This is a genomic window from Streptomyces sp. DSM 40868, assembly GCF_011820545.1.
Classification (GTDB): Bacteria; Actinomycetota; Actinomycetes; order Streptomycetales; family Streptomycetaceae; genus Streptomyces; species Streptomyces eurythermus.
The window spans coordinates 3,356,302-3,411,471 of the sequence record NZ_CP050504.1; the positions used below are offsets into that span (position 1 = coordinate 3,356,302).

At 73.2% G+C, this 55,170-nt stretch carries 53 protein-coding genes and 1 pseudogene (2 of these 54 cut by a window edge); 25 read left to right on the forward strand and 29 right to left on the reverse strand.

Translation table 11 applies throughout. From position 1 onward, the window contains the following. Nucleotides 1–192 carry the 5' end (the start) of a hypothetical protein gene (locus HB370_RS15095; protein WP_030782121.1) on the reverse strand. Its footprint begins 204 nt before the window's first position, so 192 of the gene's 396 nt are visible here — the first part of the coding sequence; it begins with the start codon at nt 190–192; its stop codon lies off the left edge, out of view. Between the two features lie 114 nt (nt 193–306). After that, nucleotides 307–786 carry a hypothetical protein gene (locus HB370_RS15100; protein WP_030782123.1) on the reverse strand — a complete coding sequence of 160 codons (480 nt, stop codon included), beginning with the start codon at nt 784–786 and terminating at the stop codon, nt 307–309. Between the two features lie 200 nt (nt 787–986). Here HB370_RS15100 and HB370_RS15105 point away from each other — a divergent pair, with 200 nt between their 5' ends. Next, nucleotides 987–1,946 carry a D-2-hydroxyacid dehydrogenase family protein gene (locus HB370_RS15105; protein WP_030782125.1) on the forward strand — a complete coding sequence of 320 codons (960 nt, stop codon included), beginning with the start codon at nt 987–989 and terminating at the stop codon, nt 1,944–1,946. 258 nt (nt 1,947–2,204) lie between these two features. Then, complete coding sequence (locus HB370_RS15110) at nt 2,205–2,534, forward strand: chaplin (RefSeq protein WP_030782127.1); 330 nt, start codon at nt 2,205–2,207, stop codon at nt 2,532–2,534. Nucleotides 2,535–2,654: 120 nt separating this feature from the next. On the opposite strand, the gene HB370_RS15115 is transcribed toward HB370_RS15110, so the two are convergent. The 7 genes from HB370_RS15115 to HB370_RS15145 form a co-directional block, all read right to left on the reverse strand. Next, nucleotides 2,655–3,521: a tyrosinase family protein gene (locus HB370_RS15115; protein WP_030782129.1), complete on the reverse strand. Its 867-nt coding sequence runs from the start codon at nt 3,519–3,521 to the stop codon at nt 2,655–2,657. Continuing rightward, nucleotides 3,505–4,029: a tyrosinase family oxidase copper chaperone gene (locus HB370_RS15120; RefSeq protein ID WP_030782131.1), complete on the reverse strand. Its 525-nt coding sequence runs from the start codon at nt 4,027–4,029 to the stop codon at nt 3,505–3,507. The genes HB370_RS15115 and HB370_RS15120 overlap by 17 nt, the downstream gene beginning before the upstream one ends. A gap of 170 nt (nt 4,030–4,199) precedes the next feature. Further along, nucleotides 4,200–4,718 carry a hypothetical protein gene (locus HB370_RS15125; RefSeq protein WP_030782133.1) on the reverse strand — a complete coding sequence of 173 codons (519 nt, stop codon included), beginning with the start codon at nt 4,716–4,718 and terminating at the stop codon, nt 4,200–4,202. A gap of 175 nt (nt 4,719–4,893) precedes the next feature. Next, complete coding sequence (locus HB370_RS15130) at nt 4,894–5,397, reverse strand: DUF5949 family protein (RefSeq protein ID WP_030782136.1); 504 nt, start codon at nt 5,395–5,397, stop codon at nt 4,894–4,896. Between the two features lie 117 nt (nt 5,398–5,514). Further along, nucleotides 5,515–5,799 (reverse strand): hypothetical protein, encoded by a 285-nt coding sequence (locus HB370_RS15135; protein ID WP_030782138.1) that lies wholly within the window; start codon nt 5,797–5,799, stop codon nt 5,515–5,517. A gap of 130 nt (nt 5,800–5,929) precedes the next feature. Further along, entirely contained in the window at nt 5,930–6,664 is a 735-nt protein-coding gene (locus tag HB370_RS15140) for a hypothetical protein (RefSeq protein WP_051815634.1), read from the reverse strand. 173 nt (nt 6,665–6,837) lie between these two features. Beyond that, nucleotides 6,838–7,077, reverse strand: coding sequence for a chaplin (locus tag HB370_RS15145; protein WP_030782144.1), 240 nt, complete (start codon nt 7,075–7,077; stop codon nt 6,838–6,840). Nucleotides 7,078–7,520: 443 nt separating this feature from the next. Here HB370_RS15145 and HB370_RS15150 point away from each other — a divergent pair, with 443 nt between their 5' ends. From HB370_RS15150 to HB370_RS15185, 8 genes are read left to right on the forward strand one after another with little or no spacing between them, the layout of a single operon-like run. After that, nucleotides 7,521–8,732 (forward strand): glycosyltransferase, encoded by a 1,212-nt coding sequence (locus HB370_RS15150; protein WP_078637512.1) that lies wholly within the window; start codon nt 7,521–7,523, stop codon nt 8,730–8,732. Then, a complete protein-coding gene (locus HB370_RS15155; protein WP_030782150.1) occupies nt 8,729–10,159 on the forward strand; it encodes a sugar transferase in 1,431 nt (476 codons plus the stop codon). The genes HB370_RS15150 and HB370_RS15155 overlap by 4 nt, the downstream gene beginning before the upstream one ends. Nucleotides 10,160–10,162: 3 nt before the next feature. Next, nucleotides 10,163–11,536, forward strand: coding sequence for an O-antigen ligase family protein (locus tag HB370_RS15160; protein WP_037701554.1), 1,374 nt, complete (start codon nt 10,163–10,165; stop codon nt 11,534–11,536). After that, nucleotides 11,533–13,293 carry a lipid II flippase MurJ gene (locus HB370_RS15165; protein ID WP_051815636.1) on the forward strand — a complete coding sequence of 587 codons (1,761 nt, stop codon included), beginning with the start codon at nt 11,533–11,535 and terminating at the stop codon, nt 13,291–13,293. Before HB370_RS15160 ends, HB370_RS15165 begins: the two co-directional genes overlap by 4 nt. Next, entirely contained in the window at nt 13,274–14,020 is a 747-nt protein-coding gene (locus HB370_RS15170) for a polysaccharide deacetylase family protein (RefSeq protein WP_244405529.1), read from the forward strand. The genes HB370_RS15165 and HB370_RS15170 overlap by 20 nt, the downstream gene beginning before the upstream one ends. Beyond that, a complete protein-coding gene (locus HB370_RS15175; protein WP_030782161.1) occupies nt 14,017–15,174 on the forward strand; it encodes a glycosyltransferase in 1,158 nt (385 codons plus the stop codon). The genes HB370_RS15170 and HB370_RS15175 overlap by 4 nt, the downstream gene beginning before the upstream one ends. After that, nucleotides 15,171–15,827, forward strand: a complete 657-nt coding sequence (locus tag HB370_RS15180; protein ID WP_030782165.1) for a hypothetical protein — start codon at nt 15,171–15,173, stop codon at nt 15,825–15,827. The genes HB370_RS15175 and HB370_RS15180 overlap by 4 nt, the downstream gene beginning before the upstream one ends. Continuing rightward, nucleotides 15,824–16,948 (forward strand): GNAT family N-acetyltransferase, encoded by a 1,125-nt coding sequence (locus HB370_RS15185; RefSeq protein ID WP_030782168.1) that lies wholly within the window; start codon nt 15,824–15,826, stop codon nt 16,946–16,948. Before HB370_RS15180 ends, HB370_RS15185 begins: the two co-directional genes overlap by 4 nt. Nucleotides 16,949–16,956: 8 nt before the next feature. On the opposite strand, the gene HB370_RS15190 is transcribed toward HB370_RS15185, so the two are convergent. Further along, nucleotides 16,957–18,066 (reverse strand): glycosyl hydrolase, encoded by a 1,110-nt coding sequence (locus HB370_RS15190; protein ID WP_106980652.1) that lies wholly within the window; start codon nt 18,064–18,066, stop codon nt 16,957–16,959. Nucleotides 18,067–18,210: 144 nt separating this feature from the next. Here HB370_RS15190 and HB370_RS15195 point away from each other — a divergent pair, with 144 nt between their 5' ends. Then, a complete protein-coding gene (locus HB370_RS15195; protein ID WP_051815643.1) occupies nt 18,211–19,416 on the forward strand; it encodes an NAD(P)-binding domain-containing protein in 1,206 nt (401 codons plus the stop codon). An 84-nt stretch (nt 19,417–19,500) separates the two neighbouring features. Here HB370_RS15195 and HB370_RS15200 read toward each other — a convergent pair whose 3' ends face one another. The 3 genes from HB370_RS15200 to HB370_RS15210 all read right to left on the reverse strand — a co-directional run bounded on the left by HB370_RS15200 (nt 19,501) and on the right by HB370_RS15210 (nt 21,293). Beyond that, nucleotides 19,501–20,322, reverse strand: coding sequence for a chaplin (locus HB370_RS15200; protein WP_051815645.1), 822 nt, complete (start codon nt 20,320–20,322; stop codon nt 19,501–19,503). 109 nt (nt 20,323–20,431) lie between these two features. Then, the gene (locus tag HB370_RS15205; RefSeq protein ID WP_030782180.1) at nt 20,432–20,659 is read right to left on the reverse strand and encodes a chaplin; all 228 of its coding nucleotides are present in this window, start codon (nt 20,657–20,659) and stop codon (nt 20,432–20,434) included. 241 nt (nt 20,660–20,900) lie between these two features. After that, complete coding sequence (locus HB370_RS15210; RefSeq protein WP_030782186.1) at nt 20,901–21,293, reverse strand: rodlin; 393 nt, start codon at nt 21,291–21,293, stop codon at nt 20,901–20,903. A 246-nt stretch (nt 21,294–21,539) separates the two neighbouring features. On the opposite strand from HB370_RS15210, the gene HB370_RS15215 reads away from it, so the two are divergent. Continuing rightward, on the forward strand, nt 21,540–21,938 hold the full coding sequence (locus tag HB370_RS15215) for a rodlin (protein WP_030782189.1): 399 nt from the start codon (nt 21,540–21,542) through the stop codon (nt 21,936–21,938). A gap of 72 nt (nt 21,939–22,010) precedes the next feature. On the opposite strand, the gene HB370_RS15220 is transcribed toward HB370_RS15215, so the two are convergent. The 8 genes from HB370_RS15220 to iolC form a co-directional block, all read right to left on the reverse strand. After that, a complete protein-coding gene (locus HB370_RS15220) occupies nt 22,011–22,865 on the reverse strand; it encodes an ABC transporter permease (RefSeq protein ID WP_030782193.1) in 855 nt (284 codons plus the stop codon). Continuing rightward, entirely contained in the window at nt 22,862–25,513 is a 2,652-nt protein-coding gene (locus tag HB370_RS15225; RefSeq protein WP_030782198.1) for an alpha/beta fold hydrolase, read from the reverse strand. Before HB370_RS15225 ends, HB370_RS15220 begins: the two co-directional genes overlap by 4 nt. Before the next feature lie 121 nt (nt 25,514–25,634). Next, entirely contained in the window at nt 25,635–27,116 is a 1,482-nt protein-coding gene (locus HB370_RS15230; RefSeq protein ID WP_244405530.1) for an APC family permease, read from the reverse strand. Nucleotides 27,117–27,540: 424 nt separating this feature from the next. Continuing rightward, nucleotides 27,541–29,043: a CoA-acylating methylmalonate-semialdehyde dehydrogenase gene (mmsA, locus tag HB370_RS15235; RefSeq protein WP_030782206.1), complete on the reverse strand. Its 1,503-nt coding sequence runs from the start codon at nt 29,041–29,043 to the stop codon at nt 27,541–27,543. A gap of 16 nt (nt 29,044–29,059) precedes the next feature. Then, entirely contained in the window at nt 29,060–30,940 is a 1,881-nt protein-coding gene (iolD, locus tag HB370_RS15240) for a 3D-(3,5/4)-trihydroxycyclohexane-1,2-dione acylhydrolase (decyclizing) (RefSeq protein ID WP_030782208.1), read from the reverse strand. Further along, nucleotides 30,937–31,755: a 5-deoxy-glucuronate isomerase gene (iolB, locus tag HB370_RS15245; protein ID WP_030782211.1), complete on the reverse strand. Its 819-nt coding sequence runs from the start codon at nt 31,753–31,755 to the stop codon at nt 30,937–30,939. Before iolB ends, iolD begins: the two co-directional genes overlap by 4 nt. Before the next feature lie 7 nt (nt 31,756–31,762). Further along, nucleotides 31,763–32,641, reverse strand: coding sequence for a hypothetical protein (locus HB370_RS15250; protein ID WP_030782214.1), 879 nt, complete (start codon nt 32,639–32,641; stop codon nt 31,763–31,765). Nucleotides 32,642–32,883: 242 nt separating this feature from the next. Beyond that, the gene (gene iolC / locus HB370_RS15255; RefSeq protein ID WP_030782218.1) at nt 32,884–33,834 is read right to left on the reverse strand and encodes a 5-dehydro-2-deoxygluconokinase; all 951 of its coding nucleotides are present in this window, start codon (nt 33,832–33,834) and stop codon (nt 32,884–32,886) included. A 282-nt stretch (nt 33,835–34,116) separates the two neighbouring features. On the opposite strand from iolC, the gene HB370_RS15260 reads away from it, so the two are divergent. Beyond that, nucleotides 34,117–34,317 (forward strand): MerR family transcriptional regulator, encoded by a 201-nt coding sequence (locus HB370_RS15260; protein WP_030607873.1) that lies wholly within the window; start codon nt 34,117–34,119, stop codon nt 34,315–34,317. A gap of 18 nt (nt 34,318–34,335) precedes the next feature. On the opposite strand, the gene HB370_RS15265 is transcribed toward HB370_RS15260, so the two are convergent. Continuing rightward, nucleotides 34,336–35,379, reverse strand: a complete 1,044-nt coding sequence (locus HB370_RS15265) for a zinc-dependent alcohol dehydrogenase family protein (protein ID WP_030782223.1) — start codon at nt 35,377–35,379, stop codon at nt 34,336–34,338. Nucleotides 35,380–35,526: 147 nt separating this feature from the next. On the opposite strand from HB370_RS15265, the gene HB370_RS15270 reads away from it, so the two are divergent. Beyond that, a complete protein-coding gene (locus tag HB370_RS15270; protein ID WP_030782225.1) occupies nt 35,527–35,745 on the forward strand; it encodes a heavy-metal-associated domain-containing protein in 219 nt (72 codons plus the stop codon). Between the two features lie 85 nt (nt 35,746–35,830). Further along, nucleotides 35,831–38,083, forward strand: a complete 2,253-nt coding sequence (locus HB370_RS15275; RefSeq protein WP_030782228.1) for a heavy metal translocating P-type ATPase — start codon at nt 35,831–35,833, stop codon at nt 38,081–38,083. 675 nt (nt 38,084–38,758) lie between these two features. On the opposite strand, the gene HB370_RS15280 is transcribed toward HB370_RS15275, so the two are convergent. From HB370_RS15280 to HB370_RS15290, 3 genes are all read right to left on the reverse strand, one after another. Beyond that, nucleotides 38,759–40,048, reverse strand: coding sequence for a citrate synthase (locus tag HB370_RS15280; RefSeq protein WP_030782231.1), 1,290 nt, complete (start codon nt 40,046–40,048; stop codon nt 38,759–38,761). 197 nt (nt 40,049–40,245) lie between these two features. Beyond that, complete coding sequence (locus tag HB370_RS15285) at nt 40,246–42,501, reverse strand: ATP-dependent RecD-like DNA helicase (RefSeq protein ID WP_030782234.1); 2,256 nt, start codon at nt 42,499–42,501, stop codon at nt 40,246–40,248. Nucleotides 42,502–42,556: 55 nt separating this feature from the next. After that, a complete protein-coding gene (locus tag HB370_RS15290) occupies nt 42,557–42,706 on the reverse strand; it encodes a hypothetical protein (protein WP_167512985.1) in 150 nt (49 codons plus the stop codon). Between the two features lie 435 nt (nt 42,707–43,141). On the opposite strand from HB370_RS15290, the gene HB370_RS15295 reads away from it, so the two are divergent. From HB370_RS15295 to HB370_RS15310, 4 genes and pseudogenes are all read left to right on the forward strand, one after another. After that, nucleotides 43,142–43,888 (forward strand): GAF domain-containing protein, encoded by a 747-nt coding sequence (locus HB370_RS15295; RefSeq protein WP_157855565.1) that lies wholly within the window; start codon nt 43,142–43,144, stop codon nt 43,886–43,888. A gap of 103 nt (nt 43,889–43,991) precedes the next feature. Next, nucleotides 43,992–44,876 (forward strand): annotated as a pseudogene (locus tag HB370_RS15300) (hypothetical protein). A gap of 14 nt (nt 44,877–44,890) precedes the next feature. Continuing rightward, the gene (locus HB370_RS15305; RefSeq protein ID WP_078637524.1) at nt 44,891–45,157 is read left to right on the forward strand and encodes a hypothetical protein; all 267 of its coding nucleotides are present in this window, start codon (nt 44,891–44,893) and stop codon (nt 45,155–45,157) included. A gap of 422 nt (nt 45,158–45,579) precedes the next feature. Continuing rightward, nucleotides 45,580–46,122, forward strand: a complete 543-nt coding sequence (locus HB370_RS15310) for an MOSC domain-containing protein (protein WP_030782246.1) — start codon at nt 45,580–45,582, stop codon at nt 46,120–46,122. A gap of 209 nt (nt 46,123–46,331) precedes the next feature. On the opposite strand, the gene HB370_RS15315 is transcribed toward HB370_RS15310, so the two are convergent. Together HB370_RS15315 and HB370_RS15320 are read right to left on the reverse strand one after the other, a co-directional pair. Continuing rightward, a complete protein-coding gene (locus HB370_RS15315) occupies nt 46,332–47,006 on the reverse strand; it encodes a DUF2637 domain-containing protein (RefSeq protein WP_244405531.1) in 675 nt (224 codons plus the stop codon). Nucleotides 47,007–47,021: 15 nt separating this feature from the next. Next, nucleotides 47,022–47,273: a hypothetical protein gene (locus tag HB370_RS15320; RefSeq protein ID WP_030782250.1), complete on the reverse strand. Its 252-nt coding sequence runs from the start codon at nt 47,271–47,273 to the stop codon at nt 47,022–47,024. Nucleotides 47,274–47,602: 329 nt separating this feature from the next. Here HB370_RS15320 and HB370_RS15325 point away from each other — a divergent pair, with 329 nt between their 5' ends. From HB370_RS15325 to rbsD, 5 genes are all read left to right on the forward strand, one after another. Further along, nucleotides 47,603–48,628, forward strand: coding sequence for a LacI family DNA-binding transcriptional regulator (locus tag HB370_RS15325; protein ID WP_030782251.1), 1,026 nt, complete (start codon nt 47,603–47,605; stop codon nt 48,626–48,628). After that, a complete protein-coding gene (locus HB370_RS15330) occupies nt 48,625–50,166 on the forward strand; it encodes a sugar ABC transporter ATP-binding protein (protein ID WP_030782252.1) in 1,542 nt (513 codons plus the stop codon). Before HB370_RS15325 ends, HB370_RS15330 begins: the two co-directional genes overlap by 4 nt. Further along, entirely contained in the window at nt 50,156–52,105 is a 1,950-nt protein-coding gene (locus HB370_RS15335; RefSeq protein ID WP_030782253.1) for a substrate-binding domain-containing protein, read from the forward strand. Before HB370_RS15330 ends, HB370_RS15335 begins: the two co-directional genes overlap by 11 nt. An 87-nt stretch (nt 52,106–52,192) precedes the next feature. Beyond that, the gene (locus HB370_RS15340) at nt 52,193–53,095 is read left to right on the forward strand and encodes a ribokinase (RefSeq protein ID WP_030782254.1); all 903 of its coding nucleotides are present in this window, start codon (nt 52,193–52,195) and stop codon (nt 53,093–53,095) included. Beyond that, nucleotides 53,092–53,481 (forward strand): D-ribose pyranase, encoded by a 390-nt coding sequence (rbsD, locus tag HB370_RS15345; RefSeq protein ID WP_030782257.1) that lies wholly within the window; start codon nt 53,092–53,094, stop codon nt 53,479–53,481. Before HB370_RS15340 ends, rbsD begins: the two co-directional genes overlap by 4 nt. A gap of 109 nt (nt 53,482–53,590) precedes the next feature. On the opposite strand, the gene HB370_RS15350 is transcribed toward rbsD, so the two are convergent. Next, nucleotides 53,591–54,412, reverse strand: coding sequence for a LysR family transcriptional regulator (locus tag HB370_RS15350; RefSeq protein WP_078637513.1), 822 nt, complete (start codon nt 54,410–54,412; stop codon nt 53,591–53,593). A gap of 116 nt (nt 54,413–54,528) precedes the next feature. Here HB370_RS15350 and HB370_RS15355 point away from each other — a divergent pair, with 116 nt between their 5' ends. Further along, entirely contained in the window at nt 54,529–54,879 is a 351-nt protein-coding gene (locus HB370_RS15355; protein ID WP_030782260.1) for a DoxX family protein, read from the forward strand. Between the two features lie 20 nt (nt 54,880–54,899). On the opposite strand, the gene HB370_RS15360 is transcribed toward HB370_RS15355, so the two are convergent. Next, nucleotides 54,900–55,170: the 3' portion of a GNAT family N-acetyltransferase gene (locus tag HB370_RS15360; RefSeq protein WP_078637514.1), read on the reverse strand. Its footprint extends 269 nt past the window's final position; the window shows 271 of its 540 coding nt (coding positions 270–540); the start codon falls outside the window, past its right edge; it ends in the stop codon at nt 54,900–54,902.

Below are 55,170 nucleotides of genomic sequence, written 5' to 3' on the forward strand. Positions count from 1 at the left end.
GACTCCGTGGTCGCCGGGGCCGTCCACCACACACAGGGTGAGCCGGGGCACGATGCTCCAGCCCTCGCACCGGGGTATCGCCAAGTCGGGCGCGGTCAGCGGCGGCAGGGCGGCGTGGACGGGTGCTCCCGCCAGCAGAAGCACGGGCGTGGCACCGCGGACGAACAACGTGTTCTCGGGTTCGAGCAGCATGGGGCCACTCTTTCAGCCCGCCGGCCCGCCATGAGTGGCGCCCGGCGCCCTACGCCTGCCGGCCGGCTCCCTACGGCCGCCGGCCCGTGCCCTACGTTCGCCAGAACCCGTGCCCTACGACTGCCGGCCGGCCTCCTCGGGTCTCTCCCCCCGGTTCAGCTTCCGCAGTGTCTCCCTGCTCCAGCCGGAGATGCGGGCCAGGTCCGACTGACGGACGCCGCCTACCGCTGCGTCGCGCAGTGAGGACTGGAGTGCCTCCGTCGCCTCCTCCAGGCGGCCCAGGGCCTCGCGACGGCGGCCGGCGTCCCTGCGCACCTTGTGTTCCAGGACGCTGTGCAGGGTGAACACCGCGGGCCGGCCGCCGGTTCCCTGCACCCGGACGAGGATCCGCAGGCCGGGGGCGTCCGGAGCGACCAGGGCGGCCACGGTCTGCCGGTGGTGGGCCATGTAGCGGTCGAAGGCCTGCACGGCGGCGTCGGCGGCGTGGTACCCGTAGAACCAGGTCGGAGTGACGGCCTGCGTGCACCAGTCGTCGGCGCCTCCGCGCTGCACCTCGACGGCGAACACCGTCCGCTGCGGACGCGCCTCTTCCATGGGTCCCCCTTTTCCGCTGGTCAGCAGGGGCCTTACCAGGATCCCTCACTTCAGTGAAACGTGCCACTGTTCGGGCGCCAACAAGCCTCCGTAACAACGTTGTTGGCGCCGGACGCCCGCTTGGGCGCCGAACGCCGCGCCTGCGGTGGCGAGTTCACGGGTGGGTAGAGTCGCTTCCAGGACACAGGGGAGGACACGCCGTGCGGCTTCGTTGTGTGGTGCTGGACGACTTCCAGGGGGTGGCCACCGAGGCCGCCGACTGGTCGGTGCTCGAAGGCCGGGTGGAGGTCGTCGCGCTGCGCGAGCACCTCCACGACGAGGACGCCCTCGCCGCGGCCCTCGCCGACTACGACATCGTCGTCACCCTGCGCGAACACGTCCCCTTCCCCGGCTCCCTGATCTCCCGCCTCCCCCGGCTGAAACTGCTCATCGCCTCCGGGATGCGCAACAGCGTCATCGACTACGCCGCCGCCGAGGCGCACGGCGTCACCGTGTGCGGCACGCAGAGTTCGGGCACCCCGCCGGTCGAGCTGACCTGGGCGCTGCTGCTCGGTCTCGCCCGGGGCATCGTCCAGGAGAACAACGCCCTGCGCGCGGGCGGCCCCTGGCAGTCGACCGTCGGCGCCGATCTGCACGGCCGCCGGCTGGGGCTGCTCGGGCTGGGCAGGATCGGCAGCCGGGTGGCGCGGGTCGGCCTCGCCTTCGGGATGCGGGTCTGCGCGTGGAGCCGGAACCTCACCGAGGAGCGGGCCGAGGAGGTGGGTGTGGAACTGGCCGGCTCGAAGGAGGAACTGCTCTCCGGCAGCGACTTCGTCTCCGTTCACCTGGCCCTCGGTGACCGCACCCGCGGCCTCGTCGGCGCCGCCGAACTCGCCCTGATGAAGCCGACCGCCTATCTGGTCAACACCTCCCGCGCGGCCATCGTCGACCAGGACGCGCTACTGGCCGCGCTGCACGAGGGCCGGATCGCCGGCGCCGGTGTCGACGTCTTCGACATCGAGCCGCTGCCCGCCGGCCACCCGATGCGCACCGCGCCCCGCCTCCTGGCCACACCCCACCTCGGCTACGTCTCCCAGGCCAACTACACGACGTACTACGGCCAGACCGTGGAGAACATCCAGGCCTACCTCGCGGGCTCCCCGCTACGACGGCTCCCCTGAGCCCCGCCGCGACGGCCGCCCCGTGCGGACCGGAAAGACGGGCCCCCGTCGCACGGGTCAACACCGTGCCCTCCCGCCGTCACACGAACAGCCCAGCCGCCGTTCCGGTGTCCGCACGGAACGGCACGGCCCAGTGCCGTTGAAAGGGTGATCCCCGGCTGATCGGCGTGACCCGCTCCGCGCGGCGCCGTTGAACGGGAAGTGCGGCGGCTGGCCTGCCGCCGCGCGCTTCCCCACAAGCAACAAAAGGAGAACGTGATGTCTCGCATCGCGAAGGCGGCCGCTGTCGCCCTCGGCGCCGGCGCCGTGGTGGTCAGCGGGTCCGGCCTGGCCATGGCCGAGGCGGACGCCCACGGCGCGGCCGTCGGCAGCCCGGGCGTGATTTCCGGCAACCTGCTCCAGGTGCCGATCGGCATCCCGATCAACGTGTGCGGCAACACCATCGACATCATCGCCCTGCTGAACCCGGCCTTCGGCAACGCCTGCGCCAACGTGGGCGACGAGGTCAAGCCCGGCAAGCCCGGCAAGCCCGGTCCCACCAAGCCCGGCAAGCCCGGCAACCACGGCAACGACGGCTACGGCCACTGAACCGTCGGCACCCCGCAGACAAGAGCCCCGGCACTCCGAGCGCCGGGGCCTTGCCGCACCCACCCCCCATCTGCTCACGCGCGCACCGCGCGCCTCCTCACGCGTCCCCGGCAGAGCCGCTCACGCGTACCGGTAGACCCGGCTCATGTCCTCCAGCTGGTCCGGTGTCTCGTCCCACGGCGGCAGCTTCTGGTGCCGGGCCACGACCCGGCCGTGCTGGGCGTCGCCGGCACGCGGCGGCTCGGCCGGCAGATAGCGCCGGCCTCGGTGGGCCCGCTGCCAGCGGTACCACTGGAGGTCCAGAAAGGCGTGGTGCAGCCAGAACACCGGGTCGTTGACGGACGCGCCGCCGAGCATGACCCCGCCGACCCAGCGGTGCACCCGGTTGTGGTTGCGCCAGGAGGCGCTGCCGCTGCCGCTCCCCCAGCCCTCCAGCTTGTTGCGGAATCCCTTGCGGACGGTCGAGTCCCATGGCCAGGCGTCGTAGAGGGGATCGTCGAGCGCCCACTGGAGCTCGCTGCGGGTGGGCAGTTGGATGGGGGAGGCCGAACGGCCCAGGTCCCGGGTGAGGAACCTGCCGTCGGTGACGCCCTCCTTGATGGTCCAGTGACCCTCCGCGTAGGCGAACGGGCCGGTCGTCACCTGCCGGTCGGAGCGCCGCCCGTTCCCGCCGAGCAGGTCCTTCGTCCACGGCACGGACGCCGTCGTACGGTCCCGGGTCCAGTCCCAGTACGGCACCGTCACCGAGGAGTCGACCCGGCGCAGGGCCCGCTCCAGCTCCAGCAGGAACCTGCGGTGCCAGGGCAGGAAGGACGGCGCCATGTGGGCGCTGCGCAGACCCGCCTCGCCGTCGGCGTTGTAGTAGTCGATGTGCATCCGCACGAACTCGTCGTACTCACCGCGCCGTTTGAGTTCCAGCAGCGCGTTCACGAACCGGCGCCGCTCCCCGGCGGTGAGCGCGCCGACGTTCTTACGCACGTACGCCATGCCGTCCCCCCGTGTGCGCGTGGCCGCCGGAGTGACCGGCGGCCGGCCCGGCCTCCGTCAGGTCGCGCAGCCGCCGGCCGGGCCCCATCTCGTCCACGGCCGCCCGGGTCGCCTCGAGCGGCGTCCGGTACGACGTGTAGTGGTCGACCATGCTCAGCCAGGAGCCGTCGGCCCGGCGCATCAGGTGCAGCGGACGGCCGTCCACGGTGATCCGCCATGTGCCGCCGCCCGCCGTCTGCCGCTCCATCGCGGGCACCAGGACGCCCTGGATACGGCGGCCCCGGTAGGTCTCGTCGAAGACGCCTCCGTCGGCCGCCCCGGCCGGGTGCACGGGCCGGGAGGCGGCGACGACCGGGGTCAGCGCCAGTGCGGCGGCGGAGGCCAGCAGCCCCCGCGCCACCTCCCTGCGGGACCGCCCGGCCCCGGCCTCCCGATGAGCCCCGGCCTCCTGCTGGGGCCCGGCGTCCTGTTGGGGTCCGACCGTCACTTCGCCGACACCGACGACCATGCTCGCTCCTCGTCCGGGTGCAGATGTCCGTACCGGCTAACCGGCCGAGGGCGCGCGGGGTCACCGCCGTAGAGCCATAAGAGCCATACGAGCCGTACGAGCCGTACGAGCCGTACGAGCCGTGGGAACGGGAGGGACCGGAGGAAGCGGCGAGGCCGTACGGGTCTTGCTCAGCGGCCCGGGCCCGTGGCCAGGTTGCCGCCGGCGACGGTGCGCAGGACCGGTGCGAGGACACCGGCCTGGGGGAGCTTGGTGGACGGCAGGCCGAAGCGGTCCGCGTCCGGTGCGGTCAGCGGGGCGTCCAGCACCAGGCCGGGGGCGAGGGCCCGTACGTCGCCGGCGGGCGCGTTCACGTCGAGGTGGTCGAAGTCGTCGCCCATGAGGCGCGGCAGCGGAGCCCTGCCGTCCAGGCCGGGCAGCCCGCCGCTCACCGGCAGCTGGGGCAGGGTCCGGTCGGGCAGCAGCCGGCCGGTGACGTAGCGGGGCCCCTCGGGGGCGCCGGGCTTGACCAGCGGCACCTCGGCGCGCAGCCTGGGCACCTCCATGTCCAGCGCCTGGGACACCCCGCCCAGGGGCACGGGGACGGGAACCGTACCGGCCGCGGCGGCGGGACCGGCGGCTCCCACGGTGGCCGCGAGGCCCGCGACGACGGCGGCGAGGGTGCCTCGGGTGAGGGTGATCGGTTTCATCACGGGTACGGGCCCTTTCGGAATGCGGGGGTTCGACGTCCGTACCGCGTAACGAGCGGAAAAGGCCCGCATCTCACAATTCCCCCGGGTGCCGTAATAGTCAGTTCGTCCAGAAGTCCCACCAACGGCCGGTACGAGGATTCCGGCCGGGATGCCGGGCCCGTGGGCCGGGGTGTCAGGTGCGCAGGCCGCGGGCGGGCAGGTAGACGTGCGCGGCGGCGTCCGTGGTTTCCGGGGAGCCGGCGAACGCGGCCAGTTCCGGTCCCTCCACCGAGCGGCGGAGACCGGCCGACGGGCAGATGCGGGTGGTGAACATGAAGTAGGCGTAACCGAGTTCCCCGACCGCCTTCAGCCAGTCCGCCGGCGGGGTGGCCTGACGGCTGAGCTGCGGCATCTGCAGCACGATCTGCCCGGCGAGGACCAGCATGGAGACCTTCAGGCTCGGCCGGGCCATGCCGATCACGGGCTCGCCGCCCACGGGCAGGTCCATGTCCTTGAGGAGCCGGGCGATGGCGGCGGACGCGGCCTGCGGGCCGTCGGGGCCGTCGCCCAGGGAGCAGGCGAGCAGACAGGGGGTGTGGCCGTTGCCCTCCTCGTTCCTGGCCATCCAGGCGAGCAGCGCGAGCGTGCCGAGGTCGGCGGCGCGGAAGGGGCGGGTTTCGCTTGATGCTGAGGTCATCGCGCGACCATATCGACGGGCGGTGGAGCGGCCCGGCGCTCTCTCACCCGTCCGGAGCAGCGTCCGGGACCTCGCCACACGATCGGGCGACGTGGTCCCGGACGTACCGGGGCGGGGTCAGCGCAGGGGCAGACCGCCGAGCAGCCCCCGCTGGTTGAGGGTCGTGGTGGCGCCCTTGACGCTGCTCAGCACGGAGTCCTTGTTCTCGGTGTCGAGCGCGTCCGACTGGTGCTGGAGCGGCATCAGGTCCCGCACGCCGGGCGGGTGTTCCGTCAGCTGGGCGAGTCCGCCGTTGAGGCTCATGGGCGGCAGGTGCTGGGCGTCGTAGGCGAACGCGGGAGCGGTGACGCCGACGAGGGCCACGGAACCGGCGACAACGGCGGCGGCCTTGAGGGACTTCATCGTGTTCCTTTCTTGGCAACTCACGTCACCCAGGAGATGCGGACGCCCTGCTCAACGATTTCCGCACGGCCCGGAAACCCCGCACGGAGAAGACATATGAGATCCCCCGTTCTCCGGAGGGGGCACCGCGTCAGCCGGCCGGGGCCGGGCCGGGTACGGAGGCCGGGGTGGTCGCGGTCGTACCGGCCTCCGTGGGCAGCTCGGTCACGGTGAGCCCGGAACCACCGCCGAACAGGCCCGTCAGCAGGTCGAGCAGACCGGACAGCAGACCGTCGAGGGACGGCAGCTGCTGGCCGGAGTCGTCGGTGGTGGCCGCCTCGTCGGTGGTGACGGCCTCGTCGGTGGTGGCCGCCTGGCCGGTGTCCACCGCGCCGGTGACGGCCTTCACCAGGTTCTCGATCGCGCTCACCAGCGCGCCGAGCGCGTCGCCGAGGACGTCACGGGCCATGGGCGCACCGACGTGGGCGTGGCGCGCGGTCACCGGGGCGTCGGGGGAGGCGGGTGTCGCGGGCTTCGCCGCCGCAGCCGCATCGGCGGACCGGTCAGGGCGGGCCGCGGCGGCCCTGACGACCGCCTCCTTCGCCGCCTCGCCCAGCCTTCTCGCCTCGTCGGCGGGCAGCCTGCCCGCCTCCAGCGAGCGGCTGAGCAGGTCGGCGACCGGGCTCAGCTCGGGATGGGTCCGGCCCAGGGACCTGACCTGGGCGAGCAGCCTCTCCTTCTCCGCCGCCGGGACGGACGCCCGGGACGCGGTACGCCCGTGCTCCCCGGCCGCGTCGGCGGCGAGCGCCACCGGGCCGGTGATGCCGGCCAGCACGGCCGCGCAGAGGACGGTGGACGCGAGACGCCGGGCGGGCAGAACACGCATGGGGGTTCCTTTCGGTGGACGGTGGGACCTGAGCCCACCGTCTGATCACCGATGGCACCCCGCAACCGCTCGTCCGCCGCGCGTGATCCGTACGAGGGAGCGCGAACCGGCCGCCCGTTCCGCGCCACGAGCGCGGACCGGACGGCCGGCCGAAGGGGGGTGCGTGCCCGGCGTCAGTGGTTGAGGCAGGTGTTGCCGAAGGCCGGGTTCAGCAGGCCGACGATGTCAATGGTGTTGCCGCACAGGTTGATCGGCACGTGCAGGGGGATCTGGATGGTGTTGCCGGAGATGACGCCCGGCGAACCGACAGCGGCGCCGCCCGCACCGGCGCTGGCGGAAGCCACACCGGCACCACCGGCGACGGCCGCGGCGGCGGCGGAGGTCAGAACCAGACCCTTCGCGATACGCGACATGGAGAGGTGCTCCTTGGAATCGACACAACATCCGGGCGGATACCCGGCGTTGTGTCAACGCCTGGCACCGCCCGGAGTTGTGCCGCCAAAGGGGTGATGTCCGGGTGCCGGCGGGTGACACCGCGGCCGGGGCACCACCGCGGCCGGCGGGCGCCCCGGGTCCGGCCGCTCCCCCGCACGGCGTAGCGGACCCACGCCCGGCGCACCGGGCGCCCTACTGGTACCGGCGCAGGCCGGCCTACGCCGACGCGCTCGGTACCACCGGCGATCCGTGCGATCCCGGCCCGGCTCCGCGGCGCGTGCGGTGACCCGCCGGGCTTCCGGCTCGTTGGCCACGCGGACGTGGCGTGGGCCCGCGAGCCCTTCGCCGCCGTGGACGCCCCGGACCGAGGGCGCGTTCACGACCGCAGTCCCGAGCGCCCCGTGAGCGAGGTACCCCGCGCATGCACCAGTCAGTCCCCGCCCTCCGGCCCCGGGTCCTGCACCTCGCGCAACCCGTCGACGGCGGTGTCGCCCGGGTCGTGCTCGACCTGGTACGGGCCCAGCTCGCGGCGGGCGTGCCGGTCACGGTCGGCTGTCCCGGCGGCGCGCTCGCCGCGGGTCTGCGGGAGCTGGGCGCCGAGGTCCGTGACTGGCCCGCCCGCCGGTCCCCGGGGCCCGGACTGCCGGGCGAGGTACGGCGTCTGGTGCGCCTGGTCGAGCAGGTGCGGCCCGCGCTGGTGCACGCGCACAGCGCCAAGGCCGGGCTGGCCGCGCGGCTCGCCGTGCGCGGGCGGGTGCCGACGGTGTACCAGCCGCACGCCTGGTCCTTCGAGGCGGCCGGCGGACTCACCGGGGCGCTCGCCCTGCGCTGGGAGCGGTGGGGGGCGCGCTGGGCCCACCGGGTGGTGTGCGTCAGCGCGGCGGAGCGGGCGACCGGACTGCGCGCCGGGGTACGCGCCGCGTACACGGTCGTCCCGAACGGCGTCGACACCACCCGCTTCGCACCGGGCCCCGCCGCGCCCTCCCCGCGCCGCGCCGGTCACGAGACGGACCGGCCGCTCGTCGTCTGCGTGGGCCGTCTGTGCCGGCAGAAGGGTCAGGACGTGCTGCTGCGCGCCTGGCACACCGTCCTCGGCGCACTGCCCGGGGCCCGGCTCGCGCTGGTCGGCGACGGTCCGGACCGTGCGGCGCTGCGGCTGCGGGCGCACCCCTCGGTGGAGTTCGCCGGTGCCGTCGCCGACGTCGTGCCCTGGTACCGGGCCGCCGACCTGGTCGTGCTGCCCTCGCGCTGGGAGGGCATGGCGCTCGCCCCGCTGGAGGCGCTGGGCTGCGGACGGCCGGTCGTCCTCACCGATGTCGACGGCGCCCGGGAGAGCCTGCCGCCCGCGCTCGCCGCGCGCTGCCTGGTGCCGCCGGAGGATCCCGTGGCGCTGGCCCGGGCGATCACCGGCCTGCTGACCGACCCGCCGCTGCGCGCGGCACTCGGCGACCAGGGGCGCCGGCACGTCACCTCCCGGCACGACGTCCGGCTCACCGCCGCACGGGTCACGGCCGTCTACGGCGAACTCCTCGCGCCCGCCGAGCACCGCGCACCGCGCCTTCCCGGCCCCGCGCGCGGCAGTGGGCCGCACCCGGCCGTGCCCGGACAGGGCAGGGGGGCCGGGCGCTCGTGACCACGGAGACCACCGTCCCCTCGTCCGGCACGCAGCCGCGGGCGTCCGGGATCCCGCACGGCCGGGTCCGGCCGGCGCGTCACCTCGGCGGCTTCCGGTTCCCGTCGCGGCGCCCGCCCGCGCGGTCCGACTCGCCGCTGCCGCTGTTCGCCGCCGATCTGCTCGCCGCGCTGGCGGGCGCGGTCGTCCTGGAGGAGGCCGCCGGCCGGCCGGGGCCGGCCGCCGCGCTGGTCGCCGGGGCGCTGTCGCTGCGTCCGCGCTCCGCCCGGCCGGGGCCCGGCGCCCCCGGCGTGCTCGACGAACTCCCCGCCCTGTGCGGACGGACCGCGGTGACCTGGCTGGGCCTGGCCGCGCTGCTCGCCGCGTACGATCCCGCGCGCGCCCTGACCGCCCGGACCCTGCTGCTCGGCTGGGCGCTGCACGCGGCGGCGGCCGGGGCGGGCCGGGCCGCGGTGCACTGGCGGCGCCGGGCCGCGCTGCTGCGGCATCCGCGTACCGCCCTGGTCGTCGGGCCCGCCGCGACCGCGCAGCGGGTGTCCGCCGCGCTGCTGCGCCACCCCCGCTGCGGGGTGCGGCCGGTGGGCGTGGTCGCCGACCGGCCGGAGGGCGCCGCCGGGCTGCCGGTCCTCACCACCGGCGAGGAGGTGGAGCGGGCGCTCATCCGGAACGGGGTGCGGGTCGTGCTCACCGTCCATCCGTCCGTACGCACCGCGCAGGCGCCGCTGCTGCGGGCGCTCGCCGCATCGGGGTGCGCGCTGTGGGAGGCGGAGGCGGACTTCCCGGCGTACGAGATGCGCGAACAGCTCGCCGGGTTCGCCGTGCGCCGGCTGGACACGGGCGTGCGGCGGCGCGGTGCCGTCGGCAAGCGGCTGCTGGACGTCGTGGTGTCCGGGACGCTGCTGGTGCTGGTCAGCCCGGTGCTGCTGGTGTGCGCGACGGTACTGCGGCTCACCGGCGGACCCGGTGTGGTGTTCCGGCAGGAGCGCGTCGGCAAGGACGGGCGCCCCTTCACCATGCTGAAGTTCCGCACCCACCGCCCGGCCGACGAGCAGGAGGCGGCCACCCGGTGGAGCGTGGCCGGCGACCAGCGGATGCGGCCCTTCTGCCGGTTGCTGCGGCGGACCTCGATGGACGAGCTGCTCCAGCTGTGGAACGTCTTCCGGGGCGACATGAGCCTGGTCGGCCCGCGCCCCGAACGCCCGTACTTCGTCGCGCAGTTCAGCCGGACGCATCCGGGCTACGCGGCCCGGCACCGCATGCGGACCGGCATCACCGGGCTGGCCCAGGTCAACGGGTTGCGCGGGGACACCTCCATCGAGGACCGGGCCCGCTTCGACAACGCCTACATCGACAACTGGTCGCTGTGGCAGGACATCCGCATCCTGCTGCGCACCGCCGCCGCGGTCGTGCGGTCCACGGGGAGCTGACCGATGGCCCTCGCCCCGCCGCCCGGCCTCCTCACCCGGCTGCGCCCGCTGCTGCCCGTACTGCCGGTGGTGGCCGTGGTGGCGCTGCTCGCGCTGCCGGTCACGCCCGGCGCGGACGGCGGTGCGGGTCCCGCCGACGCCCTGTCCGCGCTGGTCGTCGTCGCCTGCGCGGTACGGCTGCTGCGCGCGCGCCGCCGCCCGCTGACCCCGGCCGCCGCGGTGATCCTCGGCCTGCCGGTGGCCGGACTGGTGCCGGCCGCGCTGCACGCGGTCCCGGCTGACGCCGGGATCACCGGGCTGGGCCGCTACCTCCAGGTCTTCGTCCTGGTCCCGGCCGCCGTGGTGCTCCTGCTCCGCGACCGGGCCGACTTCCGGCTGCTGGCCTGGTCGTTCGTGGGGCTCGCGCTGTGGCAGGGGGCGGTCGGCACGCACCAGTACGTCACCGGGACCGGGGCCTCCTACCAGGGCCGGGACGTCCGGGCGGTCGGCACCTTCGGGGTGACGGACGTGATGGGCATGGCCACGGTGGTGTCGTTCGGGCTGGTGTGCGCGGTGGGGCTGGCGCTGGGCCGTACCGGGTCCCGGGAACGGGCCGTGGCCCTCGCCTGCGCGCTGCTCCTGCCGGTGCCGCTCGCCCTGTCCTTCAGCCGGGGCGCCTGGATCGCCACCGCCGTCACCCTGACCGTGCAGCTGCTGCTGGCCGGGGTGCGCCGGGCGGTGCGGGTGGCGGCGGCCGTGCTGGCGGCGGGGGTGGTGCTGGTGGGCGGCCTGGGGGTGGGGACGACGATGCTCCGGGAGCGGATCGACAGCATCACGCGGGTCGCCGACGCGCCGGACCAGTCGGTCACCGACCGGTACACGATGTGGGCGGCGGCCCTCGGCATGTGGCGGGAGCAGCCGCTGACCGGCGTCGGGCTGAAGGCGTTTCCCGAGTACCGCGACGCGCACGCCTCGCTGGCGCTGTCCTCGGGCAGCGACACGGAGGGCGCGGGCGCCGCCTTCCGCCGGCAGCCGCTGCTGTCCCCGCACAACATGTACCTGCTGGTCCTCGGCGAACAGGGGCTGACCGGGCTGCTGTGCCTGGCGGGCGGCTGGCTGGCCCTGCTGGTGTGCGCCCTGCGCGGCCTGCGCCTCGCCCGCGCGGCCGGCGGCCGGGGCCTGGACTGCGCGCTGGTCGCCTGCGGGCTGCTGGTCTGGCAGCTCGTGGACTTCGCGTACGCCGACATCGGCGGCCCGTCGACCGTGCTGACGGCGGTGTCCCTCGGCCTGGCCGCGTGGTGGGCCCTGCCGGCCACCGACCACCCCGGCCCGGCGGACCCCCGTACCACCACCTCGCCCCCGCGTCCGGCGGTACGGGGACAGGCGGCCACGCGATGACCCGCACCCCCGACGGAACCGAGGGCCCACAGCCCGACACCGGCACGTCCGCCGTGACCGCCGTACCCGCAACACTGGAACCGGAGACCGGCCTCGGCCCGTCCGCCGCACCCCCCGCCCCCGCGGGCCGCCCCCCGGGGTCCGCTGCCCCCGCCTCCCGTCTCCTGGCGCGGGCCGCGCTCCTCACCGCCTGTCTGTCCGTCGCCGCGGCGCTGCTCGGGCTGGTGCGGGACCAGTCGCTGGCGCGGTTGTTCGGGGCCGGGCGGGACACGGACGCCTTTCTGGTCGCCTGGACCGTGCCGGAGTTCGCGGCCACGCTGCTCATCGAGGACGGGCTGGCCTTCGCGCTGATCCCGGCGTTCAGCGCGGCCCTGGCCCGCCGGGCGCGGGGCGTCGCCGGGGATCCGGTGCGCGCGCTGATGGCCGGCACCCTGCCCCGGCTGGCGTCGGCGTTCGCGGCGGCCGGGGTGCTGCTCGCGCTGGCCGCGCCGTGGTGTGTCGCGGTGCTCGCGCCGGGCCTGCCCGACCCGGACCTGGCCGTGGACTGCACCCGGCTGACGGCGAGTTGCGTGCTGAGCTTCGGCCTCGCCGGATACTGCAGCGCGGCCCTGCGGGCGCACCGCCGCTTTCTCGCGCCGGCCGCCATCTACATCGTCCACAACGTCGCGATCATCACGGCGATGTACGCGTTCGGCGGCCGGTGGGGCGTACGGTCGGCCGCGTTCGGGGTCGCGGCGGGCGGCTGCCTGATGGTGGCGGTGCAACTTCCGTCGCTGATCACCGAGTTGCGTCGCGACAAGGGCGGTCGTACGAGGCTCAAGGGCCGTCGCACGAAGCTCGGCGGCGGTCGTGCGGAGCTGCGGCCCGCCGCCCCGGCGCCCCCGCTGGACGTGCCGCTGCTGGCCGCCGTGCTGCTGTTCGCGCTGTGCCGGCAGTCGCAGGTGCTCATCGAGCGGTTCCTGGCCTCCGGGCTGCCCGCCGGGGCCATCTCCCACCTGAACTACGCGCAGAAGGTCGCGCAGATCCCGATGACGCTGTCCATGATGCTGTCCACGGTCACCTTCCCGGTGGTGGCGCGGGCGCTGGCCGACGGCGACACCGAGCGGGCCCGGGGCCGGGTCGAGCGGGACGTCGCGGTGGCCGCCCGCCTGGTGCTGCTCGGCGCGGCCGCCGTCGTGGCCTGCGCCCCGCAGCTGATCGGGCTGCTGTTCCAGCGGGGCGCGTTCACGGCCCAGGACACGGCGGCGACCGCCGGCATCATGCGCGTCTACGCGCTCGGGCTGCTCGCCCAGACCCTGACCGGGGTCCTGGTCCGCTCGTACTTCTCGGCGGGCCGCGCCACCTGGTACCCGCTGTCCGCGATGGCCGCGGGGATCGCCGCGACCTGGGGGCTCGGCGCGGGCACGGCCGGTTCCCTGGGTGCCGTCGGGATCGCCGCCGCCAACGCCGCCGGGATCACCCTGACCGCCGCGCTGCTGCTCGCGGGCACCGGCCGCCGCGGGGTGCCGCTGCGGGCCGGGGCCGTGCTGCGCGGGCTGGGCCGTCCCCTGCGGGCGGCCGGCGCGGCCACCGTGGCGGGCGGGTTCGCGGCGGGAGCGCCGGCGGCCGCCCCGGCCGGGCTCGCCGCCGGCGCGGCCACGGTGACCGTCGTCTTCCTGCTGCTCGGCGGCGCCCCGGGTGCCCGCGCCCTGGCCCCCGCCCTCCGTCCCGTCCGCTCCCTCCCGCAAAGGCTCGCCCATGCCCTCTCCACCCGCTGAGTCCCCGGCGCCCGGCCCGGCCCCGTGGATCGCCATGTACCACTCGGTCGGCGACTGCTCCGACGACCCGTACCGCGTCACCGTCTCCCCCGGCCGGCTGGAGCGGCAGTTGCGCTGGCTGGTCCGGCGGGGGCTGCGCGGGGTGTCGGTGGCCGAGCTGCTGGCCGCCCGGGACCGGGGCGAGGGGAGGGACCTGGTGGGTCTCACGTTCGACGACGGGTATGCCGACTTCCTCGTCAACGCCCTGCCGGTGCTGAACCGTTGGCAGTGCACGGCCACCCTGTTCGTGCTGCCCGGCCGGCTCGGCGGCGACAACGCCTGGGATCCGCTGGGCCCGCGCAGGCCGCTGCTGACCGCCGACGGCATCCGGCGGGCCGCCGCCGAGGGCGTGGAGATCGGCTCGCACGGCCTCACCCACGTCGATCTCACCCGGGCCGACGACACCCGGCTGAAGTCCGAGACGGCCGAGAGCCGGGCCGCCCTGGAGGAGTTGACGGGTGCTCCGGTGGGCGGCTTCTGCTACCCGTACGGCACGGTCGACCGGCGCGCGGTGGCGGCCGTGCGGGAGGCCGGGTACGCCTACGCGTGCGCCATCGACCCCGGGGAGCTGACCGGCCGGCACGCCCTGCCGCGGGTGCACATCGGGCAGAACGACACCGCCGTGCGCCTGCTGCTGAAACGCCGGCTGCACCGGTGGCGCCGACGGCCGGTGGAGGGACTGCGGTGAGGGTCCTGCACATCATCACCGGGCTCAACGTGGGCGGTGCCGAGCAGCAACTGCGGCTGCTGCTGCGGCATCTGCCCGTCGAGTGCGAGGTGGTCACGCTGACCGATCCGGGGCCGGTGGCCGACGGGCTCAGGGCCGACGGGGTGCGGGTGATCCACCTCGGCATGTCCGGCAACCGCGACCTGGGCGCGCTGCCCCGGCTGACCGGGCTCATCCGGCGCGGCCGGTACGACGTGGTGCACACCCACCTGTACCGGGCCTGCCTGTACGGGCGGATCGCCGCCCGGCTGGCCGGGGTGCGCGCCGTCGTCGCCACCGAGCACTCGCTCGGTGACACCCAGACGGAGGGCCGGCCGCTCACGGTGGGGGTCCGCGCGCTGTATCTGCTGGGCGAGCGGCTGGGGCGGACCACCGTCGCGGTCTCCCCGGCGGTCGCCGCCCGGCTGGCCCGCTGGGGCGTGCCCGAGCCGCGCATCACGGTCGTGCCGAACGGCATCGACGTCGCCCGGTTCGCCTACGACCCGGCGGCCCGCCGCCGCGCCCGGTCCGAACTGGGCCTGGACGAGAGTGCGTTCGTGATCGGCGGTATCGGCCGGCTCGTCCCCGGCAAGCGCTTCGACGTCCTGGTGCACGCCCTGGCCGGGCTGCCCGCCGACTGCCGGCTGCTGCTGGTCGGCGGCGGCCCGCAGGAAGGCGCGCTGCGGCGGGCCGCGCACCGGGCCGGCGTCGCGGACCGGGTGGTGTTCGCCGGGGAGCGGCCGTATCTGCCCGACGGCTCGCCCGGGCCCGGGCTGCCCGCGCTGGCCTCGGCGATGGACGTACTGGCCGCCCCCTCCCCCGAGGAGGCGTTCGGGCTGGCGGTGGTGGAGGCGCTCGCGGCGGGGCTGCCGGTGCGCTACACCTCCTGCCCGGCCCTCGAGGACCTGCCGCCCGAGGCCGCCCCGGACGCGGTACGGGTCCCGTGCGACCCCGGCGCGTACGCCCGCGCGCTCGCCGGGGTGCGCGCCGCCGGGCCCGGTCCGCGCGCCCCCGCCGGGGCGGCCCGCCACTACTGCGTCACCCGCAGCGCCGCCCGGCTCCTGAACGTCTACGCGGCGGCACTCGCCCACCCGGCCCGGACCCCCGGCCCCCCGCAGAAAGCCGTCCTGTCATGACCGAGAACCACACCCGGCGCCACCGCGGCCCCCGTCTCACCCCGCCCCGCGCGCTCCCGCCCTGGTCGCTGGTGGCGGCCGGGGTCCTCGCGGGCGGGCTGCTGGGGGGCGGGTACGGCGTGCTGCGGCCCGCCGAGTACACGGCCACCAGCTATCTGGTCGCCGTGCCCGGCGAGCGTTCCGACTCCGCCGGCGCGCTGGGCTTCGCGCAGGCCTACGGCCGTATCGCCACCCAGCCCGCGGTGCTCGCCGACGCCCAGGCGGCCGCCGGGGTGCCGGTGGCCGCGCTGCGCGCCGGGGTGCGCACCGCGACCTCGCCGGACGCGCCGATGGTCGCCGTCTCCGCCACCTCGCCCCGCCCGGCCGAGGCCGCCGCCATGGCCAACGCGGTCGCGGGGGCGCTGTCCCGGCGCGCCGACGCGGCCCGGGCCGGCACCCGGGTGTCCCTGGTGCCGTTCACCCGCGCGGTACGGCCCACCGAGCCGTCCTCGGCGTCCGCCGGGGTGACGGGGCTGGTCGGGGCGGCCGGAGGCGGGCTGCTCGGCGCCCTGGCGCTGCTGGTACGGCCGCGCCGCGCACCGGAGGCGGAGACCCCGCGCCCGGCCCCGGTGCCCGGACCGGCCGTCGCCGACGGCGCGCGCGGCCCGCGGTGACGGCCACCGTCACGGCACGCGCCCGGGCCGTCCGCCTCACCGCGCAGCTCGTCACCGACCCGGAGGTGTTCGCCGGGCTGGCCCCGGCCTGGGGGCGGCTGTTCGGGCGGTGCGCCGCCGCGACCCCGTTCCAGAGCCACGCCTGGCTGCACTCGTGGTGGCTGTCGTACGGCCGGCCCGGACGGCTGCGGCTGCTGCTGGTACGGGCCGGCCGTGACCTGGTGGCCGCCGCGCCGCTGACACTGGTCCGCCGGCCGCTGCCCGCGCTGCTGCCGCTCGGCACGGGCATCTCCGACTACGCGGACGTGCTGCTGGACGACGCCGACGACGGGCGGGTGGCGGGCGCGCTCACCTCGGTGCTCGCGGACGCGGCCCGCACCGCGCTGGTCGACTTCCGGGAGGTGCGCCCGGGCGGGGCGGTGGAGCGGGTCTACGACCGCTGGCCCGGGCCGCGCCGCGCGGTCCCCGACTCGCCGTGCCTGGAGCTGCCCGGGCTGTCCATGGACGGGCTGATCGCCCGCCTGCCGTCGGCCAAGTCCGGCCAGCGGGTGCGGGCCAAGCTGCGCCGGCTGGCCGCGCTGGGCGTGCGGCGGCGGACGGTGGGGCCGGAGGAGGTGGAGACGGCCCTGGTCCGGCTGCTGGCGCTGCACCGGCTGCAGTGGCAGGGCCGGGGGGTGACGAGCGAGCATCTGCGGCCCCGGTTCCGGGCGCATCTGCTGCGCGCGGTGGGCCCGATGGTGCGCTCGGGCAACGCGGTGGTCACCGAGTTCCGGATCGGCGAGGAGGTGGTGGCCGTGGACCTGACCCTGCTCTCGGGCGGCATGGCCGGCGGCTACCTCTACGGCGCCCATCCGGGCCTCAGGGAGCGCCGGGCGGACGTGGCGGTGATGCTGCTGGACGCCTGTGCCGAGCTGACGGGCGGCGGGCACGGCACGCTGAGCCTGCTGCGCGGCGACGAGCCGTACAAGCACCACTGGCGGCCCGAGCGCGTCGTCAACCAGCGGCTGCTGATGGCCCGCCGGCCCACCGCCCCGCTGCTGACGGCCGCGCTGTGCGGGGCGGAGGCCCGGCGGCGGGGCAGGGAGGTGCGGCACCGGTGGCGGACGCGCGGCCAGGGCTGAACCCCCGCCTAGCGGTCCCCGGGCCACCGGTCGAAGGGGAAGCACGGCCGGCTGCCGAACCCGTACGCGGCCCAGTCGCCGAGGGCCGGCGGGACGCAGGCGGGCTGGCCGGTGCCGCCGTACAGGGCGGTCCGGTAGACCCGGGCCGAGCGCGGGTTGGCCGGGCACTGCCACACGCCGTGCGGGCAGTAGTCGGTCAGCGTGTGGTACACCGGCCGGTGTTCGCCGATCCAGTCGAGCATGTGCCGCATGTACTCGGCGTTGTCGCCGTTGCGGAACAGGCCCCATTCCGGGTACGACACGGGCTTGCCGTGGGCCTCGGCGAAGTCCACGTGCCACTGGAGGCCGTAGGGCTCGCTCACCTGCTCGGTGAAGGTCACCCCGGCCGGCTGGTCGTAGGAGTCCATGCCGAGGATGTCGACCGTGTCGTCCCCGGGGTAGCACTCGGTCCAGGGCACGGCGTCCCGCCCGCGGCTCGGCGCGAAGTCGAACCGGAACCGCTGGCCCGGCACCGCGCGCATGGCGGCGACGATCCTGTTCCAGTACGCCTTCCAGGCCGCGGGGTCCGGTGCGCAGCGATGGGTGTAGGTGGTGCCGTTCATCTCCCAGCCCAGGACGATCACCGTGTCCGGCACCCCCAGCGCCACCAGCCGCTCGGCCAGGGTCCGGAAGTGCCCGTCGAACGCGCCGTCCGCGCCCTGCCGCAGCAGTGCGCGCACCTCCTCGTCCGGGACGTCCTCCTCGTTGCGTTCCTGCATCGGCACGTTGAGGACGAGGGTCCGGCCGGCCTGCTCGCGCCGCCAGCCGGCCCAGGGCTCCAGGAAGCCGGGCGGGCCCTCGATGTCCTCCCACAGGCCGCCGGGCAGATAGGTGTGGGCGACCTTCAGCTCCGCCCCGCCGAGCCAGCGGCTCAGCCCGGCCATCCGCGCGACCCCGTCCGGACCGGAGTCGAGGAACGCCCCGAAGGCCGCGGCGGCCCGCGCGGGCGCGGGAGGCACGGGATCGTCCACGGCGGGTCCGGGTCGGGTCGCCACCAGTGCGAGGGCGACGAGCGCGGTGAACGCGGCGACGACCGAGGCCGCGCGCACGGCCGGCCCGCCACGCCGGTGTGAGGCCATCCGCCACTCCTCTCCGCGCGTCACCACACGTCACACGCCTCTGACACTCAGTCATACCTGTACGGGAAACGCCAGTGCGGTCGCCGCGTCCGGCCCCGGATCCCCCCGCACGGGCCAACGCGACCGAAAGCGAGCACATCGCCCATGTACGACCTGCTGGTGGTGGGTGCCGGACCGTACGGCCTGTCCATCGCGGCGCATGCCGCGGCGGCCGGACTGCGCGTCCGCGTCTTCGGGCGGCCCCTGGCGTTCTGGCGCGACCACATGCCCCGCGGCATGCTCCTGACGTCACCGCCGTGGGCGTCCGACCTGTCCGACCCGGAGGGCCGCTGGCGGCTCGACGTCTTCCGCGCCTTCCGCGGCCTGACCCCGGGGGATGCCGGGCCGGTCCCGCTGGAGGTGTTCACCGGGTACGGCATGTGGTTCGCCCGCAACGCCGTGCCCGGGACCGACGAGCGGACCGTGACCCGGGTGGCGCCGCGCGCCGGCGGCTTCGAGGCCGTCACCGAGGACGGGGAGACGTACACCGCGAGGACGGTCGCGCTGGCCGTGGGCCTGCTGCCGTTCGCCGAGCTGCCGGCCGCCCTGCGCGGACTGCCCCCGGCCCTGGTCACCCACAGCAGCCGGCACGCCCGGCTGGACCGGTTCCGCGACCGGGACGTCACCGTGCTCGGCGGCGGCCAGGGTGCCCTGGAGACGGCCGCGCTCCTCGCCGAACAGGGCACCCGGGTACGGCTGCTGGTCCGCGCCGACCGGTTGCGCTGGGAGAAGGCGCCGCCCCGGGAGCGTCCCCGGTGGCGCCCGGCCCGGCCCCCGCACGGCGGCCCCGGCGGGCGGAACCGGTGGTACTGCGAGCGGCCCGGGCTGTACCGGCGGCTGCCGGAGCGGGTCCGGGCCGGGGTCGCGGCGCGGGCGCTCGTCCCGGCCGGCTCCTGGTGGGTGCGCGAGCGGGTGGAGCACCGGGTGGAGGTGCTGTTCGGGCGGGAGGTGGCGGGCGCCCGGGAGGTGCCGGACGGGCTGCGCCTGGAGACGGTGGTCCGGCGGGGCGGGTCCGCGGTGCTGGAGACGGGGCACGTCATCGCGGCGACCGGCTTCCGGCCCGCTCTCGGCCGGCTGCGGCCGCTCGCCCCGGAGCTGCGCGCGCTGCTGGCGACGGGGGCGGGCGGGGTGCCGGAGGTGGGGCCGGAGTTCGAGTCGTCGTATCCGGGCCTGTTCCTGGCCGGTCCGGTCACGGCCGCGTGCTTCGGCCCGGCGGCGCGGTTCCTGCACGGCACGTCCTTCACGGCGGACACGCTGGTACGCGGCGTACGCCGGCGCCTGCGCACGGGTCCGGCGGGCTGGCCCCGCTGAGGAAGCCTCGCGCCGGAGGGCCTACGGCACGGGAGCGCGGCGGGCGGCGCGGGGTGCCGGGCGCTCGGTCCGGCACCCGGTGCGCTAGCTACGGCAGGCGGAGCGGCCGCGGCGGTAGAGGATGGTCCCGGCCCCGATCAGCACGGCACCGGCACCCGAGGCCGCCATCATGGTCCGGGTGTTCCCACCGGTCTGCGCGAGCACGGGCGGCTGCCCGGGCCGCTCCTGGTCCGCAGGAGGCGTGGTGCGGCCGGTATCCGGGGGCGTGCTGTGATCATCGCGCGGCGGGGTGGTCTCCTCGCCGCCGTAGGGGGGTGGGGTGGTCTCCTCACCGCCGTAGGGGGGTGGAGTCGTCTCCTCACCGCCGTAGGGAGGCGGGGTCGTCTCCTCACCACCGTACGGAGGCGGGGTCGTCTCCTCACCGCCGTACGGAGGCGGGGTCGTCTCCTCACCACCGTAGGGAGGCTTGGAAGTCTCCTCACCGCCGTAAGGAGGTGTCGGCGTCTCGTCCCCGCCGTAAGGAGGCGGAGTCGGCTTGTCGTTGCCGTAGGGCGGTGGGGTGTGGGTGTCGGGGCTCGGGCGGGTGCCGGAGTCGTCGGAGTCGCCGTACCCGTCGTGGGGCGGGGTGCTCTCCTGTGGCCGCGGGGCGGTGTGGCCCACGTTGGCGCAGGAGTTGCCGAACGCCGGGTTCAACGCGGCGGCCGCGTCGACGGAGTTGCCGCAGACGTTGACCGGGACGTTCACCGGGACCTGGACGTTGTTCCCGGACAGCACCCCGGGAGAACCCTGCGTGGTGCCGTGCGCATGGGAGTCGGCGAGCGCGGTGCCGCCGTACCAGGACAGCACGCCGGTCGCGGCGGCGGCCACGGCCATGCCCTTGCTGAGAGTCTGTCGTCGCAATGTCATGGTCTTCCTGCTCGGAGAAGTGGGAAGGCCGGCCCCGGAACGGCGAGTCGTCGGTCCGGGGCCGGCCAGTACACAGCCGGGGAAGCTGGTGAATCGCGCGGGGCGAACGTCAGTGGTTGACGCAGGCGTTGCCGAACGCCGGGTTCAGCAGCGCGATGATGTCGATGGTGTTGCCGCACAGGTTGATCGGCACGTGCACCGGGACCTGGATGACGTTGCCGGAGATGACACCCGGGCTGCCGACAGCGGCACCGTGGGCTCCGGAGTCCGCGAAGGCGGGCCCGGCCATACCCAGGGCCAGCACTGCGCCCGTGACGGCGACGACGGTCTTCTTCATGAAATGTTCCCTTCTCTGGGGCCACGCCCCGATGACGGCCAGAACCGTGCGAGCCCGACGTGAACGGTCGCGGCACGGAACGAGGAATTGACGCGAGAGGAGGCTGCGGAACAGGGACCGCGCGATAATCACTCGATCGCACCGCTTCCTCGTGCGTTCTTCCCTCATCTGAGGTAGGTGGAAAAAGGCCCGGGCGGCCCGCAGACGATGCCGCGGACAACCCGGGCCCTGCCGGTCCGGCTCAGCCTTCGCCGTTGGCCGAGAGGACCGCGAGGTCCTCCAGGATGTGCGAGAGCGCACCGTCGCGCTTGATGTTCGACGACTGGTCGCTGCACTGCTGGTCCAGATCGTCCGACAGGATCGGAACATCGTTGATCGGAACGATGTTGATGATCGGGACGTGGATGTCCTCGAGGGCGAGGCACGGCTTGTTCAGCGAGCCCTGGACCAGCGACAGCTGCGGGCTCATGGCACCCTCGGTGGACGAGTTGCCCCAGTCCGCCCGAGCGCCATTGCCATTCGCGACGGTCGGGCCGTCGTCGTTGCCGATGGCAAGCGCCTGCGGCGCGGCCGCCACCGCCATTCCCACGACCGAAGCGGCGGTCGCGGCGGCGACCATTGCCTTCTTGAGCACTTCGCGTTCCTTTCCTCGTAGCGACGCATGCCCTACGGCCTCATCAACCCGGCGCAACGGGAATGGTTCCGCCTATTCACTCGGTTGGCTCCCCGCCGTTCGAGAGGTGACGGCAGCCGCCAATCGGAAAAGCGCACCAGCAGCCCGGCCTATCGGCCGACGGGGTGAACGGCAGAAACCATGCGGGGGCAAGGGAGTTGACCAATGCGCTCCGGTGGACGGGGTTTTCTCAGAAAGGACTGGCCAGTGATCAAGAAGATTGTTGCCACCGCGGCCGTCGCCGCCTCGGCCGTGGGCGCCTCGGCTGCCGTGGCACCGCAGGCGCTGGCGATCGGCAACGACAGCGGCCCGACCGCCGCGAACGGCAACGGCGCCTGGCAGAGCTACGGCAACTCGGCCACGTACGGGAACATGAGCCCGCAGATCGCCCTGATCCAGGGCTCCTTCAACAAGCCGTGCATCGGACTGAACGACATCCACGTCCCGATCCTCAACATCGTTCCGATCAACGACCTGCCGATCCTCTCGGACGACATGACGCAGCAGTGCACCGAGAACTCCTCGAACGTCAAGCGCGACGGCGCACTGGCGCACCTGCTGGAGGACGTGTCGATCCTGTCCCTGAACGGCGAGTCCGGCAGCTGATCCGGCGCAACGGCCAGGAGCGGGCCACCGGGGGTTCCCGGTGGCCCGCTCCGGCGTGTTCGGGGCGTGGCGCTAGGAGACGACGTCCTTGCGGGAGAAGTTCCGGAACGCCAGGGCGAACAGCACCAGGGCGTACGTCACGGACAGCGCGGCGCCCTGGATCATGCCGGACCACTCCGGGGTCGGCTGGACGGCGTCCGCCCAGGCGAACTGCCAGTGCGCGGGCAGGAAGTCGCGCCAGTGGCCGAGGGCGGTGACGGCGTCCAGGACGTTGCCGAGGATGGTCAGGCCGACCGCGCCGCCGACCGCGCCCAGCGGGGCGTCCGTCACCGTGGACAGCCAGAACGCCAGCCCGGCGGTGACCAGCTGGGACACGAAGATGTACGCCACCGCCACCAGGAGCCGCTGGGCCGCCGTACCGGTGTCCAGCGCGCCGCCGGTGGGGATCCGCAGCGGGCCCCAGCCGTAGGCGGCCGTGCCGGCGGCGAGCGCCACGAGCGGCAGCAGCACCATCGCGGCGAGGGACAGCCCGAGCGCCACGACGAGCTTGGACCACAGCAGCCGGGCGCGGGGCACGGGCGCGGCGAGCAGATAGCGCAGCGAGGACCAGCTCGCCTCGGAGGCGACCGTGTCCCCGCAGAACAGGGCGACCGGGATGACCAGCAGGAAGCCGGCCGACACGAAGAGGCTGACGGCGGCGAAGTTGGCGCCGGAGGCGGTGGCCGTGTCCATCAGCGTGACCCGGTCGCCGCGGCCGCCGGGGTCGCCGCCGACCGCGAAGGCGATCAGCAGCACGAACGGCAGCACGGCCAGGACCGCGCCCATGACCAGGGTGCGGCGCCGCTTCAGCTGGCGGACCAGCTCGACCCGCAGCGGCAGGGTGCGCCCCGCCTGATAGCCGGAGGCGACCTCGGTGAGGGTGCTCATGCGGAACCTCCGATCAGGGTGAGGAAGGCGTCTTCCAGGCGGCGGTGCGGGCCGATGGAGGCGACCGGCAGCTCCAGCCGCACCAGCTCGGCGACCAGCCGTTCGGCGGTGCCGCCGGGGGCGAGCCGGACCAGCAGCCCGTCGTCGGTGCGCACGGCGGAGGCGACGCCGGGCAGCGCGGCCACCTTCTCCGCCACCGGCTCCTCCACGGGCCGGGCGGTGCCGACCAGCAGGGTGTCGCCGGAGCCGACGATGTCCCGGACCTCTCCGGCCCGCACCAGCCGGCCGCGGTCCATCACGACCAGGTGGGTGCAGGTCTGCTCGACCTCGGCGAGCAGATGGCTGGAGACGATGACCGTGCGGCCGCCGGCCGCGTAGCGGATCATCACCTCGCGCATCTCGCGGATCTGAGGCGGGTCCAGGCCGTTGGTGGGTTCGTCCAGAATGAGCAGGTCGGGCAGGCCGAGCATGGCCTGGGCGATGGCCAGGCGCTGGCGCATGCCCTGGGAGTAGGTGCGCACCGCGCGGGCCAGGGCGTCGCCGAGCCCGGCGATCTCCAGGGCCTCGTCCAGGTGGGCGTCCTCGGGCGGGCGGCCGGTGGCCCGCCAGTACAGCTCCAGGTTCTCCCGGCCGGACAGGTGGGGCAGGAAACCGGCGCCCTCCACGAAGGCGCCGACCCGGGAGAGCACCGACGCGCCGGGCCGGACGGCGTGCCCGAAGACCCGGATCTCGCCGTCGTCGGGGCGGATCAGGCCCATGAGCATGCGCAGGGTGGTGGTCTTGCCCGCGCCGTTGGGCCCGAGCAGTCCGAGGATCTGGCCCTTGTCCACCCGGAAGGAGAGGTCCCGGACGGCGTACCGGTCCGTGGACTTGGCGTAGCGCTTGCTCAGGCCCTCGATGACGAGGGGGACCTCGGCCAGATCCGGGTCGGGGGCGGGGGCGGCCGTGCGGCGGCGGGCGGTGAGCAGCAGGGCGAGGGCGGCCGCGGCACCGGCCGCGGGCAGCCACCACACCCAGGCGGGCAGGGGCGCGGCGGCCGTGGTGACCTCGGGCGCCGTCGGCACGCTCAGGTCCGACTTCAGGGAGACGGTGTAGGTGGCCGGGGCGGCCGGTGAGGCGTAGCCGAGGTCGGTGGAGGCGAGGACCAAGCGGAGCCGGTGGCCCTTGCGCACCTCGTGGTCGATCGCCGGGAGGGTGACGGTGACGTCCTTGCCCGCCTTCGCTCCGGTCACCCGGAACGGGGTGACGAGCTGGGCGGGGAGCACCGGGCGGCCGCCGTCGGGGCCGACGTCGTAGACCTTGCCGAACAGGACGGCGTCGTCACGGGTGGAGGTGATGTGCACGGTGGCCGTCGGGGTGCCGGTGATCCGCAGGTCGCGGGTGAGCGGTGCCGAGTCGAACCGGGCGTACTGGCCGGGGAAGTCCACGGAGAGGCCGACGCCGAGCGCGGACAGCCGGGCCAGGCCGCCGGAGGCGCCGAGGCCGGGCAGCGCGGAGACGCCGGGCGGGGTGGCGCCGGCCGGGTTGGCGACGCGCTGGGCGGGGCCGGTGAGGGCGAGGGCGCGCGGGTGGTCGCGCAGGCCGGGGTAGCCGTCGGCGCTCGCGCCGCGCAGCCGGGCAGTGCCGTCGGTGGAGTCGACGCCTCCGGTGCGGGTGATCCGGAAGGCCGGGCCGGTGTCGGTGTCCTTGTCGCCCTTCAGGTACCGGTCGAACCAGGCGCGCGTGCGTGCCTCGATCCGGGCGGTCTCCATGTCGCCGCCGTCGTGTCCGCCGGCGATCCAGTCGACGGCGACGGGGGCGCCGTTCGCGCGGATGGCCCGGGCGGCGGCGTCGGCCTGGTCGAGGGGGAACAGGGAGTCCGTCTGCCCCTGTACCAGCAGGGTGGGCACCTTGACGCGGTCGCCGACGGCGGACGGCGAGCGTCGCGTGAGCAGCGCGCGGGCGGCCGGGTCGGGGGTGCCGGAGGCGGCGACGCGCTCGTACATCCGGCACAGCTCGGGCTGGAACCTGGCGCAGCCGCCGCCGGTGTTGACGAACACGCCGGCCCAGAGCTTCTTGAACACGCCGTTGGGGAGCAGGGCGTCGGCGAGGTTCCAGTAGGTGATGGCCGGGGCGATGGCGTCGATCCGGCGGTCGTGGCCGGCGGCGAGCAGGGCGACCGCGCCGCCGTAGGAGCCGCCGGCCACGCCCACGCGCGGGTCGCCGGTCCGGTCGAGCCGTACCTCGGGCCGTTTCGCCAGCCAGTCGAGGAGCCGGGAGACGTCGGCGACCTCGGCCTGGGGGTCGTTCAGCCCGATCTTCCCGGTGGAGCGGCCGAAGCCGCGCGCGGACCAGGTGAGGACCGCGTACCCGGAGCGGGCGAGGTCCTCGGCCTGCCGGCGCATGTCGTCCTTGCTGCCGCCGAAGCCGTGCGCGAGCAGTACGGCGGGGTGGCGGCCGGTGTCGGCCGGGGTGACGTAGGAGGTGTCCAGGCGCGCCCCGTCGACCGCGAGGACGTGCTCGCTGCGGCGCACGGCACGGGTGTCGTCGGAGGCGACGGCCGCCGTCCACGTCCCGGCACCGGCGAGCACCAGGGCGGCGGCCACGGCGGCTACGAGCCGGCGCGGCCGCCGCCGGGGCGTCCGGGGTGCGCGAGGTCGAAGATCCATGGGTCAACGGTACGGGGCCGCACCGACAAGCGCTGCTGCCGCCGGGGGGAGGGGCGGGCCCTCCCTGGGGCGTACGGAGGCTTCGCCGCGTACCGCGCCCGCGGTAGGGCCGGGGTGCTTCTCAGGCCTGTGCTTCGCCGGTGACCGGTGCGGGGGCCGGGGTCACCGGACCTGCCTGGGCCGGGATGGTCACCGCCGGGTCCGCCGGGTCCGTGATCCGCGCGTCCTCGGGGAGGGACACCAGCCAGCGGGTGTCGCGGCGGGGCCGCAGGTACAGGGCCCAGTACAGGGTGGCGACGGCGGTGATCCCGCCGGTCCACAGCAGGTAGCTCGCCTCCTGCTGGGTCAGGATGTAGGCGAGGACGGCGATGAGCAGGACCGGCACCGCGGGCCACAGCGGCATCCGCCAGGCGGGCGTGTGCTTGTGGGAGCCGCGGCGGGCGAGCAGCGCGGCGACCGCGACCAGCAGGTACATGCCGGTGACCGAGACGCCGGTGACGCCGTAGAGGGTGTCGAGGTTGACGAAGCAGAGGACCGCGCCGGGGACGCCGACGGCGAGGGTGGCCACCCAGGGGGAGCCGAAGCGGCCGAGCCGGGAGAAGACCGTGTTGACCGGGGCGGGCCAGGCCTTGTCGCGGGCGGAGGCGAACAGCACGCGGGAGTTCTGGATGACCATGACGATGCCCGCGTTGATGATGGCGAGGGCCACGCAGAGGCTGACGAAGGTGCCGACCGCGGAGTTGGACCAGGCGGTGACCATGGTGCTGATGTCGCCGCCGGTCAGCTCGGAGAGGTCGGAGGCGCCGAGGGTGATGGCGACGACGGGCACCAGGATGACCACGGTGGAGATGGCGAGGGTGGCGAGGACCGTGCGGGCGACGTTGCGGCGCGGGTTCTCCAGTTCCTCGGAGAGGTAGACGGCGGTGGAGAAGCCCTGGGTGATGAACAGGGCGATGGCGAGGCCGGAGACCACCAGCATGGCCGTCACGGTGTCCGCGTGGCCGTGTTCGCCGGCCACTTTCATGGAGACGAGGCTGCCCATCCCGCGGTGGCCGTGCGAGAAGCCGAGCACGGCGACGACACCGGCGGCGATGACCTCGAGGACCAGGAAGACGCCGGTGATCCAGGCGTTGGCGCGCAGGTCGAGCAGGCCGGCGAGGGTGGCGAGGAGCATCACGCCGGCGCCGGTCATGGACGGGTCGAGGTGGACGATCGGGGCGAGGTAGTCCGCCGTGCCCATCGCGATCACGGGCGGGACGATCATGACGACCAGCAGGGAGAGCACGAAGACGAGCCAGCCCGCGAGCCGCCCGGCCATCGTGGACACCATGGCGTACTCGCCGCCCGCGCTCGGGATGAGTGTGCCCAGTTCCGAGTAGCAGAACGCCACGGCGACGCAGAGGAGGGAGCCGATGGCGATGGTCAGGGCGGTGGCGGTACCGAGGGAGCCGAACAGGTCGGGCACCACGACGAAGAGCGTGGAGGCGGGCGTGACGCAGGACAGCGTCAGGAGGGTGCCGCCCACGACACCGATGGAGCGCTTCAGCCCGGGGGCGGGGGCTGTCACGGCGTCGGCCACGGTCTTGTGGTGGGTGTCGGTCATGGAGCGGTTCCGATCGACTGGTGCGAGTGAGGGTGGGCTCGGGAGCGCTATCGCCTCCGGCGGATCGTCGAATGTTCGGTCTCGTCCGCTCCCGGCGCTGCATAGAACCCCGACGAAAACCCCCACGTCAATGGCCGTTTACCTACGGAATCCGAAGCTCCGCTTTTCCGTGGGCGGCATCGCTTTCCCAGGCCGTTACGCCCTACAGGTGCATCCATCAAGCTCGAACCGGTTGTGACCTTGCTTTCAAAGGCGCCATCGGGGCAACCCCTTTGTCGCCCGTTTCGTCCGCACTGCACGGGAACCGCAGCGAACGTTTCAAAAAAATGTCAGGCGTCCGCTATCCGGACGGGCCCGCCGGAGGGTCCGCGGACACACCGGTGCCCCGCCCGCCGCCGCGCGGAGGACGGGGCACCGCTCCGGCTCAGTGGTTGCGCGGGAAGCCCAGGTCCACGCCCGCCGGGGCGTCGGCCGGGTCGGGCCAGCGGGTGGTGACGACCTTGCCGCGGGTGTAGAAGTGCGTGCCGTCGTTGCCGTAGATGTGGTGGTCGCCGAAGAGCGAGTCCTTCCAGCCGCCGAAGGAGTGGTAGCCCACCGGCACCGGGATCGGCACGTTCACGCCGACCATGCCCGCCTCGACCTCCAGCTGGAAGCGCCGCGCCGCGCCGCCGTCCCGGGTGAAGATCGCGGTGCCGTTGCCGAACGGCGAGGCGTTGATGAGCGCCACGCCCTCCTCGTAGGTGCCGGCGCGCAGCACGCACAGCACCGGGCCGAAGATCTCGTCCTGGTACGCCTTGGCGGTGGTCGGCACCCGGTCCAGCAGCGAGATGCCGATCCAGTGGCCGTCCTCGAAGCCCTCCACCGTGTACCCGGTGCCGTCGAGCACGACCTCGCAGCCCTCGGCGGCGGCGCCCGCGACGTAGGAGGCCACCTTGTCCCGGTGCGCCTTGGTGATCAGCGGGCCCATCTCGGACGCCGGGTCGTTGCCGGGACCGATCTTGATCTTCTCGGCGCGCTCGCGGATCTTCTCCACCAGCGTGTCGCCGATGGAGCCGACCGCCACGACCGCCGAGATGGCCATGCAGCGCTCGCCGGCCGAGCCGTAGGCCGCGCTCACCGCCGCGTCGGCCGCCGCGTCCAGGTCGGCGTCCGGCAGCACCAGCATGTGGTTCTTGGCGCCGCCGAGGGCCTGTACCCGCTTGCCGTGCGCGGAGGCGGTGGCGTGGATGTGCCGGGCGATCGGGGTGGAGCCGACGAAGGAGACGGCCTTGACGTCCGGGTGCTCCAGGAGGCGGTCGACGGCCACCTTGTCGCCGTGGACGACGTTGAAGACACCGTCGGGCAGACCGGCCTCGGACAGTAGCTCGGCGATCCGCACGGACGCGGACGGGTCCTTCTCGCTGGGCTTGAGCACGAAGGTGTTGCCGCAGGCGATGGCGATCGGGAACATCCACATCGGGACCATCGCCGGGAAGTTGAACGGCGTGATGCCCGCGACGACGCCGAGCGGCTGGCGGATCGCGGCCACGTCGACCCGGCTGGCGACCTGCGTGGACAGCTCGCCCTTGAGCTGGACGTTGATCCCGCAGGCCAGGTCCACGATCTCCAGGCCGCGCGCGACCTCGCCGAGCGCGTCGGAGTGCACCTTGCCGTGCTCGGCGGTGATCAGCTCGGCGATCTCGTCGCGGTGGGCGTCCAGCAGCGCCCGGAACCGGAACAGGATGGAGGTGCGCTGGGCCAGCGAGGACTGGCCCCAGGAGGCGAAGGCGTCCTTGGCCGACGCGACCGCCGCGTCCACCTCCTCGGCCGACGCGAACGCGACCTTCGTCGTCACCGCGCCGGTCGCCGGGTCGGTGACCGGCCCGTACGCACCCGACGCGCCGTCGACGGTCTTGCCGCCGATCCAGTGGTTGACGATCTTCGTCATGTCCGGGGACTCCTTCTCACAGATGGCGGCGTCGGGTGGAGACGTGCCGTTCGTACAGCTCGCGTGCCTTGACCGCGGACGGGCGGGTCGCGGTCGCGGCCACGGGAACATCCCACCAGGCCTGGGCGGGCGGCGCGCCCGACACAGTGTCGGACGTTTCGGTCTCCACGTAGACACATGTGGGGACGTCGGCGGCGCGCGCCTCGCCGAGCGCGGCCCGCAGCTCCTCCACGTTCCCCGCGCGCAGCACCCGCATGCCCAGGCTGGCCGCGTTGGCCGCGAGGTCCACGGGCAGCGGGGCGCCGGTGTAGGTGCCGTCCCCGGCCGGGTAGCGGTAGGCGGTGCCGAACCGTTCGGCGCCCACCGCCTCGGACAGCCCGCCGATGGAGGCGTAGCCGTGGTTCTGCAGCAGGACGAGCTTGATCGCCACGCCTTCCTGCACGGCCGTGACGATCTCCGTGGGCAGCATCAGATACGTGCCGTCGCCGACCAGCGCCCACACGTTGCGCTCCGGCGCGGCGAGCTTCACCCCGAGCGCGGCCGGGATCTCGTAGCCCATGCAGGAGTAGCCGTACTCCAGGTGGTACTGGTCCGCCGACCGTGCCCGCCACAGTTTGTGCAGGTCGCCGGGGAGCGAGCCGGCCGCGTTGACGATGATGTCCGACTCGTCCACCAGGGCGTCCAGCGCGCCGAGGACCTGCGGCTGGGTCGGGCGGGCGGCGGGGTCGGGGGCCGCGAAGCAGGCGTCGACGGTCCGCTCCCAGCGCTCCTTGGCCTCGGTGTACTCGGCGACGTACTCCCCCGCCACGCGGTGGCCGTGCATCCGCACCCGCTCGGTCAGTTCCTCCAGGCCGCTCCGCGCGTCCGCGACCAGCGGGAGCCCGGCGAGCTTGTGGCCGTCGAAGGGGGCGATGTTGAGGTTGAGGAAGCGGACGGCGGGGTTCTCGAAGAGGGTGCCGGAGGCGGTGGTGAAGTCGGTGTAGCGGGTGCCGACGCCGATCACCAGGTCGGCGGTGCGGGCCAGGGCGTCGGCGGTCGCGGTGCCGGTGTGCCCGATCCCGCCGACGTCCTGCGGGTGGTCGTGGCGCAGCGATCCCTTGCCGGCCTGGGTGGAGGCGACCGGGATGCCGGTGGCCGCGGCGAACTCGGCGAGGGCGGTCTCGGCGCGGCTGTGGTGGACGCCGCCGCCGGCGACGATCAGCGGCCGGCGTGCCGCGCGGACCGCTTGGACCGCCTCGGTCAGCTCGGCCGCGTCCGCGCCGGGCCGCCGTACGGTCCACACCCGCTCGGCGAAGAACCGCTCCGGCCAGTCGTGGGCTTCCGCCTGCACGTCCTGGGGCAGGGCGAGGGTGACCGCGCCGGTGTCCACCGGGTCGGCGAGCACCCGCATCGCCTGGAGGGCCGACGGGATCAGGGCCTCGGGGCGGGTGATCCGGTCGAAGTACTTCGACACCGGGCGCAGGGTGTCGTTGACCGACACATCGCCCGCGTACGGCACCTCCAGCTGTTGCAGGACCGGGTCGGCGGGGCGGGCGGCGAAGACGTCGCCGGGCAGCAGCAGCACCGGCAGGTGGTTGATGGTGGCGAGGGCGGCGCCGGTGACGAGGTTGGTCGCGCCGGGGCCGATGGAGGTGGTCACCGCGTGGGCGGACAGCCGGCCCGACTGGCGGGCGTAGCCGACGGCCGCGTGCACCATCGCCTGCTCGTTGCGGCCCTGGTGGTACGGCATGAGGTCCGCGTACTCGACCAGCGCCTGGCCGATCCCGGCGACGTTGCCGTGCCCGAAGATGCCCCACATGGCGCCGATCAGCCGCTGCCGGGTGCCGTCCCGCTCGGTGTACTGGGCGGCCAGGAAGCGGACCAGCGCCTGGGCCACGGTGAGCCGGATCGTCGTCATCGGTACCCCCCGGTGGTGTGGTCGGGATGGAAGCGGATGAGCCACTCCCGGTCGTCCCCCGGGCCCGCCATGACGTTCAGGTAGTACATGTCGTGCCCGGGCTGGGCGATGGACGGGCCGTGCCAGCCGTCGGGGACGAGGACGGCGTCGCCGGAGCGGACCTCGGCGAGCACGTCGGCACCGCCCTCGCGGGAGGGGGACACCCGCTGGTAGCCCAGGCCGCCGGGGCCGTCGATCTCGAAGTAGTAGATCTCCTCCAGCTCCGACTCCTCGCCCGGCCGGTGCTCGTCGTGCTTGTGCGGCGGGTACGAGGACCAGTTGCCGCCGGGGGTGACCACCTCCACGGCGATCAGCCGGTCGCACGGGAAGGTGTCGGCGGCGGCGAAGTTGCGCACCCGGCGGGCGCAGGTGCCGCTGCCGCGCTCCTCGACGGGGACCTCCGGCGCGGGGCCGTAGCGGGCGGGGAGTCTTCGCTCGCACTTCGCTCCTGCCAGGGCGAAGCGGCCTCCCGCGCCGGAGGCGATCTGGACCCGGGCGTCCCGGGGGGCGTACGCGAAGTCGGTGACGTCCGCGAACACGCTGTCCCGGCCCAGGAGTTGGAACTCGTCCTGCTCCGTTTGTACGGTACATCCGCCTTGCAGCGGAAGCACGATCCACTCGCTGTCGCCGGTGGCGAAGGTGTGGCTGCCGCCGGGGGCCAGCTCCACGACCCGCAGACCGCTGTACGTCCAGCCGGCCGTCTCGGGGCCGATGTCGAGGGCGTACCGGGCGTTCGCGGTGGTGCCCCTGGGCAGATGCAGACCGGTGCTTCTCATGTGCCCCTCACAGCAGTCCTACGGCGGTGTCCACGGCGGCGGCCACATCGCCGTCCGCCGGGTACAGCAGCGAGCGGCCCGCCACCAGGCCGCGCACGGTGGGCAGGCGCAGCGCCGCACGCCACTTGCCGTAGGCGGCGGCCCGGTCCGCCGGGGAGTCGCCGATGTCCCCGCCGAGCAGGACGGCGGGCAGCGTGGAGGTCCGCATGACCCGGGCCATGTCGTCGGGGTGCTCGGTGACCGGCACCTTCAGCCAGGTGTACGCGGAGGAGCCGCCGAGGCCGGAGGCGATGGCGATGGCCCGGGTGACCGCCTCGGCGGAGAGGTCGTTCACCAGTTCGCCGCCGGGGCCGCGGCGGCTGATGAACGGCTCCACGAACACCGGCAGCCGGCGGGCCGCCATGGCGTCGATGACGCGGGCGGCGGTCTCCAGGGTGGCCAGGGAGCCCGGGTCGGCGTAGTCGACGCGCAGCAGCAGCTTGCCCGCGTCGAAGCCGAGCCGCTCGATGTCCTCGGGGCGGTGGCCGGTGAACCGGTCGTCCAGCTCGAAGCTGGCCCCGTGCAGCCCGCCGCGGTTCATGGAGCCCAGGACGACCTTGTGCTCCAGGGCGCCGAGCAGCAGCAGGTCGTCCAGGATGTCGGCGGTGGCCAGCACCCCGTCGACACCGGGCCTGGACAGCGCGAGGCACAGCCGGTCCAGCAGGTCGGCCCGGTCGGCCATGGCGAGCCGCCGGTCGCCGACGTCGAGGGAGCCGCGGGCCGGGTGGTCGGCGGCGACGATCATCAGCCGCCCGCGGTCGTCCAGCAGGGGGCGGCGGGCCCGGCGCGCGGCTGCCTCGGCGATGGCCTCGGGGTGCCGGGCACGGATACGGACCAGCTCGGCCACGTCGACCCGGGGACGGGGGGCGTCCGTGGGGCCTTCTCGGAGCCCGGTGGCGCCGGTCGCGGCGGGGCGGTGGACGGTCTCACCGGTCGCGGCATCGTGGCGGACGGGCTCACCGGAACCGGCATCGTGGCGGACGGGCTCACCGGGTCCGTCCTGGTGCCCGGGGGTCCCGGCGGGCGTCGTGGCCCGGGGTCCGGTTCCCGCGCCGCCCCCGGTGTGCGTGCCCGTGACCCGCCCCGCTCTCACCGCACCGCTCCGGCGTCGAGCGCGGCGGCCACCTCGGCGGGGGTCGGCATCGCGGAGGAGCACTCCAGGCGGGAGGCGACGATGGCACCGGCCGCGTTGGCGTGCCGCATCACCGTCTCCAGGTCGTGCCCGGCCAGCAGGCCGTGACAGAGCGAGCCGCCGAAGGCGTCGCCGGCGCCGAGCCCGTTGAGGACGGTGACGGGCAGCGGCGGGACCTCCGCGGTCTCACCCGTACGGCTGACGGCGAGGACGCCCTTGGGTCCCTGTTTGACGACGGCCAGTTCGGCTCCGGCGTCCAGCAGGGCGCGGGCGGCGGCGTGCGGCTCACGCGTCCCGGTGGCGATCTCCACCTCGTCCAGGTTGCCGACGGCGACGGTGGCGTGGCGCAGGGCCTCGGCGTAGAAGGGGCGGGCGGCGCCCGGATCACCCCAGAACATGGGGCGCCAGTCCAGGTCGAAGACGGTGATGCCGGCCCTGGCCCGGTGGGCGAGCGCCGCGAGGGTCGTCGTACGGCTCGGCTCCTCGCTCAGTCCGGTGCCGGTGACCCAGAAGACCCGGGCCGCCGTGATGGCGTCCAGGTCCAGTTCACGGGGGTGGATCTCCAGGTCGGGGGCCTTGGGCCGGCGGTAGAAGTACAGCGGGAAGTCGTCCGGCGGGAAGATCTCGCAGAAGGTGACGGGGGTGGGCAGGCCGGGGACGGGGGTGACCCAGCGGTCGTCGACGCCGAAGCCGCGCAGGGCCTCGTGGAGGTAGGTGCCGAACGGGTCGTCGCCGGTGCGGGTGATCACTGCGGTGCGGCGGCCGAGCCGGGCCGCGGCGACCGCGACGTTGGCCGCGGAGCCGCCGAGGAACTTGCCGAAGGACGAGACCTGGGCGAGCGGGACGCCGGTCTGGAGCGGGTAGAGGTCCACCCCGATCCGCCCCATGGTGATCAGGTCGTAGGCCATCGGCTTCCCTTCGTCATGGCTCTTCCGGCTTTCTAGCCCGCGTACGGAACCGTGTCAACGTTTTGTCCGGACATACGGACCTCCCCGCTCCGGTACGCGGACCACCCGCCTTTCGCATGGATGCCCCTTGTGGCGGGTTCGTCACAAACACCTCTCTCCTGTCACAGATGTCACGCCTGTACGGGTTGTCGGTCACAGCCCGTCGACACCACTCCCGGGCGGTCACTCACCGTCGTCATCGTGCACAGGCTGGGTGATCGATCCACAGGGAGGTGCGGCTACATGACCGACCGGAGGCTCTGGTCCTACAAGGAGATCGCGGCGCACATCCGGGTGCGGCCGGACACCGTGCGGTCCTACCGCAAGCACGGACACCTGCCGCCGCCCGACCACGTGGAGGGCGGCAGGCCCTACTGGTACGCCGACACCGTCCGCGCCTGGGTCGCCGCGCGCCCCGGCAACCGCCGGCGCGGAGCCGGCTGACCGCACGGAGGCGACGCGTCAGCCCCAGGGCTCGATCACCGTGACGCCCGCCTCCGTCGCCGTACCCATCGCCGCGAGCGCCGCCGGGGCCGCGTCGAGCGGGATGGTGCGGGTCACCAGGAGGTCGGGGCGCAGGACGCCGGCGCCGACCAGGTGGAGCATGCCGGGGTAGGCATGGGCGGCCATGCCGTGGCTGCCGAGCAGCTCCAGCTCCAGGGCGATCGCGCGGGCCAGCGGCACCGGGGTGGTGCCGTCGGCCGAGGGCAGCAGGCCGACCTGGACGTGCCGGCCGCGGCGGCGCAGTCCGTTCACGGAGGCGGCGCAGGTGGCGGGCGAGCCGAGGGCGTCGAGCGAGAGATGGGCGCCGCCGCCGGTCAGTTCCCGGACGGCGGCGGCCGGGTCGGGCACGCCGGTCGCGTCGAGGCACTCGGCGGCGCCGAACCCGCGGGCCAGTTCCAGGGCCCGGGGCGAGATGTCGACCGCCACCACCCGGGCGCCCGAGGCCGCCGCGATCATCACCGCCGACAGGCCGACCCCGCCGCAGCCGTGCACCGCGACCCACTCCCCGGCCGCCACCCGGCCCTGCTGGACCACGGCCCGGAAGGCGGTGGCGAAGCGGCAGCCGAGGGCGGCGGCGGTGGCGTACGCCATGTCGTCCGGGAGGGCGACGAGGTTGACGTCGGCGTGGTCGAGGGCGACGTACTCGGCGAAGGAGCCCCAGTGGCTGAAGCCGGGCTGGGTCTGCCGTTCGCACACCTGCTGGTCGCCCGCCGCGCAAGCCCCGCAGGTGCCGCAGGCGCAGACGAACGGCACGGTGACCCGGTCGCCGGGCCGCCACCGGGTCACCCGGGCGCCGGCCGCCTCGACCACTCCGGCGAGTTCGTGCCCCGGCACGTGCGGCAGCGTGATGTCCGGGTCGTGCCCCGCCCAGCCGTGCCAGTCGCTGCGGCACAGGCCGGTGGCCTCCACCCGGACGACCACGCCGTGCGCCGCCGGTTCCGGGTCGGGCACCTCCCGTATCCCGGCCGGCTTTCCGTACTCCTCGAAGACCACGGCTCGCATACCCGCTCCTTTCGGGAAACCCGAAGGAAGGCTAGACGCTCCGGGGAGTCGCTTGGCTTCATACCCCCTAGGGGTATACAGTACGGATATCGGGGTTCCTCCGGGTGCCCCACCGGTCCCACACGCGCCTCGACGAGGAGTAACGACATGACCACCGTCACCACCGTCTACAAGGTCACCGGCATGAGCTGCGGCCACTGCGAGGGCTCCGTCTCCGAGGAGATCTCCCGCATCCCCGGCGTCAGCTCGGTGAAGGCCGTCGCGTCGAGCGGCGAGGTGACCGTCGTGTCCGCCGCCCCGCTCGACGAGGAGGCCGTGCGCGCCGCCGTCGACGAGGCCGGCTACGAGCTGGCCGGCCAGGCCTGAGCACCACCCCCCGATCCCCGACCGGGCCGTGCCGACCAGCTGATACTGGATCCGTACGGCCCGGTCCGATGTCTGGAGTCCGGACATGACCAGCACCACCGCAAAGCCGCCGGCCCCGGCGCCCGGCACCGAACAGGTCGAGCTGCTCATCGGCGGCATGACCTGCGCCTCCTGTGCCGCCCGGGTGGAGAAGAAGCTCAACCGGATGGACGGCGTCAGCGCCACCGTCAACTTCGCCACCGAGAAGGCCAAGGTCACCTTCGCCGACGGCATCGAGGTCGCCGACCTGATCGCCACCGTCGAGAAGACCGGCTACACCGCCGAGGAACCCCGGCCGCCGGAGCCCGAGACCGAGACCGCGCCGGAGAGCCCCGGACGGGACGCCGAACTCGGCGAGCTGAGGCACCGTCTGCTCGTCTCGGCGCTGCTCGCCGCGCCCGTGGTCCTGCTCGCGATGGTCCCCGCGCTGCAGTTCGCCAACTGGCAGTGGCTCTCGCTCACCCTGGCCGCGCCGGTCGTCGTCTGGGGCGGCGCGCCCTTCCACCGGGCCGCCTGGACCAACCTCCGGCACGGCGCGGCCACCATGGACACCCTCGTCTCGGTCGGCACGCTGGCCGCGTTCGGCTGGTCGCTGTGGGCGCTGTTCTTCGGTGACGCGGGCACGCACGGCATGCACGACGAGTTCCGGCTCACCGTCTCCCGCATGGACGGCACCTCCACCATCTACCTGGAGGTCGCCTCCGGGGTGATCGCGCTGATCCTGCTCGGCCGCTATCTGGAGGCCCGCTCCAAGCGCCGCGCCGGTGCCGCCCTGAAGGCCCTGATGGAGCTGGGCGCCAAGGACGTGGCGGTGCTGCGGAACGGGCGCGAGGTGCGGGTACCGGTGGCCGATCTGGCCGTGGGCGACCGGTTCGTCGTACGGCCCGGCGAGAAGATCGCCACCGACGGCACGGTGGTCGAGGGCATCTCCGCGGTGGACGCGTCCATGCTGACCGGCGAGTCGGTGCCGGTGGACGTCGGTCCCGGCGACCGGGTCACCGGCGCCACGGTCAACGCCGGCGGCCGGCTGGTCGTGGAGGCGACCCGGGTCGGCGCGGACACCCAGCTCGCCCGGATGGCCCGGCTGGTGGAGGACGCGCAGAACGGCAAGGCCGAGGTGCAGCGGCTCGCCGACCGGATCTCCGCCGTCTTCGTCCCGGTGGTCATCCTGATCGCGCTCGGCACCTTCGGCGTCTGGCTGGCGGTCACCGGGGACACGGTCGCCGCGTTCACGGCCGCCGTCGCCGTCCTGATCATCGCCTGCCCCTGCGCGCTGGGCCTGGCCACGCCGACCGCGCTGATGGTGGGCACCGGGCGCGGCGCCCAGCTGGGCATCCTGATCAAGGGCCCCGAGGTGCTGGAGTCCACGCGCCGGGTGGACACGGTCGTCCTGGACAAGACCGGCACGGTCACCACCGGCCGGATGACCCTCCAGGACGTGTACGTGGCCGAGGGCGAGGACGAGAAGGAGCTGCTGCGCCTCGCGGGCGCCCTGGAGCACGCCTCCGAGCACCCGGTGGCCCGCGCCATCGCCGCCGGCGCGGAAGAACGCGCCGGAGTCCTTCCGCCGGTCGAGCACTTCGAGAACGTGCCCGGGCGGGGCGTGCGCGGGCGCGTGAACGGCCGTGAGGTGGCCGTGGGGCGGCTCTACGACGAGCTGCCGCCGGAGCTGGCGCACGCGGCCCGGGAGGCCGAGCAGCAGGGCCGTACGGCCGTCGTGGCCGGCTGGGACGGGCGGGCCCGCGGGGTCCTCGCGGTCGCCGACGCGGTCAAGGAGACCAGCGCCGACGCCATCCGCGAGCTGCGCGGACTGGGCCTGACGCCGGTGCTGCTCACCGGGGACAACCGGACGGTCGCCGAGGCGGTCGCGGGCACCGTCGGCATCGACCCGGGGAACGTGTACGCCGAGGTGCTGCCCGAGGACAAGGTGGACGTCGTACGGCGGCTCCAGGCCGAGGGCCGGGCCGTGGCCATGGTCGGCGACGGCGTGAACGACGCCGCCGCGCTGGCCACCGCCGACCTGGGCCTGGCCATGGGCACCGGTACGGACGCGGCGATCGAGGCCGGCGATCTGACGCTGGTGCGCGGGGACCTGCGGGTGGCCGCGGACGCCATCCGGCTGTCCCGCCGGACGCTGGCCACCATCAAGGGCAACCTGGTGTGGGCGTTCGGCTACAACGTCGCCGCGCTGCCGCTGGCCGCCGCCGGGCTGCTCAACCCGATGATCGCCGGGGCCGCCATGGCCTTCTCCTCGGTCTTCGTCGTGACCAACAGCCTGCGGCTGCGCGCCTTCCGGTGAACGGAAGCCGAATTTCGGAATCGATCTTCCGATCCCCCTGGAGTCCTGCGCGAGCCTCACATAAGCTCTTCACAAGCCTCGCGCATCTTCCTTACGCCTGGGCCTCGATTGCCATATCGGGGCTCTTGCGCACTTAAGGGACATATGCAAGAGACGCACATCACAGTGATGCGAACGTAACCATCGAAGGGGTTCGAAGGTCTAAGTTGGCGATTGTCAGGCCGACGTCTTGGGGGGCGTCGACTGGCGTCTGGGGATGTCTTGGGGGACTTTCCCAGAAGGGGGTACCTCCCGGCTCGCACGACGTTGAGAGCTTGGGGGAGCGTTGCCGGGGCACGTACACCGGGAAGCTTTGAGCGGCCCTCCCAGCGTGCGCTGTCCCGGCAGACCGCACCGCATCACTGGAGTACGGCGAGTTCGCTCGCGCGTGCTCAGACAGCGATTCAGGCGCTGTCCTCTCCGAGCGCCCGGCCGGATCCCGTGGGGGGAATCCGCACCGGGACATGGGAAGGCGCCCTGGTCGTCGGCCCGTGGGGGGACCGGCGGCTCGGGGCGCCTTCCACCTTTTGTGACGCTTCTCGTGAGGCTTTCTCGCCTCTCGATCACCCGCGGGTGATCACTTCCGAGCGCCGAACCGGGGCCCGTCCGCCCGGACGGGCCCCGTGCTCAGTGCGCTCAGCGCTCCTCGACCGGGACGAAGTCGCGCTCGACCACGCCGGTGTAGATCTGGCGCGGGCGGCCGATGCGGGAGCCCGGCTCCTTGATCATCTCGGTCCACTGGGCGATCCAGCCCGGCAGCCGGCCGAGGGCGAACAGGACCGTGAACATCTCGGTCGGGAAGCCCATGGCCCGGTAGATCAGACCGGTGTAGAAGTCCACGTTCGGGTAGAGCTTGCGCTCGGTGAAGTAGTCGTCGGAGAGCGCGTGCTCCTCCAGCTTCAGGGCGATGTCGAGGAGCTCGTCCTCCTTGCCCAGCGCGGAGAGGACATCGTGCGCGGCGGCCTTGATGATCTTGGCGCGCGGGTCGAAGTTCTTGTAGACCCGGTGGCCGAAGCCCATCAGGCGGACGCCGTCCTCCTTGTTCTTCACCTTGCGGATGAAGGTGTCGACATCGCCGCCGGAGTCGCGGATGCCCTCCAGCATCTCCAGCACCGACTGGTTGGCGCCGCCGTGCAGCGGGCCCCACAGCGCGTTGATGCCGGCCGAGATCGACGCGAACATGTTGGCCTGCGAGGAACCGACCAGGCGGACCGTGGAGGTCGAACAGTTCTGCTCGTGGTCGGCGTGCAGGATCAGCAGCTTGTCCAGCGCCGAGACCACGACCGGATCCAGGTCGTACTCCTGCGCCGGGACCGAGAAGGTCATGCGCAGGAAGTTCTCGACGTAGCCGAGGTCGTTGCGCGGGTAGACGAACGGGTGGCCGATCGACTTCTTGTACGCGTACGCGGCGATGGTCGGGAGCTTGGCGAGCAGCCGGATCGTGGAGAGGTCGCGCTGCTTCTCGTCGAACGGATTGTGGCTGTCCTGGTAGAAGGTGGACAGCGCCGAGACGACCGAGGACAGCATCGCCATCGGGTGGGCGTCGCGCGGGAAGCCCCGGTAGAAGTTCTTGACGTCCTCGTGCAGCAGCGTGTGCCGCGTGATGTCGTTTTTGAACGTCGTCAGCTGGTCGACGGTGGGGAGCTCGCCGTTGATGAGCAGGTACGCCACCTCGAGGAAGGTGGAGCGCTCGGCCAGCTGCTCGATGGGGTAGCCGCGGTAGCGGAGGATGCCCGCCTCGCCGTCGAGGTAGGTGATCGCGGATTTATAGGCGGCCGTGTTGCCGTACCCGCTGTCCAGGGTCACCAGACCGGTCTGGGCGCGGAGCTTCCCGATGTCGAAGCCCTTGTCGCCGACGGTGCTGTCGACCACCGGGTAGGTGTACTCGCCGTCGCCGTACCGCAGTACTACAGAGTTGTCGCTCACGTCTTCCCTCACCGACGTAGTGCCTCATCTTCGAGGTGCCCTGACTGTCTCTACCATCCCCCATTTGGCTCAGGAGAGTGCACTCGGGGTCGACCATTGGGCCTATTGACGGCACTCAGTGCCGCCAGCCTGCCCATCCTGCCCCCTTCGCGGGGGTTCCGGAAGTGCTCTGTGACCTTCACGACTCGTTTGATCGATCATTTTGTGCCGAGCCTGAAGTCCAGGGCCGTACAGCGCCGTCCGGCGGACACCGTGCGCACCGCCTGGCCGATCGCCTTGCGTGATCCGACGAGTACGACCAGCCGCCGGGCCCGGGTGACCGCCGTGTACAGCAGGTTCCGCTGGAGCATCATCCATGCCCCGGTCGTGACGGGAATCACCACGGCGGGATACTCGCTGCCCTGCGAACGGTGGATGGTCACCGCGTACGCGTGGGCCAGTTCGTCCAGTTCGTCGAATTCGTACGGGACCTCCTCGTCCTCGTCCGTCAGCACCGTCAGACGCTGGTCGACCGGGTCGAGCGAGGTCACGACGCCCACGGTGCCGTTGAAGACACCGTTCTTCCCTTTCTCGTAATTGTTGCGAATCTGGGTGACCTTGTCGCCGACGCGGAAGACCCGGCCGCCGAACCGCTTCTCCGGCTGATCGGGGCGGCCGGGCGTGATGGCCTGCTGGAGCAGGCCGTTGAGCGCGCCGGCGCCGGCCGGGCCGCGGTGCATCGGCGCGAGCACCTGTACGTCCCGGCGCGGGTCCAGCCCGAATTTGGCGGGAATTCGCCGTGCGGCGACGTCCACGGTGAGCCGGCCGGCGGCCTCGGTGTCGTCCTCCACGAACAGGAAGAAGTCCTTCATCCCGTCGGTGAGCGGGTGCTGCCCGGCGTTGATGCGGTGCGCGTTGGTGACCACCCCGGACTGCTGGGCCTGCCGGAAGACCCGGGTGAGCCGGACCGCGGGGACGGGGCTGCCGTCGGCGAGCAGGTCCCGCAGCACTTCTCCGGCGCCGACGCTGGGCAGCTGGTCCACGTCCCCGACGAACAGCAGATGGGCGCCCGGGGGCACGGCCTTGACCAGCTTGTTGGCGAGCAGCAGGTCCAGCATGGATGCCTCGTCCACCACCACCAGGTCGGCGTCCAGCGGGCGGTCGCGGTCATAGGCCGCGTCCCCGCCGGGCTTCAGCTCCAGCAGGCGGTGCACGGTGGATGCCTCGGCGCCGGTCAGCTCCGCCAGCCGTTTGGCCGCGCGGCCGGTCGGGGCGGCGAGCAGCACCTTGGCGCGCCGGGCCCGGGCCAGCTCCACGATCGAGCGGACGGTGAACGACTTGCCGCAGCCCGGGCCGCCGGTGAGGACGGCGACCTTCTCCGTCAGCGCGAGCTTGACCGCCGCCTCCTGTTCGGGCGCGAGGTCGGCGCCGGTGCGGGTCTTCAGCCAGCCGAGCGCCTTCGCCCAGTCGACGTCCCGGAAGCCCGGCATCCGGTCCTCACCGGTGCGCAGCAGCCGCAGCAGCTGGGCGGACAGGGAGAGTTCGGCGCGGTGGAAGGGCACCAGGTAGACGGCGCTGACCGGCTCCTCGTCGCCGTCGGGACCGGGCACCTTCTCCCGTACGACGCCGGGGTCGGCGCCGTCCTCGGGGGGCTCGGCCAGCTCGGCCAGGCACTCGATGACCAGCCCGGTGTCGACCTGGAGCAGCTTGACGGCGTCGGCGATCAGCCGTTCCTCCGGCAGGAAGCAGTGTCCCTGGTCGGCGGACTGCGACAGCGCGTACTGCAGGCCGGCCTTCACGCGCGCGGGGCTGTCGTGCGGGATGCCGACCGACTGGGCGATCTTGTCGGCGGTGAGGAAGCCGATGCCCCAGACGTCGGCGGCGAGCCGGTACGGCTGCTCCTTGACGACGGAGATGGACTCGTCGCCGTACTTCTTGTAGATCCGCACGGCGATGGAGGTGGACACCTCGACGGTCTGGAGGAAGAGCATGACCTCCTTGATCGCCTTCTGCTCCTCCCAGGCGTCGGCGATCTTCTTCGTGCGCTTCGGGCCGAGGCCGGGCACCTCGATCAGACGCTTCGGCTCCTCCTCGATGATCCGCAGGGTGTCGAGGCCGAAGTGCTGCGTGATGCGGTCGGCGAAGACCGGGCCGATGCCCTTGACCAGCCCGGATCCCAGATAACGGCGGATGCCCTGGACGGTGGCCGGCAGGACCGTCGTGTAGTTCTCCACATGGAACTGCTTGCCGTACTGGGGGTGCGAGCCCCAGCGGCCCTCCATGCGCAGGGACTCCCCCACCTGGGCACCGAGCAGCGCGCCGACCACCGTGAGAAGGTCGCCGGCGCCTCTGCCCGTGTCGACCCGGGCGACGGTGTAGCCGTTCTCCTCATTGGCGTACGTGATGCGCTCCAGCACGCCTTCGAGGACGGCGAGACGCCGTTCATCGCTGGAGTTCCCCGCCTGTCGGTCCATGATCCGACGGTACCGGTGGGGTATGACAGGCCGCCCGCGCGGCCGGGCCCGTGCTTCAGCCGGCCTTCTTGTCGGCCTTGTCGCCGGGTGACAGCAGCGTCTTCAGACGCATCAAGAGCGAGGCGCGTGGCTCACTGGCTCCGCTGAGGCTCGCCCGTACGCTCTCGAAGTCCATGGAGCGCAGCGCCGTGGCTTTCCGCTTCATGTACTCGGCCGGATCTCTTTCGAACTCGCGGACCGCGGGGTCCGTGTCTAAGACGACCCCGCTCCACACCTCACTGTGCGCAGTGCTCATGCTCGCGCTCCCCCCCGGGTTCGACTCGGAGGACGGGTGGCTCCCGCCGTTCTGGGTCGGCATGCGCCCTCCAAGCGTTGACGGTACAGTCTCGGCTGATGGCTTGTCAGCGTCAATCCGACGGTATGGCTTACGGATTGACAATCGGCCCGGTTCAAGAGGCTGACATCGTCCATGAACGAACCGTCCGCCTCCCGGTCACGGCCCGGACACCTTCCGTCACCGTATTGATACCCAGAGACACGCCCACCGAAACGACAGAACCACCCACTTGGCCTAACTCTGCGTGTAGTCTCCGTCGCTATGTCCTTGAGTGGATTACGGGTGGGCTGGGGTACCACGACGATGGGGACGCTGAGCGTCGTCACCTACGTGGCGCCGATCGTCCTAGGTCTTGGCCTGGAACTGCCGATATGGCTCGCCATGACCATCATGGGTGTCGGCGTCATCGCCACGGTGGCCACGGTCATCGTGTCCCGGCGGGAGGCGGTCGCCGCCCGGCGCGACCTCGTCACCGCCGAACAGGCCGCGAAGGTCGCCGCGGAGCGGGCCCGCGGCGCCATGGAAGACGTGCTCACGGTGCTGGTCCACCACATCGGGGAGATCGTCAGCGCGAACAGCAAGAGCACGCGCAGTCAGCTCCAGCAGCAGATGAAGCAGGCCATCGTCTCCCTCACCGCCCAGCTCATCGGACCGGACAACGCGCGCGCGTGCGTCCTGGAGGTCGACCCGGCGTCCCAGGTGACCGGGGTCCGGGAGATGAAGTGCCTGAACGGCCTGTGGATGGGGCGGGCGGAGGCGCCGCGGACGGTGTTCCGCGAGGACCAGGCGCGCGGGGCGTCCCTGCTGAAGCTGATGGACGACCGCAAGAGCACGTTCGTGGAGAACGTCGACGCGCTCGACCCCGCGCTGCGTCCCGAGACGGACTCGTACAAGACCTACATCACCGCCACCATCACGGCCGCCGGCAAGGACGCGTTCGGCGTCCTGTGCGTGGACGCCCCTTGCCCCGGGAACCTCCGCAAGGAGGACGTCCGCCTGGTGGAAGTCCTGGCCCGCCTGCTGGGCGCGGCGCTGGCGGTACGCCGCTGAGTCTTTCAACAGCTCTCACCCGAACGTGAGCCGAGCGCCTCGTACGGGTGCGCGACCTCTCGGCGGCCTGGCTCGTTGAGCAGGCCGTACGAAAGGAGAGCTGATGGTCGGCTCGTCGCATGAGGCGCTGCACCGGATCTTCCAGAAGGACCCGGAGCTGCTGACGCGGGCGTTGCAGCGGGTGTTGCACGTGCCGTTTCCCCGGCCCAGGGAGATCGCGGCGCTGAACGTGGACCTGACGGAGATCGAGCCGGTCGAGCGCCGGGTGGACACGTTGCTGCGGGCGGAGACGGACGAGGGTACGTACCTGCTGGTCGTGGAGTCGCAGGGGAAGGCGGACGAGCGGAAGCGGGGCAGCTAGCCGTACTACCTGTCGTACCTGTACGAGAAGTACCGCTGCGAGCCGGTGCTGATCGTGATCACGCAGAGCAGCTCCACGGCGAAGTGGGCCTCGCGGCCGATCCGGCTGGGTTTCCCGGGCTGGCACTCGTTGTCGGTGCGGCCGTTGGTGCTGGGGCCGGACAACGTGCCGGTGATCGCGGACGAGAAGCAGGCGGAGGCGGATCCCACGCTCGCGGTGCTGTCGGCGATGACACACGGGCGTGGGCCGGGGGCGATGGCCATACTGGAATCCCTGGCATCCGCCCTGCGGACCATCGACTCCGACAGTGCCGCGGTCTTCGCGCAGTTCGTCGACTCATGCCTGGTCGATCCCCAGGCGAAGCAGATGCGGAGGGATCTGATGACGGCTGTCCAGTACTTCTGGCGACACCCGCTTGCCGAGCAGGTGCGAGAGGAAGGGAGGGAGCAGGGGCGCCTTCAGGACCGGCAGGAGATGACTCTCCACGTCCTGGAGTGGCGCGGCATCCCGGTACCTGACGCCGTCCGTGAGCGAGTACTCGCCTGCGAGGACCTCGATCGGCTCGAGGTGTGGGCCCAGCGAGCCGTTCACGCAACGGATGCGGTGGAGTTGTTCGCCTGCGAGTGAGGGAAGACCTGACGATGGCGATCCAGTACTTCTGGCGGCACCCGCTTGCCGAGCAGGTGCGTGAGGAAGGGCGAAGGCAAGGTCTGGAACAGGCGCGGAAGCAAGGGCTCGTCGAGGGCTGGAAGGAGATGATCCCCCGCATTCTGGAGTGGCGTGGCATCCCGGTGCCCGACTCCGTCCGTGAGCGAGTACTCGCCTGCGAGGACCTCGATCGGCTCGAGGTGTGGGCCCAGCGAGCCGTTCACGCTACGGACGCCGCGGAGTTGTTCGCCGGCGAGTGAGCACGTGGCCGTTGGGCCGCTCGCTTCTTGGGCAGTGTCGGGCTTCCGCGAGGTGAGTCAAGGGCGCTGCGCGTCGCCTTCGGCGATGGCCCTGCGGGCCACCCTTGACACACCTCGCTCCAGCCCTGGGTAGAAGCGAGCGAGCGGCCCGGAGGAGCGGTGGGCCGGGCCGGTGGCCGGGCCCTCGGGTGGGCTTCGTGGTTCTGTCGGCCGGGGGCGCGGTCGCTTCTCGCATGCACGCCGGGTGCGTGCGGCGGCTTGCGGTGGGTGGGAGTGAGTGGTGCGTTCTCGCCGTCAGGGAGCCTGGTCGGCTCCCCCGGCCGTTCAACGGCCTGCCTCGCGTTGATCGCGGAGTGCTGCGCGCTGAGGGTCGCGGGCTAGGGTCGTGACGCTTCATCACCACCGAGAAGGGGGACCGCGGGATGAGCGGAACGGTAACGGCGGTCAGCAGCAACAGCGAGTACTCCTTTACCAAGCCCAACAGGCCCAGCATCACGTTGCTTGCCGGGCTCGGGGTGGAGGGGGACGTGCACGCCGGCGTCACGGTCAAGCACCGCTCGCGTGTCGCGCAGGACCCCACCCAGCCGAATCTGCGCCAGGTCCACCTCATTCACGAGGAGCTCTTCACCGAAGTCGGCGAAGACGGATTCAAGGTGGCGCCCGGCGAACTCGGCGAGAACATCACCACGAGCGGCATCGACTTGCTCAGCCTGCCGGTCGGGACGCTGCTGCACATCGGCGACGAGGCGATCGTCGAGGTTACTGGCCTGCGTAATCCCTGCCTGCAGATCGACAACTTCCAGGACGGGTTGCTGAAGAAGGTCGTCGGCCGTGACGAGGCCGGGAACGTCGTGCGCAAGGCCGGAATCATGAGCGTCGTCCAGGTGGGCGGCGTGGTGCGCCCCGGTGACACGATCACGGTGGAGCTTCCGGACGAGCCGCATCGGCCCCTCGACCGGGTCTGACCCTCCTTCGCGAACAAGCCGTGGTGTGTCCATGGCCGCGGGTTCGTGTGGTGTGAACATCAAGCCGGCCCGCGCGGCCATGGCTCACCATTTCTGGACCAGCCATTCCAAAAGTGAGGGTGGCACAGCGGAGGTCTTACGGGCCCTGAGGTGGGTGGTGGTCTGGCCTCTGCCGGTCCGGCCCGGGTGGCTGGCGCAACGGTTCTGCGTTATCTGCCGTGCCGGGGTTTTTCCTGGCTCTGGGGCAGCGTCAAGGTGATCTGGCGGATCAATTGCTGGAAGCAGGCCAGGGACGCGAACGCCGGGAGCGCGGCCCCTGCGATTCCGGTGACCGTTCGGTCGGCCTGGGCTACGCACAGGATCATCGCGACCGAGGAAAACAGCACAACGATGCACCACGAGTGCACAGCCCGGCGCTGATGCAGGGCATTTCGCAGGATGGAGAGAGACGCCGCCATCCAGGGGCCGTACACGAGAAGGGGCCACCAGGCGATCATTCCGCCGTTCACGCCCGGGGTGGCATTTCGCAGGGGGCCGTACGCCGCAATTCCGCCGAATACGCTGACCATCGCCACCAGGACGGACACGAACGCGGCGATCACAAAGCTGCCGGCCCGCATCCACTTGATGTGATTTCTCGGGACGCGCCTCTTTCGGTGCGTCGTCCCCGCGAAGTCGACGCCGGGTGCGGGCTCGGTGCGCGGTGGGGGGACCGTGGCGGCCGTCTGCTCCAGCGGCGTGGTGCCCTGCAGCAGGTTGGCGAGTTCTTCCGCCGGGTCCCAGTAGGCGTCCGGCGGCACCAGCACGTCGCCCCGGGGGTACGGGGCCGCGTCCGCGTACCATTCCGGGTGCGTAAAAGGTGAGCCAGTATATTTCTGGGTCATAAGGATCCTCCCCCGTCAGACGGTGTCGCCGGTGTTTTTCTGAGCGCTCCATCGCTCGTCGAGTTCCCTCTGGACCGCCTCCAGCAGAACGAGGAATTCGTCGAGCAGCGCCCCCACCGCGCGCACGTGATCTTCGCGCGCCTCGAGCGGGGCTCCGACTCCGCCAGGTGGGTGCATTGTTGGACTGAATGTCAGCAAACTGCCCGTCGACTGGCTATCCTTCCCCGTGTCCCGGTGCAGCAGGCCGTGGAACCTCGTCGTCGTCATATTCGGGCTAACGCCACCCCCTCTCCTCCAGATGCGCGGCAAAAGAGTGAACGCGGCATCCGGAAAACGTTACGGAGAGCGTTTTTTCATTTCTGTCGATCCGTCTGGGTGCGCTCCGGCTCCGCCCACCTGCGCGTCCGCTCCACCCGCCTGCGCGTCGGCGGTCCCGGCCGGGTGGCGGCTCCTTCCGCGCCGGTCACTCCGTCACCCGCCGCACGGTCACGATTGGGTTTCGGCCAACCCCACCCCCTTGCCCCCGCCCCGTGTAATCGTTTCCAATCCTCCTACCGCAGGGATGTAATCGATTCCACGAGGAGGTGGAGCCGGCGATGGCGAGCATCAAGGATGTCGCCGCTTCGGCGGGGGTGTCCGTGGCCACCGTGTCACGCGTCTTGAACGGCCATCCGTCCGTCAGCGCCGACGCCCGCGAGCGGGTGCTGGCCGCCGTGGCCGCCCTCGGGTACCGGCCCAACGCCGTCGCCCGGTCCCTGCGGACCGATCAGACCCACACCCTCGGGCTCGTCATCAGCGACGTGCTGAATCCCTACTTCACCGAACTGGCGCGGTCCGTCGAGGAAGAGGCCCGCGCGCTCGGGTACAGCGTCATCATCGGGAACGCCGACGAGCGGCCCGAGTTGCAGGACCACCACGTACGGAATCTGCTGGACCGGCGGATCGACGGGCTGCTGGTGTCGCCTACGGACGGCGGGTCGCCGCTCATGCTCGACGCCGCTCGGGCGGGGACCCCGATGGTGTTCGTCGACCGGTGGATCCCCGGCGTGGACGTGCCCGTCGTACGGGCCGACGGGCGGGCCGCCGTACGGGATCTCGTGGCGCATCTGTACGGCCTCGGGCACCGGCGGCTCGCCATCATCGCCGGGCCCGCCGCCACCACCACCGGCAGTGAGCGTGTCGAGGCCTTCCGGGCCGCCCTCGCCGAGTACGGGCTGCCGCTGCCCGACGCCCGCATAGGCCAGGGCGACTTCCAGGCCGAGAGCGGGCGGCGGGTCACCGAGGGGTTCCTGGATCTGCCCGAGCCGCCCGACGTCGTCTTCGCCGCCGACAACCTGATGGCGCTCGGCGCGCTGGACGCCGTACGCGCCCGCGGTCTGCGGGTGCCCGACGACATCGCGCTGGCCGCGTTCGACGACATCCCGTGGTTCGTGCACACCGATCCGCCGGTCACCGCGATCGCCCAGCCCACCGGTGAGCTGGGGCGGGCCGCCGTACGCGCGCTGGTCGACCGGATCGAGGGGCGTACCCCGCGCTCCGTCACGCTGCCCGCCCGGCTCGTCGTACGCCGCTCGTGCGGTGAGCCCCCCACCCCCTCCCCAGTGCAAAGGAGCACGACGTGAGCAACCCGGACGAGTTGCTGCGCATCGAGGGCATACGGAAGACCTTCCCCGGCGTGGTCGCGCTCGACGGCGTCGACTTCGATCTGCGCCGGGGCGAGGTCCATGTGCTGCTCGGTGAGAACGGGGCCGGCAAGAGCACGCTGATCAAGATGCTCTCCGGTGCCTACACCCCCGACGCCGGCCGGATTCTGGTGGGCGGTGAGGAGGTGCGCGTCCACGGGGCGCAGGACGCCGAACGGCTCGGGATCGCCACCATCTACCAGGAGTTCAACCTGGTGCCCGATCTGACCGTCGCCGAGAACATCTTCCTCGGGCGGCAGCCGCGCCGCTTCGGGATGATCGACCGGAAGCGGATGGAGGACGACGCCGCGACGCTGCTGAAGCGGGTCGGGGTCGACGTGTCGCCCCGGGCGCGGGTGCGGGACCTCGGGATCGCCCGGCTCCAGATGGTGGAGATCGCCAAGGCGCTCAGCCTGAACGCGCGCGTGCTCATCATGGACGAGCCGACCGCCGTGCTCACCTCGGAGGAGGTGGAGAAGCTCTTCGCCATCGTGCGGGGGCTGCGCGCCGACGGGGTGGGGATCGTGTTCATCACCCATCACCTGGAGGAGATCGGCGCCCTCGGCGACCGGGTCACCGTCATCCGGGACGGGAAGAGCGTCGGGCAGGTGCCCGCCTCCACTCCCGAGGACGAGCTGGTCCGGCTGATGGTGGGGCGGTCCATCGAGCAGCAGTATCCGCGGGAGCGGGCCGAGAAGGGCGCCCCGCTGCTGTCCGTGGAGGGGCTGGGCCGGGACGGTGTCTTCCACGACGTCAGCTTCGAGGTGCACGCCGGTGAGGTCGTCGGCATCGCGGGCCTGGTGGGCGCCGGGCGGACCGAGGTCGTGCGGGCGGTGTTCGGCGCCGATCCCTATGACCGCGGGGTCGTCCGGGTGGCCGGCACCGAGCTGCGGCGGCATGACGTGAACGCCGCGATGGACGCCGGGATCGGGCTCGTGCCGGAGGACCGCAAGGGGCAGGGGCTGGTGCTGGACGCCTCCGTCGAGGAGAACCTGGGGCTGGTGACGCTGCGCAAGGCCACCCGGGCCGGGCTCGTGGACCGCAAGGGACAGCGGGCCGCCGCCGAGCGGATCGCCGGGCAGCTCGGGGTGCGCATGGCGGGCCTCGGGCAGCAGGTGCGGACGCTGTCCGGCGGCAACCAGCAGAAGGTCGTCATCGGCAAGTGGCTGCTGGCCGACACGAAGGTGCTGATCCTGGACGAGCCGACGCGCGGGATCGACGTCGGCGCCAAGGTCGAGATCTACCAGCTGATCAACGAGCTGACGGCCGCCGGTGCCGCCGTGCTGATGATCTCCAGCGATCTGCCCGAGGTGCTCGGCATGAGCGACCGGGTGCTGGTGATGGCCCAGGGCCGGATCGCCGGCGAACTCCCCGCCGACCGGGCCACGCAGGACGCGGTGATGTCCCTCGCCGTCTCCACCCCCACCACCGAGAAGACCGAGACCGAGACCGAGAAGGAGGCCACCCGTGGCCACTGACACGCTCAAGAGCAGGTCGGGCGCGAGTGGCGCCCCGGGCGGCCTGCGCCGGCTGCTGCTGGACAACGGCGCGCTCACCGCGCTGATCGTCCTCGTCATCGCCCTGTCGGCGCTGTCGGGTGACTTCCTGACCACGGACAACCTGCTGAACATCGGCGTGCAGGCCGCCGTGACGGCCATCCTCGCCTTCGGTGTGACGTTCGTGATCGTCTCCGCGGGCATCGACCTGTCCGTGGGGTCGGTGGCCGCGCTGTCGGCGACCATGCTGGGCTGGAGCGCCACCTCGCACGGGGTGCCGGTCGCGCTCGCGGTGGTCCTGGCGGTCGCCACGGGTGTCGTCGCCGGTCTGGTGAACGGTTTCCTCATCGCCTACGGCAAGCTGCCGCCGTTCATCGCGACGCTGGCCATGCTGTCGGTGGGGCGCGGTCTGGCGCTGGTGATCTCGCAGGGCTCCCCCATCGCGTTCCCCGGCTCGGTCTCCCACCTCGGGGACACCCTCGGCGGCTGGCTGCCGGTGCCGGTGCTGGTCATGGTGGTGATGGGGCTCGTCGCGGCCGTGGTGCTCGGGCGGACGTACATCGGCCGGTCCATGTACGCGATCGGCGGCAACGAGGAGGCCGCGCGGCTGTCGGGCCTCAGGGTCAAGCGGCAGAAGCTCGCGATCTACGCCCTGTCCGGGCTGTTCGCCGCCGTCGCGGGCGTGGTGCTGGCCGCCCGGCTGTCCTCGGCGCAGCCGCAGGCCGCCGACGGCTACGAGCTGGACGCCATCGCCGCCGTCGTCATCGGCGGTGCCTCGCTGGCGGGCGGCACCGGCAAGGCGTCGGGCACGCTGATCGGCGCGCTGATCCTGGCCGTGCTGCGCAACGGGCTGAACCTGCTGTCCGTCTCGGCGTTCTGGCAGCAGGTCGTCATCGGTGTGGTGATCGCGCTGGCGGTGCTGCTGGACACCGTGCGCCGCAAGGCCGGTGCCGTCCCGGTGGCCGCCGGTGCGGGCGGGCCGAAGGGCAAGCAGGCGGTGACGTACGCGCTGGCGGCCGTGGTGACCGTGGCCGTGGTCGGCGCGACCTCGCTGCTGCACGGCGGTTCGTCCTCGTCGGCGAACCCTCGGCTGGGCCTGTCCCTGTCCACCCTGAACAACCCGTTCTTCGTGCAGATCCGGTCGGGCGCGCAGGCCGAGGCGCGGAAGCTGGGCGTGGACCTGACCGTGACCGACGCCCAGAACGACGCCTCCCAGCAGGCCAACCAGTTGCAGAACTTCACCAGTACGAACCTGGACGGGATCATCGTCAACCCGGTGGACTCGGACGCGGCGGGCAACTCGGTGAAGGCCGCCGGCAAGGCGGACATCCCCGTCGTCGCCGTGGACCGGGGTGTCAACCACGCCTCGGTGGCCACCCTGGTGGCGTCCGACAACGTGGCCGGCGGTGAGCTGGCCGCGAAGACCGTCGCCGAGAAGCTGGGCGGCCACGGGAAGATCGTCATCCTCCAGGGGCAGGCGGGCACCTCGGCGGCGCGCGAGCGGGCGGCCGGGTTCGCCAAGGGCCTGAAGGCGTACCCGGGCATCCGGGTGCTGGCCCAGCAGCCCGCCGACTTCGACCGCACCAAGGGGCTGGACGTGATGTCGAACCTGCTCCAGGCCCACCCGGACGTGCAGGGCGTCATCGCCGCCAACGACGAGATGGCCCTCGGCGCGATCAAGGCGCTCGGCTCCAAGGCGGGCAGGTCGGTGCAGGTCGTCGGCTTCGACGGCACCCCGGACGGGCTGACGGCGGTCAAGGGCGGCACGCTGTACGCGTCGGTCGCCCAGCAGCCCTCGCAGCTGGGCCGGATCGCCGTGGACAACGCCCTCAAGGCGGTCCGGGGCGAGAAGGTGGCGCCGACGGTGAAGGTGCCGGTGAAGGTGGTCACGAAGGACAACGTGGCCGGTTTCACCGGCTGACGGACCACAGCGGGCGGGCCGCCCCGGGGAGTTCCCTCGGGGCGGCCCGTCGAGGTCATCTCTCAGGGGAGTCAGGGGAGTCAACTGATGTACGACTACGACCTGCTGGTCGTCGGTTCGGCCAACGCGGACCTGGTGATCGGCGTGGAGCGGCGGCCGGCCGCGGGCGAGACGGTGCTCGGCGGCGATCTGGCCGTGCACCCGGGCGGCAAGGGCGCCAACCAGGCCGTCGCTGCGGCCCGGCTTCAGGCGCGTACGGCCCTGCTGGCGCGGGTGGGCGACGACGGCCACGGCCGGCTGCTGCTCGACTCCCTGCGCGCGGCCGGGGTGGACACGGTGGGCGTGCTGGTCGGCGGCGCCCCGACGGGGGTGGCGCTGATCACCGTGGATCCGTCCGGGGACAACAGCATCGTGGTGTCGCCGGGCGCCAACGGGCGGCTGCGCCCGGAGGACGTACGGACGGCGACGAGCCTGTTCCACGCCTCCCGGGTGGTGTCGGCGCAGCTGGAGATCCCGCTGGAGACGGTCGTGGAGGTGGTGCGGAACCTGGCGCCGGGCAGCCGCTTCGTGCTGAACCCGTCGCCGCCGCGCGAGCTGCCCACGGAGGTGCTGGCGGCCTGTGACCCGCTGATCGTGAACGAGCACGAGGCCCGGGTGATCCTCGGGGACGCCCGGGTGGGCGACGACCCGGCGGACTGGGCCCGGCTGCTGCTGGCCAAGGGGCCGCGCTCGGTGGTGGTCACGCTGGGCGCGCGCGGGGCGCTGGTGTGCGACGGTTCGGGGACGGCCCTGGTGCCGTCGGTGAAGGTGGACGCGGTGGACACGACCGGCGCGGGCGACGCGTTCACCGCCGCGCTGGCCTGGCGGCTGGGCGCGGGCGCGGGTCTGGCGGAGGCGGCGGCGTACGCGGCCCGGGTGGGTGCGGCGGCCGTCACGCGGCGGGGCGCGCAGGAGTCGTACCCGACGGCGGCGGAGGTCGAGGCGCTGTGAAGAAGGCGGGGATCCTGAACCGGCAGTTGTCCGGTGCGCTGGCCGGACTCGGGCACGGGCACGGGGTGCTGGTGTGCGACGCGGGGATGCCGATACCCGACGGGCCCCGGGTCGTGGACCTGGCGTTCCGGGCCGGGGTGCCGTCCTTCGCCGAGGTCCTGGACGGCCTGCTGGCCGAACTGGTGGTGGAGGGCGCCACGGCGGCGGAGGAGGTCCGCACGGCCAACCCGGCGGCGACGGCCCTGCTGGAAGGCCGCTTCCCTGACCTGGCCTACGTGCCGCACGAGCGCCTGAAGGATCTCTCGTCCGGCGCCCGGCTGATCGTCCGCACGGGCGAGGCCCGCCCGTACGCGAACGTGCTGCTGCGGTGCGGGGTGTTCTTCTGAGGCGACGGTGCCGGCCGGGTGATCAGCCGGTGCCGTCCTGCGCCCAGGGTCCGTCCAGGCAGCAGCGGACGAAGTCCTGGACGACGGGGTCGTTGTCGTCGGCGGCGGCCTAGGCGACCGCGACCCGGCTGGGGCCGACGCCGGTGACGGGGCGGTAGGTGATGCCGGGGCGGGCGTAGAAGCGGGCGGCGGACGCGGGGGCGAGGGCGATGCCGTAGCCGTTGGCGATGGCGCTGAGCCAGTCGTCCGGCTGGTCGGTGACGGCGCCGATGCGGACCGGGTGGCCTTCGCGTTCGTCGGTGGCGAGCCAGTGGTCCCGCCACCGGCCGGTTTCGGGCGGGGCGGCCACGAACGGCTCGTCCCACAGGTCCCGGAAGGGGATCGTGTCGCGTGCGGCGAGGGGGTGTCCCTCGGGGAGGGCTACCCAGCGGGGCTCGGTGAACAGCACCGCCGTCCGCAGGGCGTCCTGGCCGGAGAAGGGCAGCCGCAGCAGGGCCGCGTCGACCTCCCCCGCCGCGAGGCCGGCGCTCGGGTCCGACCAGGCGGCCTGCCGCATCTCCACCCGCCAGCCCGGCCGGCGCCGGGTGAACTCCGCGATGATGCGCGGGGTCGCCTCGTTGGCGGCGCTGGCCATGAAGCCGACCCGTAGCGAGCGGGCCGCCCGGCCGGCGGCGGCCCTGGTCTCCCGCAGTGCCTGGTCCCAGCCGGCCAGCAGGGCGGGCACGCGCTCGGACAGGGCCCGGCCCGCCTCCGTGAGGGTCATACCGGTACGGGACCGCGTGAACAGCCGTACGCCGAGCTGCGTCTCCAGCTGCCTGATCTGCTTGGTGAGGGCCGGCTGGGCCACGAACAGTCGTTCCGCGGCGCGGGTGAGGGTGCCCTCCTCCGCCACGGCGACGAAGGAGCGCAGCAGCCGCATGTCCACATCCATGCCCACAGGTTATGGAGGCGGGTATTGGACGCCGTCCAAGGGCGCGGAGAGGCTTGTCGTGGGGGGGAGTACCGGGCTCGCCGGACTCACGATGCGCTCGACTGGAGACGGGGCACATGTTCACCGCCTACGCGATCACCACCGCCGTCACCATCCTGGCCAACGCCGGAATCGCCCTCGCGGACCTCCTGCGGGCCGGGTTCGTCCTCGCCAACTCGGCCGAGGTCGGCGTCCCGCGGGCCTGGCTCCCGTGGCTCGGCGCGCTCAAGGCCGCCGGAGCCGCCGGCCTCCTCCTCGGGCTCGTGGGCGTCCCGGTCATCGGCGTCGCCGCGGCGACAGGGCTCGTCCTCTTCTTCGTCGGCGCCGTCGCCGCGCACATCCGTGCCCGGGTGTACTACAACATCGCCTTCCCCGGCACCTACCTGGCCCTGGCCGCCGCCTGCCTCGTCCTCGCCGTCGTGCGATAGGCGTCGCCCCGGCGAGCGGCTCACCGAGTGCGGGCGTACCGCTCCGCCGACAGCTCGAAGACCCGGACCCGCCGGCCGCCGGCGGGGGTCACGGTCTCCCGCTCCAGGCGCATCCCGAGTTTCGCCGTGATCCGTTCGGACGCCTCGTTGCCCACCTGGACGATGCTGAGGATCCGCTCCAGTCCCAGTTCCTCGAACCCGAACCGGACGGCGGCCGCGCCGGCCTCGGTGGCCAGGCCCTGCCCCCAGTGGGAACGGCCCAGCCGCCAGCCGACCTCGACCGCCGGCAGT

Coding starts and splice junctions, on each gene's coding strand:
- HB370_RS15100 (WP_030782123.1), bottom strand. CDS start 786: ATGGAAGAGGCGCGTCCGCAGCGGACGGTGTTCGCCGTCGAGGTGCAG.
- HB370_RS15110 (WP_030782127.1), top strand. CDS start 2,205: ATGTCTCGCATCGCGAAGGCGGCCGCTGTCGCCCTCGGCGCCGGCGCC.
- HB370_RS15115 (WP_030782129.1), bottom strand. CDS start 3,521: ATGGCGTACGTGCGTAAGAACGTCGGCGCGCTCACCGCCGGGGAGCGG.
- HB370_RS15120 (WP_030782131.1), bottom strand. CDS start 4,029: ATGGTCGTCGGTGTCGGCGAAGTGACGGTCGGACCCCAACAGGACGCC.
- HB370_RS15125 (WP_030782133.1), bottom strand. CDS start 4,718: ATGAAACCGATCACCCTCACCCGAGGCACCCTCGCCGCCGTCGTCGCG.
- HB370_RS15130 (WP_030782136.1), bottom strand. CDS start 5,397: ATGACCTCAGCATCAAGCGAAACCCGCCCCTTCCGCGCCGCCGACCTC.
- HB370_RS15135 (WP_030782138.1), bottom strand. CDS start 5,799: ATGAAGTCCCTCAAGGCCGCCGCCGTTGTCGCCGGTTCCGTGGCCCTC.
- HB370_RS15140 (WP_051815634.1), bottom strand. CDS start 6,664: ATGCGTGTTCTGCCCGCCCGGCGTCTCGCGTCCACCGTCCTCTGCGCG.
- HB370_RS15145 (WP_030782144.1), bottom strand. CDS start 7,077: ATGTCGCGTATCGCGAAGGGTCTGGTTCTGACCTCCGCCGCCGCCGCG.
- HB370_RS15150 (WP_078637512.1), top strand. CDS start 7,521: ATGCACCAGTCAGTCCCCGCCCTCCGGCCCCGGGTCCTGCACCTCGCG.
- HB370_RS15160 (WP_037701554.1), top strand. CDS start 10,163: ATGGCCCTCGCCCCGCCGCCCGGCCTCCTCACCCGGCTGCGCCCGCTG.
- HB370_RS15165 (WP_051815636.1), top strand. CDS start 11,533: ATGACCCGCACCCCCGACGGAACCGAGGGCCCACAGCCCGACACCGGC.
- HB370_RS15170 (WP_244405529.1), top strand. CDS start 13,274: ATGCCCTCTCCACCCGCTGAGTCCCCGGCGCCCGGCCCGGCCCCGTGG.
- HB370_RS15180 (WP_030782165.1), top strand. CDS start 15,171: ATGACCGAGAACCACACCCGGCGCCACCGCGGCCCCCGTCTCACCCCG.
- HB370_RS15190 (WP_106980652.1), bottom strand. CDS start 18,066: ATGGCCTCACACCGGCGTGGCGGGCCGGCCGTGCGCGCGGCCTCGGTC.
- HB370_RS15195 (WP_051815643.1), top strand. CDS start 18,211: ATGTACGACCTGCTGGTGGTGGGTGCCGGACCGTACGGCCTGTCCATC.
- HB370_RS15200 (WP_051815645.1), bottom strand. CDS start 20,322: ATGACATTGCGACGACAGACTCTCAGCAAGGGCATGGCCGTGGCCGCC.
- HB370_RS15205 (WP_030782180.1), bottom strand. CDS start 20,659: ATGAAGAAGACCGTCGTCGCCGTCACGGGCGCAGTGCTGGCCCTGGGT.
- HB370_RS15220 (WP_030782193.1), bottom strand. CDS start 22,865: ATGAGCACCCTCACCGAGGTCGCCTCCGGCTATCAGGCGGGGCGCACC.
- HB370_RS15225 (WP_030782198.1), bottom strand. CDS start 25,513: ATGGATCTTCGACCTCGCGCACCCCGGACGCCCCGGCGGCGGCCGCGC.
- HB370_RS15230 (WP_244405530.1), bottom strand. CDS start 27,116: ATGACCGACACCCACCACAAGACCGTGGCCGACGCCGTGACAGCCCCC.
- mmsA (WP_030782206.1), bottom strand. CDS start 29,043: ATGACGAAGATCGTCAACCACTGGATCGGCGGCAAGACCGTCGACGGC.
- iolD (WP_030782208.1), bottom strand. CDS start 30,940: ATGACGACGATCCGGCTCACCGTGGCCCAGGCGCTGGTCCGCTTCCTG.
- iolB (WP_030782211.1), bottom strand. CDS start 31,755: ATGAGAAGCACCGGTCTGCATCTGCCCAGGGGCACCACCGCGAACGCC.
- iolC (WP_030782218.1), bottom strand. CDS start 33,834: ATGGCCTACGACCTGATCACCATGGGGCGGATCGGGGTGGACCTCTAC.
- HB370_RS15260 (WP_030607873.1), top strand. CDS start 34,117: ATGACCGACCGGAGGCTCTGGTCCTACAAGGAGATCGCGGCGCACATC.
- HB370_RS15265 (WP_030782223.1), bottom strand. CDS start 35,379: ATGCGAGCCGTGGTCTTCGAGGAGTACGGAAAGCCGGCCGGGATACGG.
- HB370_RS15270 (WP_030782225.1), top strand. CDS start 35,527: ATGACCACCGTCACCACCGTCTACAAGGTCACCGGCATGAGCTGCGGC.
- HB370_RS15275 (WP_030782228.1), top strand. CDS start 35,831: ATGACCAGCACCACCGCAAAGCCGCCGGCCCCGGCGCCCGGCACCGAA.
- HB370_RS15285 (WP_030782234.1), bottom strand. CDS start 42,501: ATGGACCGACAGGCGGGGAACTCCAGCGATGAACGGCGTCTCGCCGTC.
- HB370_RS15290 (WP_167512985.1), bottom strand. CDS start 42,706: ATGAAGCGGAAAGCCACGGCGCTGCGCTCCATGGACTTCGAGAGCGTA.
- HB370_RS15295 (WP_157855565.1), top strand. CDS start 43,142: ATGGGGACGCTGAGCGTCGTCACCTACGTGGCGCCGATCGTCCTAGGT.
- HB370_RS15305 (WP_078637524.1), top strand. CDS start 44,891: ATGGCGATCCAGTACTTCTGGCGGCACCCGCTTGCCGAGCAGGTGCGT.
- HB370_RS15310 (WP_030782246.1), top strand. CDS start 45,580: ATGAGCGGAACGGTAACGGCGGTCAGCAGCAACAGCGAGTACTCCTTT.
- HB370_RS15315 (WP_244405531.1), bottom strand. CDS start 47,006: ATGACCCAGAAATATACTGGCTCACCTTTTACGCACCCGGAATGGTAC.
- HB370_RS15320 (WP_030782250.1), bottom strand. CDS start 47,273: ATGACGACGACGAGGTTCCACGGCCTGCTGCACCGGGACACGGGGAAG.
- HB370_RS15325 (WP_030782251.1), top strand. CDS start 47,603: ATGGCGAGCATCAAGGATGTCGCCGCTTCGGCGGGGGTGTCCGTGGCC.
- HB370_RS15340 (WP_030782254.1), top strand. CDS start 52,193: ATGTACGACTACGACCTGCTGGTCGTCGGTTCGGCCAACGCGGACCTG.
- HB370_RS15350 (WP_078637513.1), bottom strand. CDS start 54,412: ATGGATGTGGACATGCGGCTGCTGCGCTCCTTCGTCGCCGTGGCGGAG.
- HB370_RS15355 (WP_030782260.1), top strand. CDS start 54,529: ATGTTCACCGCCTACGCGATCACCACCGCCGTCACCATCCTGGCCAAC.